A 57671-nucleotide genomic window follows, 5' to 3' on the forward strand; every position below is an offset into this window, starting at 1 on the left:
ACGCAGCGGTGTGAGACGGGCATTCTTGTGGATGTTCATTCGGACCCTCCGATGGATGCTGAAGCGTGGTAACTCCAGTCTCCTCGGTCCGGTCCGAATGGACAACCTCTCGAAAGCTCACACCTAGGATGGGTGCTGCCACGCGGCTCGGACTCAGCGTGCATTATCACGTAAATGTTGAGAGAATGAATGGCGCCGCGAAGGGCAATTCCAGCCGTCCAAAGCGACAGGCGTGTCGCGGCCTCGACATTGCAGTGGCGCTTACCTAACACGGCCTCACACTGCCCTCTAAACGGCCCCGAATTTGAACTGACGGCCCCTGGCCGGTTCATCGGGCAGGTCAAGGGCTAGGTGTAGTACACAGGGCTCATAACTTTCAGTTTCTAGTTGGTACGATGGGCCGTGGACGGTCGATGCAGACTTCAAGATGGCGAACGAAGCTCTCCATGCGTGCGTTGTCGAGGCAAGTGCCTTTGCCATGCTCGCGACTGGAGAGATTTCAAAATGAGCCTTGTAAGCGGAGAATGCCGCCGACGCTGTTCGGCTTGCTCGTGCCCTTGACGGCGGTAGGCTCGGCAGGGCCGAGGCCAGAGTTGCCGTAGTGGTCGTAATCGACCTCGGCTGTGACCGTGAAGCCGGGAACGACCATGTAGGCGACGTTTGCAGCCACACCAGCATCCTTGAGCTGATCACCCGAGACCTGAAGGTTGAACGAAGTTTTCTCGTCAAACTCGTAGGTGGCGCCCGCCCAGAAAGCCCACTGGCCGTTCCAGATTTTGTACGAGCCGCGCCCATGATTGGCAATTGCGCCGTTTGAGTCCTCGTTGAGACTGGCATTGGAACCGTAGCCGAAGAGTCCAAACAGCGACAGCTGGTTTGTGACAGCGACGTCGACGCGGATCTTGCCGGCAAAAGCTTCGTAATTGCTGTCATAAGCCGCGACGCCGATGATCGAGCCCCAGCCTTGCGTGTATTTCAAGCCGGCGACAACGTGCGGAATATAGCTGTCGATAGTACCGGCTGAGCCCGATCCTTGTTCGAGCGAAATCACAGTCGAAATGCCGTTGCCGGCGTCGAAGTGGTACTGAGCCACGTTGGTGTCGAAGCCGGCCGACGGAACGAGCATACTATCGAGAACGTTGCCAGCGTAGCTTGCAAACGTATCGAAGGCCGACCCCTCCTTGCCAACTCGCAGGCCTCCCAGCTCGACCCAGGCAGAAGCCAGTGCGAGGCCGCTGTTGAAATCATAGTTCTGAGGACTGTCATGCGAGTTAGCGCTGTTGCCAAAATTCACCTGGGTTTCGGTATAGGTCGTCAACGCGCCGAGCTCGGTCTGCTGGCCGGTCCAAGTTTTGAACGTGAAGCGTGTGCTGTTTCGCCAAGTGCCTTGGTCCTCGCCAGTTCTCACGTCCGAGGTTCTTGCGCTGTCATACGATCGGACGTCACCCAGGCCGATATCGTAACGGACATAGCCGCCGATGCGCAGGCAGGTCTCGGTGTTGGGAATATAGGAATATCCCGAGCCGAGGACGTCGCAGATCTTGATGTACTCGGCCGGTTCCCGCTCGGCGCCAGCTGCTCGACCGACGGAAATGGTCATCAGAGCAGTTAAGCCGAGAAGAGGACTCTTGATGTACATGTCTAGATCTCCATGAAGGAATAAAAAGGATAGAGGCGAAAGAGCAAGCTTTTCCTCTAAATTTTGTGCGTGTTGTCTCCAATATGTGGACGCCAAAGCGCTTGACACGAGAGGTGAGCCAGCGTAAAAGCCACATGTACTTATAATAGTGTTTTCTGCTAGGAGATTCATTATCGTTTACATGTGAAACACTCCGGTCGGACCGCTGCAGCTCTCCGAATAGAGCAGCAAGCGACATGCCAACCTGAAGCGTAGATGCGGCCGACACCAAAATCGGGCCGACGCGCCTTCGTCTCGCTGGAATCACTTTTTTTGAGGGTCACTGCGAAAAGAAATGTGCGACACGGTTCGCCATGTTCGATATGTGACAGTCTCGTTTAACAGCGACGGCTTCCCGTCTGACCGCAACGGAGGCCGCGCCATCCGCTACCGAGAAGGATCACTGCGCGTACGCTCCGCAAGGGCTGCGCCAGGAACAGAGGGCGTGCACGTCCGAGGCGTCGCATGGTGGCCGCAGCACCTTTTCGCCGCTGTAAGTTCGCCGTGCAGGTACATTGCGCGGCCGGAAGCGAGAGGGAGCGCACCCTGAAACGGCTGCCTACGGCTCGCCTCGAGTAATTGGCGATGAACAGTATTCTCGAGAACTTAGTCTCGACGGAAAGAGCAACGAAAGGAAGCCGCTTGGACGAGCACGATCCGAAGGAAGAACCGATCGAGACCATTTTCCGCAACGGCACAATCACTGCCGTGGGTATCCTGCTTGCCTTTTCCCTCGGCTTCCTCACTCATTGGGCCGCGAACCCCTTGCCATGGCAACTCTACGATCTGTTCGCCGTAGTGCCGATCCTGCTCGGCATCGCACTGCAGATGAGAGCGCTGTCCATGCTGCTCGACATGAGTTCCTTGCGGCGCCCCATCTACGAACGCGCCAATCGCATTTTCATGGTCGGCCTCATCCAGACCGCGTGTGGCGTCGGCATGGCCATCTTGGTCGATCTTTTCGGGATATCGGTAGGGGGCACGCTGCCCGGCGCTTGACGACAAGCCACACCGCTCTTCGCTCGAAGCGACGTCAAGCCGGGGAACCTTGTGCACCCCCTAGCGGCGTCCTCCTTTCATCAAATGAGCCGACGTCAGCTTTAGAGCGTCTCGGTGGCTAAAGCCGGTATGGTTTTTCGGCCGGCAGGGAAGGCCGCTGGCTGGACCTGGATGGCGTCTGAACGAGGCTTGACAGGTCCGTTGCGTCGGACATGAATTTCGCATTGCAAAGTTCTTCCGCAGACGCCTCAAGCACACTGCACTGGCGTCACGTACTCAGACGTTGAATGCGGCACCGCACCATCACCTCAGGCGCAACCATGGCACGCGCGCTCCCCGGCGTGGTTGACCCCATCCTGTCCAAACGAGACTGCGACATAAGCGGGACGCACTGACTTAGGTCAGAGACCAGGACGAGCGCGCAACGAAAGAATGATGGATGAGCGACGTGGGATGACAGCTCCTTGCACACCTCAATCCTGACAAAGTACCGGGACCCCCGGCCGCCTTGGTATACCATCTATCCGACTGTGCCAGACTTCTCTGCGGCAGTTGGTGCTGACGATTATGAGGAATGGCTGGGGGGCCTCCCGGCCGACGAATCGGTGTCGCTCTATTTCCACATTCCGTTTTGCCGATCCATGTGCTGGTATTGCGGCTTCCCTACCGCGGTCATCCGTCGCAACGGCCCGATCCTTAATTATTTAGCGGTGCTGCGTCAGGAGATCAGTTTGGTGTCGGAGCAAGTGCGGCAAGGGCTGCCGGTGAGCGATGTGCATTTCGGCGGCGGAACGCCTCACCTTATCGGGCCAGCCGAGCACTTGGCGCTGATGGAATTTCTACGCCGCCACTTCGCTTTCAGCAAAACTGCTGCGATCGCCGTGGAGATCGATCCCCGAACGTTCACACCGGAAATGGCCGAAGCCCTGGCAGCTAACGGTGTCAACCGCGCGAGCATCGGATGCAGAGCTTTGATCCCGATGTGCAAAGGCGATCAATCGGATCCAGAGTAAGGTGCAGACGGCCGCTGCAGTCCAAAATCTCCGCCGGCATGGCGTTGGCCATATCAACTTCGACCTCATCTTCGGTCTACCGAAACAGACTGTGCAGTCCTGCATCCAGACCGCGATGGCTGCGGTCGCCATGCGCCCCAACCGGCTTGCGGTGTTCGGATACGCGCATATTCCTTCCGTGATAAAGAATCAGCGCCTAATCGAGCAGGCAGGTCTACCGGACGGCGATCTTCGCGCCGAACAGGCTGCAACTGTCGCCGAGACACTGGTTGGCGCTGGCTACCGGGAGATCGGGCTCGATCATTTCGCTCCGCCGGACGACGAACTTGCGCTAGCGCCAGAAGACCGGGCGCCTACGGCGTAATTCGCTGGGATACTCGGCCGATACTTGCAAAACGTGATCGGCTTCGGCGCGTCGGCTATTGGCCGAGTCCGCGAGGGGTATGTTCAGAACGAAGTAACACGGGATTCTTACGCCCGGCACATCGCAAGTGGACGTCTGGCGACATCAAAGGGTCACCGTCTGACCGACGATGACCGGGTGCGCGCAGCGATCATCGAGCGACTGATGTGCGATTTGGAGGCCGACGTGCCGACCATCTGTGCCGCCCACGAAATCGAACCAGCTCGTTTTCTCGATTCAGTTGAGAGTTTGGTGACGCTGGCTGAGGAGGGGATCCTGGACGTCGAAAACGGCTTCATCCGCGTGCGGCCGGAGCACCGCTTTGTTGTTCGCGCCGTTGCTGCTGCATTCGATGCTTTTCTCGCGAATCGATGAGTTGAGGCCACGACGCCGAAAGGCATCAGACCTTGTTTGGCGCTCGTCGGCATGGGCTCTCGCAGAAGACTCCGCAAGCGTATGCAGGGGACTTCCACTTGACGCCGCGTTCACCATCATCTCGCCTGGGTGCGCGCGAAAGCGCACAACCCGGAGCACGCTGCTCTCGGTGTGAGGCTGTGCTCTGCAAAGCACCGGTGATCCACCCTGTCCCTGGACAGCAGCTTGATGGCGTCATCTTGGAGGACGAGAAAAGATTGTCGAGGTACGGGTACGAATTGCCTCGGTCGTCCGTTCAATCGAAAGCACTGTCTGCGGAGGCACCTCTCCTTCATGCAGTGACAGGAGATGCTGGGCGACTTCCTTATCTGCTGCGGTGAGTCGATGATTTAGGCGGAGAAAGTCCATCCAGGTGGGGGTGCGGAATGTCTCCGTCCAAAGTGACGGTGTTTGCAGATTTCGCTGGAGCGTCCAGTTTCGTGCACCGGCACGGCTCTGGACGTGTCGCCGCGTGCGCATGGAGCCCAGAAAGGCCTCGATATTTTCCTCCGATATCAAATACTCGACCTTGGCCACGATAGGGCCACTTCTGGGTTTCAGATCGAGAGCCACGTCCGGCGGATGAAAAACTGAACTTTCTTGATCGGTTTCTTCCCAGGGACGGACCGGCAACACGATCCCCGCTGCTGCAACCAGCAACAGAGCGCCTGCGGCGCCCTCCAATGCTGAGGTCAAGGAATAGTTTTGCGCGACAGAACCCCAGATCCAGCTGCCAGCAGCCATACCGCCTGCGCTCAAGGCGTAGTAAATGGAGAGCGTGCGGCCTACAACCCACCTTGGGCTTGCCAACTGCACCGACACGTCAATGCCCGTCCAGGTGATAAGCCAACCCGCTCCGCCGAGCGCCAGCGAAATGGCCGCCACAGGAAGCGACGATGTAAGGGCAAGGGAGAGGCAACAGACTGCACAAGCCACAGAGGCGAAGGCCACCAGCCTGTTTTGAGACGTGACCTTCCTCAAGAAGCCGTTGCCCATACCCGCGATGAAAGCACCCATGCCGAAGCCGGCCAATAAGATACCGTAGACAATTGGCCCACTCTTCAACTGATCCCGGACGACGAGGGGGAGCAACGCCAGAATGGAGATGCTTGCCAACCCGAAAAGAGCGGCTCGGGCGGTCGCTGCCCTGATCTCCAAAGACATCGCCGTAAAGCGCACTCCGTCATGAATTGCCGTCGTCATTCTCTCACGAGGGAGAGGCGAAGAGCGGACCTCCCATTTGGTGCGCCATATCGCGCTTATGGGCGCCAGATCACTCACCGCAGCCAAGGCGAAAGCGGCCAGCGGCCCAAAGACGGCCAGGATCACGCCCCCCAAGGCTGGACCAACGCTGCGCACAATGTTGTATCCGACGGACATAAGCGTCACTGCGGCCGGAATGTCGCGTTTGTGAAGGATATCGCCGACCGAAGCGTGCCAAGCCGGATCATTCAAGGCAAAGCCGCAGCCGGCCAGGAAACCTAACCCGAGAATCAGCCAAGGACTGACAAATCCCAGACCCACAGAAATCATCAGCGTCGTCGACGCCGATGCTATCAGGCAGTGTCCCGCAAACATCACCCACCGGCGGCTGAAGTTGTCGGCAATGGCTCCGGCGAAAACTGAGAGGAAGAACACCGGCAATGTGGATGCGGCCTGGACGAGTGCCACCATGAGGTCGGACGCTGAAATCGTTGCCATAAGCCAACTGATGGCGACCGTTTGCACTAGCCAACCGAGGCTGGAAATCTGGGTGGCCGCCCAAATTGAGCGAAACACCTTGTTTCGAAATGGGGCGAGCGTCTTTGAAACGGGCGGTTGGGGATTTTCGCTCTGCATGAGGTATTGCTGGCCTTCGATGAGCGCTGCGATTTGAGCAAGCGGGTCGATACTTAGACATCGCGGAGCACCGCACGGACCCCAGCTCTATGGAGCTTGCCGGCGACTATTTGCGTATTGAGCCATTCTCATAGTCTCATTCATGAGCAGTCCTGTGCGCAAGCATTGCTTTGCTAAATTCCCACCACAAGCGCGCCGCCGCTGAGACCCGCACCCGCTGCCGCCAAGAGGACTTTCTCGCCAGGCCGAAACGGCTGCGCCCGATGGGCCAGCGACAATGAGAGCGGGATCGTCGCGGCGGAAGAGTTGCCATATTCGGCGATCGTCTTGACGATCGAGTGATCAGCGATGCCGAGGTTCCTGCCGACCGCGTCGAAAATGCGCGCATTGGCCTGATGCGGCACGAAACGATCGAGGTCTTGCGGCCTCAGTCGGGCAGCAGTGAGCGCATCTCTCGAGCAGGCGGTCATCATCTCCACGGCCTTGCTGAATACTTCACGGCCGTCAGTGATCGTCATCCGTGTCTGCGCGAGGTCGAGGTCGGCATGGAACGGAGTGTTGCTTCCCCCGGCGGGAATCTGGATTAGCCCGTAGCGCGAGCCGTCGGAATCCACCGAAGCGCCGAGAATGCCTCGATCCGGGTCATCGCAAGGACTGATCACCATGGCGCCGGCGGCATCGGCAAACAGCACGGCGCTGGCGCGCTCGGCCAAATTGATGCGGTGGCTGAGGATGTTGGCGGCGATGACAAGGCTCGCTTTGCCGTGCAGGCGGGTGAACCCGTCGGCGAACATCAGCGCATAGATGAAGCCGGCGCAGGCGCCGGTCAGGTCGATCGCTCCGGCGCGGCCTAGCCCCAGCCGATGTGCGACCAGCGGCGCGCTTGGCGGCAGAAGGTGATCGGGCGTCGACGTGGCGAGCAAGAGTAGACCGACGTCGCCGCGGTCGATACCGGCATTGGTCAGCGCCATGTCGCCGGCAGAGGCGGCAAGGCCCGACAGCGTGTCTTCGTCTGTTGCCCAGAAGCGCGAGCGAATTCCGGTGCGCCGCTCGATCCAGCCGGGCTCAAGCCCGAGCCGGTCTTCGATTTCCGGGTTCTCGACCTTGCGCGTCGGCGCATGATGGCCGAAGCCGAGAACGCGCGACGATAGGTTCATGGCCGCGAGCCGAAGCGTTCGCCGGCCTCCTCTATCGCGTCATAGAGCCCGTCCAATTCGTCGCTGGTGATGCAATAGGGCGGCAGAAGATAGAGGACATTGCCGAGCGGGCGCACCAACAGGCCGCGCTCAAGGAAAAAAGCGCGCAGTTTTGGCCCGATCTCGGCCAGATAACCGGCTGAGCCGGTGCGTAGGTCGAGTGCCGCGATGGTGCCGGTTGTCCGGCAGTCGGTGAAATATGGATTGTCCCGGAAGCGTTGCAGCCCCGCGGCCTGCCTCGCGCTCAAGACCGCGATCCGCTCGGCCACCGGCTCGTCACGCCAGATCTCGACATTGGCAAGTGCTGCCGCGCAGGCGATCGGATTGGCGGTGTAGGAGCTCGAATGGAAAAACGTCTTCTTGCGATCCTCCGAAAAGTGAGCGTGGAAGATGGCATCGGTGGCGATCGTGGCGGCCAGCGGGATGGTACCACCGGTCAGACCTTTCGAGGTGCACAAGATGTCGGGCGAGACGGACGCCTGTTCGCAGGCAAACATGGTTCCGGTGCGCCCCCAGCCGGTCATCACTTCATCGGCGATCACGAGCGTGCCGGAGGCTTCGGCGATCCTCTTCAATTCGGCAAGAACCCAGGCCGGATACATCAGCATGCCGCCGGCGCCAAGCACCAGCGGCTCGACGATCAGCGCGGCTGCGCGCCGGTCGCGGCTAACGGCCTCGAACCGATCCAGCGTTTCCTGCTCGCGCCCGGCGGCCGGGAAGGGGATGGTGTCGACCTCGAACAGCAAAGGCTCATAGGCGGCGTTGAAGACGCCACGGGCGCCGACGCTCATCGTGCCGATGGTGTCGCCATGATAGCTGTGCTCCATGACGGCGATGCGCGAACGCGACGCGCCGATGTTACGGAAATAGCCGAGCGCCATCTTCAGCGCGACTTCGACTGAGGTCGAGCCACTGTCGGAATAGAACACCCGGTGGAGGCCGGCGGGTGCGATGCCTACAAGCGCCTCGGCCAGCCGTTCGGCCGGCTCGTGGGTGAAGCCCGCGAAGATGATCTGGTCGAGGCTCGAGGCGGTCGTCTCGATGGCCTTCATGATGCGGGGGTGGCGATGGCCATGGGTGACGACCCACCAGGAAGAAATCGCATCGAGGATGCGGAAGCCGTCGGCCTTGTGGAGATAGGCGCCTTCAGTCAGCACGATTTCAGGGAGCGAGGGCTCTAGCGCGTGCTGCGTGAACGGATGCCAGACTCGAGACTCCGCCATCAGTCGCCTCCGGCAATCATGGCCAGGTCGAAGCCGGAAATCATTGCATCTCTCAACGTTTCACCCGTCAGCGGACCGAGGTGCGGCAGCCTGCCCAGCTGCGGCACGCCGCCGAATTCCACGATTGTCCTTTGTGTATCGGCCACCTCTTCGCCAATGAAGGCAATGCCGATGAGCGGGATGGAGCGGGCTCTCAGGGCCTCGATCGACAACAGCGTATGATTGATGGTGCCAAGCGCGGTGCGGGCGCACAGTATGACCGGCAGCCGCCATTGTTCGAATATGTCAATGAACCTTGTCTGTCGATTGAGCGGCACCATCAGCCCGCCGGCGCCTTCGATGACGAGCGGTGTCGGCAGGACCGGAAATGAAAGATCGTCGGCCTCGATCGCGACGCCGTCGATTTCGGCTGATCGATGCGGCGACAGCGGCATCGTCAGTCGATAGACTTCGGGCAGCACGCGTCCGTCGGGCAAGCCGGAAAGCCGGGCGACGACCTCGCTGTCGGTCTCCTCGTTGAGGCCCGATTGCACCGGCTTCCAGTAGAAGCCGTCGAGCAGCCCGGCAAGTCCGGCCGAAAACACTGTCTTGCCAATTCCAGTGTCTGTTCCGGTGACGACGATGCGTTTGGTCATGCTGTGGCCAACACTCCGACGAGAGCCTCGACCATGGCGGAAATGTCGGCTTCGTCGACGTTGAGAGTCAGCGAAATGCGCAGGCGCGACGTACCCTCAGGCACTGTCGGCGGGCGAATGCCGCGTATGTCGAAGCCGCGTGCCTGCAGTCCTGCCGCCACCGCCATGGTGCGGCTGTTATCGCCGATCACAAGCGGCTGGATCTGCGAGCCGCTGGGCATCACGCCGCAGCGTTCGGCCAATTGCCGGCTCGCGAAAGCGACACGCTCGTGCAACTGAGCACGACGCATAGGCTCGTCAGACAGAATAGTCAGCGCCTCACGTGCCGCGACTGCCATCAGCGGCGATGGTGCGGTCGCATAGATGAATGGCCGGCACCGGTTGATAAGATAGTCGCACAGTGTTCGCGGTCCGGTAACGAGCGCGCCGGATGCGCCAAGCGCCTTGCCGCATGTGTGGAGCGTGACGATGTTGTCGCGGCCTTCATACGCGGCGGCCAGTCCCCGGCCGTCCGGTCCCCAGACGCCGGTGGCATGCGCTTCATCGACGACGATGAATGCCTGGTACCGATCAGCCAGCGCGACCAGGCTCTCCATCGGCGCACGGTCGCCATCCATGCTGTAAAGGCTTTCGAAGGCGATCCACACCCGCCCCATGCCGCCTTCGGCGCGCCAGCGGGTGATTGCGTCCTCGACAGCGTCGACGTCGTTGTGCGCGGCCAGCTTGAACTCAGCGCGCCCGGCCTGGGCACCCTCATGCATGCTGGCATGAGCGAGCTCGTCGAGGACCAGCAGGTCGCCTTTCTGCGGCAGGGCCGTCAGCAGAGCGAAGTTGGCGATATAGCCGCTGCCGAAGAACAGTGCACGCTCGGCTCCGAAAAATGCCGCTGCGTCCGCCTCCAGTTGCTCATGTTCCGGTGCATTGCCGCGCAACAGCCGCGATCCGGTGGCGCCCACTGGCGTGCCCCGCGCAATCGCCGTCGAAACCGCATCGCCCAGTCTTTTGGAGGCGGCAAGTCCGATATAGTCGTTCGACGAGAAGTCGAGCCCGGCGCGCGGTGCGAGCGTCCGCAACCGGTCCTTGCGCCCCAGTCCCCGCAAGGTTGCGTCATAGCGGGCAAGAATTGCCTCCTTCATTGCGTGGCGAGTTCCATAGGCTCAATGCCGAGGCGCCGGAACAGAAGGGTATCCTTGTCCTCGCCGGGATTTCCCGCCGTCAGCAGCGTGTCGCCGACAAAGATCGAATTGGCGCCGGCAAAGAAGCACAGCGCCTGCGTTTCGTCGCTCATCGCCGTCCTGCCGGCGGACAGCCTTACATAGGATTTCGGCATCATCACCCGCGCGAGCGCAACGATGCGGACGAAATCGATCGGATCGATGGCGTCGGCCGCGGCAAGCGGCGTGCCTTCGATGGGAATAAGCATGTTGATCGGCACGCTTTCCGGCGGCTCGGGCAGGTTCGCGAGCGTGACCAGCATGTCGATGCGATCGGTCTTTTCTTCTCCCATCCCGACAATGCCGCCGCAGCAGACTTTCATCCCAACCGCGCGCACGTGCCCAAGCGTTTTCAGCCGGTCGGCAAAAGTCCTGGTTGAAATAACCTCGCCATAGTAGCGCTCAGAGGTATCGATGTTGTGGTTATAGTAGTCGAGACCGGCCTGCTTCAGGCGAGCAGCTTGCTCAAGATCGAGCATGCCGAGCGTCATGCAGGTCTCCATGCCGAGGGCCTTGACGCCCTCAATCATGGCGACCACAACGTCCATGTCGCGCTCCTTGGGACTTCGCCACGCCGCGCCCATGCAATAGCGCGTTGCGCCGCCATCACGCGCCTTGGCCGCTTCGTCGATGACATGCTTGACGTCCACCAGCTTCGACGCCTTCACACCGGTTTCGTAATGCGCAGACTGGCTGCAATAGCCGCAATCTTCGGGGCACCCGCCGGTCTTGATGCTAAGGAGCCGCGACAGCTGCACTCGGTTTCGATCGAAGTTCTGGCGGTGGATCGTCTGAGCCAGGAACAGCAGATCGTTGAATGGCATGCCGTAGATGGCCTCGGCCTCTTTGCGGTTCCATCGCGGAGGCGTTCCGTCGACCGATTGCATGGTCTGGTTCACGTCGAACTCCGAGTTCATTCCAATCGTCATCGTCAAACCTTTGTTTGCTAGTCCGGTACGCCTTCTTGGCTTTGGGGCGCACTCGCTAAAGGCGAGCTGCGGCACGTCTTTCCAGCACCTCCTACGCCTGCCGAGCTGATGTTGCTCCTCACGCCGTAATCCTCAGTTCAAGTGCTTGCAGATGTTCTGGTGGTCCGGCATGTCCAGGCCGATGTCGAGGATCGGGGCGCTGTGCGTCAGCCAACCCATGGAGATGAGATCGACACCGGTCGCCGCAATCGCCGCCGCCGTTTTCGGCATCACCCGACCGGACGCCTCGGTGATCGTACGGCCATCCACTATAGAAACCGCGCGGGCAAGATCCTCGACCGACATATTGTCGAGCAGCACCGCGTCAACACCAATCGCGAGCGCTGCATCGAGCTGCTTCAGCGTGTCGACCTCGACCTCGACCTTCACCATATGCCCTGCTGCGGCGCGCGCCCGCTCTATTGCTGTGCGCATATCGCCGGCGATCGCGATGTGGTTGTCCTTTATGAGCACGCCGTCATCGAGGCCGAACCGGTGATTGGCACCGCCGCCGACGCGCACGGCGTATTTCTCCAATGCCCGCAGCCCGGGCGTCGTCTTTCGCGTCGATACAATCCTCGCCTTGTGACCGCGCACGGCCTCAACCATGGCCGCTGTGGCAGTGGCAATGCCGCTCAGCCGGCATAAGAAATTGAGGGCCGTGCGTTCGGCCGTGAGCAGGCCTCGTGCGGGTCCGGACAATCTTGCAATGGTTTCCCCGGCCCCAACCTCGCTGCCATCAGGGCGCCAGATCTGGATGTTGATCGCCGGTTCCACGAGAAGGAAGGCATACGAGACCAGATCGAGCCCGGCAACGACGCCCGCCTGCCTCGCTTTGAGCACCAACGTGGCAGTGCAATCATACGGGATAACCGCATCGGTGGTCAGGTCGCCGGATCTGCCCAGGTCTTCGAGGAGCGCAACGCGCACAATCGGTTCGATCAGGGTCGCGGGGAGGGGGGAGAATGAAGTCATATCAAGTGCTCCGTATGGTAGCCCGGCAATCGAGTGCGGCCGCGGCCCGCATTGCGCTGTGCAGTGTCAGCCGTGATGGGCGCACGTTGGCATCGTGGAGCGGGAAATCGGACCGACAGTGCGCGCCTCGACTCTCTTCCCGCCTCAGGGCCGCCGCGGCGATCATCAGTGAGACCAAAGCCGGACCAGAGGCAGCGACACTATTGGCTGCGATCGGCAGCAGGGTCGCCACCGCTTCGCGCATTGCCTCGCCGTCGCGGATGATACCCAGGGCGGCGGAGACAATCGGGCGGACCACGGAAGCGTCTGGTCGTGGAGGGACGAATGTGGAGCATCTGCGCGGTCGCCGGGTATACGACGTGCCGGCAACGCTTTCGGCAACCCAGCTCGCGGTGACCGCCGCTTCGGTGAGCGAGTTGCTGGCCAGGCGGTTGGCGCCGTGCAGGCCGGTACAGGCCACCTCACCGCAGGCCCACAATCCCTCGATGGAGCTGCGGCCGGCGCTGTCTACGGCGACGCCGCCCATGTGATAATGTGCCGCCGGGCGCACCGGGATCAGGTCGGTCGCTGGGTCGATTCCTGCGCTCCGGCACAATTCGGCGATGCCTGGAAAACGCTTGCCAAATCTCGGGCCGAGACTTTGCCGTGCGTCCAGGAATACGCGGCGTCCAACGGCAAGCTGGTGCCAAATGGCGCGCGCTACGACGTCGCGAGGCGCAAGTTCACCGCCAGGTGTGTCGGCGAGGAAGCGCTCTCCTCGCTCATCGATGAGCACCGCGCCTTCGCCACGCACGGCTTCGCTCACCAGCGGCATCGGCCGGCGCGGACCGTCGAGCGCAGTTGGATGGAACTGTATGAATTCCAAGTCGGCGAGTTCCGCCCCCGCCCATGCGGCGAGCGCCAGCCCGTGACCCCATGAGCCAGCGGGGTTTGTCGTGTCGCAAAACAGCCCGCCGACGCCGCCGGTCGCCAGCACCGCGCGACGCGTGGGCAGAGCGAGCGCGCCGGCTCGTCCTGCTGCGACCACGGCGATGACCGACCCGTCCTGCACGACCAGCCGGCGGACCTCCACATTTTCGATAATGGTGATCGAGGCTGTACGCCGAACCGCGGCGACGAGCGCGCGCACCAACTCGCGACCGGTGGCGTCGCCGGCTGCATGCACAATCCGCCGTCGCGAGTGTGCCGCCTCGAGCCCAAGTCGCAACGCGCGGTCAGGGTGCTGGTCGAAGTCGACGCCGAACCTTTGGATCGTCCTAATCGCTTCGGGTGCAGCTCGTACCACTCGCCGCACCGTGGCCTCATCGCAGAGTCCGTCGCCGGCAGCTATCGTGTCGCAAAGGTGAAAATCTGGGCCGTCGTCGCCCCCGAGACTTGCCGCAAGACCGCCCTGGGCAAGTTCACTGCAGGCTCCGGTTCCAAGCGGCGCGTTGGTCAAAAGCACGACCGGTTCCGGCGCCAGATGAAGCGCCGTCATCAGGCCGGCAATGCCGCCGCCGATGACGACCGGCGCCCCCGCGATTTCGCGAACCTCCAGACTCATAGGGAAAGCATGCGCTCGACCGCGCGGCGGGCGGGGCCGGCAATTTCGGGATCAATCCGGACCTCATGCCGGTTCTGCTCGAGTGCGGCGCGAATGTTGGCCAGGTTGATGCGCTTCATGTGCGGGCACAGATTGCATGGGCGAACGAACTCGACGTCGGGATGCGCGACCGCGACGTTGTCGCTCATCGAACATTCGGTCAGAAGGACGACACGCTTCGGTTTCTCACGCTCGACATAATCCGACATCGCCGCGGTCGAGCCGGAGAACTCCGCCTCCGCGACAACGTCTGGTGGGCATTCTGGATGGGCCAGCACGATGACGCCTGGATGGGCATCGCGCAGTTCCCGGATGTCTGCTGCGGTGAAGCGCTCATGCACCTCGCAATGGCCTTTCCAGGCGATGATCTCGACGTCTGTATCGGCTGCCACGTTCCTCGCCAGATATTCGTCCGGGAGCATCAGCACACGCGCCACGCCAAGCGATTCCACCACCGCCTTGGCGTTGCCGGACGTGCAGCAGATGTCGGACTCCGCTTTTACGGCGGCGGAAGTGTTGACGTAAGTAACAACGGGGACCCCCGGATACCGCAGCCGCATTAGCCGCACGTCGTTTGCCGTGATCGATTCGGCCAGCGAGCAGCCGGCGCGGAGATCCGGGATGAGCACGGTCTTGTTCGGATTGAGCAGTTTTGCCGTCTCGGCCATGAAATGAACGCCGGCAACCACGATGATGTCGGCGTCGACCGTCACCGCCTTGTGGGCCAACGCCAGGCTGTCGCCGACGATGTCTGCCACGCAATGAAAAATTTCGGGCGTCTGGTAATTGTGCGCCAGCACCACCGCATTGCGCTCACGCTTCAGCGCTAAGATGGCTTCAATATCGCCGGCGAACGCGGGCCATTCAACGGGTGGGATCACCCGCCGGACACGCTCATACAAGGACGCAGCCATAGGTAACGCCCCAGTCATTGGCGCCTCGATTATATTCGGTTTGACAATAAGGGAATATATCTACCTTGACTATAAGTATGTCAAGCCCGCGCCAGCGGTAATTTTGTCCCGGCGATAGCCCTGTCGTCGAGGACGGCATGCCGGAAGCGATAAAGCTTCGCCGGTCGGCCGCCCGTGTCGAGGGAGGTCTCCCCGGTCTCCTCAACAAGTTCCTGCTGCTCGACCAATCTCCGGAAGTTCGGCTTGTTGATCAGCCTGCCAGCCAAAGCTTCCACGGTTCGCTGCAGTTGCAGCAGCGTGAAGGAAGGCCGCATAAGCTCGAACACGACCGGCCGGTATTTGATCTTCGAACGCAGCCGCGCGATCCCGGTTGCCAGAATACGACGGTGGTCAGCGACCATTGGTTTGCCAGCCGCGGCCGCAATCGCGTCCCTGCCGCCACCGGCCTCCTCAATCAGAGCAGCTTCATAGAGCAACTCGTAGCGTTGGAGCGTGAGTTCCTCGTTCCAATGGCGGTCGTCGAAGCCGAAGGCTATCGCAGCGCGCTGCCGGCGCTCGCGTTGAGTGGTCGGCTCGCTGGCGCCGCCGGCCCACTCAATCAGGCGGGGCCGCAATCTATCGAGCAGCACAGGCGGCGTGCCGAAGCGGTGGTCCTCCCAGGGAAAATATTCGTACCAACTTTGCCAGCCGCACGCGGCCGAGTTCGTTGCCTGTTCCTTCCTGGTCAATGCGAGATAGCTGATTGAGATGACGCGCTGGTGGCGCTCAGTGCCGATGCGATCGCGATCGGCGAAGGTGTAGAGTTGCTCGATGTATCCAAGTGCATGGCCGGTCTGCTGCTCCACCCACCCCCTCAAACCCGACTGCAGTGATCGATGCTCAAGGGCAAAAGGTCCAGAAGGGAGGGTGTCCGCATGACCGACTGTGAGGACACAGGGCTCACTGTCGTTTACGGCGACCACGACGGCAGTCAGGTCCACTTTGGCTTCGTCAGCTTTGACGGCGGCTTTGCCTTTCTTGGTTCTTCTTGTCTGAGGATCCATGTTTGCGAAAGCGGGTTGGCCCAACGGAGCGCCTTAATCGATTGAATGTAACCTTGGAAGCCAGCACGTCAACACCGGAGTACTCAAGCGCTGTTTTTAGCTCTTCGCAGTCGCACAAAAATATGCCAAACGCGACACCCGCTGTTGGTAACGTAAGGGAAGGGGCCTCGGTTGAGCGCGGCTGGTGAGATAAAAGGGATGACTCCTCCAGATATTCGATCGCGAAAAGGCCAGACGCCACTTGTATGCTTGACGGCCTACACCACGCCGGTCGCGAGGCTGCTCGATCGCCACTGCGACATCGTTCTTGTCGGCGACAGCGTCGGCATGGTGCTGCACGGCCTGTCGTCGACGCTGGGGGTCACGCTCGACATGATGATCATGCACGGACAGGCCGTTCGCCGCGGCCTTGAACACGCGCTGATGGTCGTCGACCTGCCCTTCGGTTCCTACGAGGAAAGCCCAGAGCACGCTTTCGGCAACGCTGCGCGCGTGATGGGTGAGACCGGTTGTTCAGCGGTAAAGATCGAGGGCGGCGAGACCATCGCGGAAACCATCCGCTTCCTTACCGCGCGCGGCGTACCTGTCATGGCCCATGTGGGCCTGACGCCGCAGGCGGTAAACACGTTTGGAGGCTATCGTGTGCAGGGCCGGGGAGCCGATGCAGAGCGGATCAGGCGCGACGCCAGGGCGGTAACTGAAGCTGGCGCCTTCTCCTTGGTGCTGGAAAAGATACCGGAGCAGCTTGCACGGCAGATAACCGCCGATATCGACATACCCACCATCGGCATCGGTGCCTCGCCAGCTTGCGACGGCCAGATTCTGGTGAGCCACGATATGCTCGGGCTCTTCACCTCATTTCGGCCGAAGTTCGTCAAACGCTATGCCGAGCTCGGTGAGCAGGCTGAGGCGGCAATCGCCGCTTACGCCACCGATATGCGGAACCGGCACTTTCCGGCGGTCGAACATCTCTATGTCAACGCCTTGAAGGCCGGTGACTTCACATGAGCGTGCCGATCGCTCGAACCGTGAGCGAGCTGCGCGGCGTCGTTGCGCAATGGCGTCGCTCGGGTGCCACGATCGGTATTGTGCCGACCATGGGAGCCTTGCACGACGGGCATCTGAGCCTCGTGCGGAAGGCGCTCGAAAGGGCCGAGCGGGTGATCGTGACGCTGTTCGTAAACCCCAAGCAGTTCAACAGCCCCGCCGACCTGATTGCCTACCCTCGGACGGAAAGCGACGATGCTGCCAAGCTCGCTCTGCTGGGCACGCATCTGCTCTATGTGCCGGACACAGAGGAAATGTACCAGGTGGGCTTCGCCACGGCCGTTTCAGTGTCCGGCATCAGCGAATGCCTTTGCGGCGCATTCCGGCTCGGCCATTTCAATGGCGTGGCGACGGTCGTGGCCAAGCTCTTCCTGCAGGCCGGCGCTGACTTCGCCTTTTTTGGCGAAAAGGATTTTCAGCAACTTCAGCTTGTCAGGCGCTTGGTCCGGGATCTCGACATTCCGATCACTATTGTGCCCTGTCCGACAGTCCGCGAAGCCGATGGTCTTGCGCTATCGTCGCGTAACGTGCGGCTCTCCCCAGCCCAACGCGCCATTGCCCCAAAACTAGCATCGGTCCTGCTCGATACGGCCGAGCGGCTTGCACGCGGCTCCCCCATCCTGCCTACGCTTGATGAAGCGCGTGCAGCAATTCTGGCTGCCGGCTATCGCGAGCTCGAATACCTGGAGCTTCGCGGAGAAACAGACCTGCAATCGTTAGCAAGCCTTGACCGACCGGCACGCTTGCTTGCTGCGGCTTGGCTTGGCGACACGCGGCTCATCGATAACGTCGCAATATCACCCATCGGTAGTTGGTCAGGTGGGCGGAGCTCTCTCCAATCGGAAGCAGCACAGCAATTGCGGTGATGACGGCGGCGCGTCGTATGCCCTGCAGGGACAGGCCATCATTTAGAACCACGTCTCCGTCGGCTTCCAGCAACCTCCGCGAGGTACGCTAAGCGCAGATGCATCGCGTATTTGAAACCTTGGTCGAGCAACTCTCTGCAAGCGTCGATGCCGTCGATCTCCATGAGGCAATGGCGTCCGCCGCAGCCGGGTTCGACTTTCCGCTCTTCGCTTATTTCACCTACCCATCCGCTTCCGGCGACAGGCCGCGATTGATCTCGAATTATCCATCATCATGGACATCACATTACCTGCAACAGCGCTACCACAGCGTGGATCCCGTGATCCTGCGGGGACTGCGGGGCTGGGATACCTTCGACTGGGGTGTGGACCGCGATCACCGTTATTTGCCGACCTCTCAGCAGGAAGTCCTGGAAAAAGCAGCTGAGTTCGGCATTCGCGGCGGACTGACCATGTCGATGCATGATCATCGCGGCCGGTTCGCCGCACTGACCTTCGCCTCCAACGAGGCGCATCCGCCATTTCTGAGGTCGCTGACGCGCTACGAAAAAGCAATGCAACTGGTTGCGATCAACGTTCATATCCATGCCCGGCGCAGGCTCGCCGAAGATTGCGTGGTAGATGGCATAATGCTCACCCGGCGGGAGTTCGAGTGCCTGAAATGGGCGGCGTGCGGCAAGTCGGCCTGGGATATCAGCCAGATTCTCGGTGTCTCGAAACGCACCGTGACCTTCCATCAGGAAAACGCCAAGGCGAAGCTTGGCGTGCGAACCATCAACCAGGCCGTAGTGCGGATGGCTGCTCGGGCGAGATCCTGATCCTCTCCAAGTCTAGCTGTAAAGGTCTACAGGCTGCATTCATGACGGCTTTGCCCTTCGATTGCGTGGACACATCCCGCACGGAGACGACAATGATGCAGCTGATAACACCCGACTGCTACGCCGAGTTTGCGAGCGAACTCAAGGAAATGCACGGACTTAGGTATCGGGTTTTCAAGAAGCGGCTCGATTGGGAAGTGCAGACCGAAGGCGAAATGGAAACGGACTCGTTTGACAGCCTGAACCCCGTCTACCTGCTTCTCAAGGGGTCCGATTGGCGAACTTGCGGCTGCGTCCGCCTTTTGCCGACCACCGGACCGACAATGTTGCGCGATACGTTTCCGACGCTGCTGGATGAGATGGTGGTCCCTGCGAGTGCCGATATCTGGGAGAGTAGTCGTTTCGCGCTCGATCTCCCTGCGACAGCGCCGAAGGCAGCTGGCGGCCTGGCCCAAGCAACCTACGAGCTCTTCGCGGGGATCATCGAATTCGGCTTGGCCAACAATCTCTCCGGGATCGTAACGGTGACAGATACGCGCATCGAAAGGATCCTTCGTCTCGCGACCTGGCCGTTGTCACGTATCGGACAGCCCAAGCAGGTCGGCAACACCGAGGCAGTCGCCGGCTTCCTCGATATTTCCTACGCCAGTCTCTTGCGCATCCGCTGGAGGGGACGCCTCAACGGGCCGGTGTTGTGGCAACCAGTTCTCATCCAATCGGCATAGCGCCTGCGGATGCTCAGCCGTGACTTGAGTTAAGTCTGCTCACGGCCGCCACCGCCGCCGTGAGGGTGAGCGGACCCGCCCCACGAGCTTTCGACTGTTCCGGTCGATTGGCTCGCGCGGCCGGACTTTGGATTTCCGTAGGCGCAACCCGCAGTCCAGCGTGAGCACGCCAAAATGGCGCCCCTCCGCTTCGTCCAAAGAAGCCAACGTGGCTTCTGAGGTCGTCTTAGAATATTGGACCGGCCGCCGTGAGCGATCGCAACCTCAAAGCTTTGCCGGTATGCCGGTTTGGCCGGACCGTCGGCCAGTCGGAGCAGTCCCCCGATAAGGACCCGAGCTGACGCGCGGTCCAACAGCGCCCGAGCCTATGCTTTGTGCATTACCGTTCGGTTGGCCATGTCGTCCAAGACCGCATGAAGAAGGCTTCCAACCTCCTGCGCAGCGAGCTCTGGCGCAATTCCTACATCGGACAATTGAATGAGCATTTTCTTGGCGGCACAGCGCCAGAACGCGCTCGCCGCCTCGCCGTTCTTGGTCTCGAGGGCCTGGGCGATACTTTCGACCAATATACGTCGCCGATGCAGCGGAAATACGCAAATGTTTGATTCATGCATCAATCACCTCACAGATTCAGTTCCACAAAGAAAAACACCGGCGTCTTCAAAAGAGCCCCGCTAGCGCGGTGACGGTTCGCGGCGACATGACGAGTTCCACTTCCCCATCGACAAGCCATTGGGAGATGAGCCGCCGGACCGCATATCCGGGACCGCACATAAGGTGAACCACCATTGCTCATCCGGCTGCATTTTCCTGGGCCGTTCGACGAGGCGTTCCAGCCGAATTGACGTCCAATGACTTGATCTCTGAAAGGGCAGGGCGGTACGAATCACCCGACTGTTCCGCTGCTTACATTCCTGCGAGCTTGTGTATGAACGATTAAAGCGTGCCCGAGCCGTTCTTGGTGGCCGCCGCAGAAGGGAATCATGTCATCCGCTGCCTATCGTAGGCGGCGCGACTTCTAGCATGACTGCACTGCCCCGACAGGGCTTTGCAATCGCGCGTTTCGAAGCCTATGCTTTGGCATCGGCCGGCATTTACTTCGGTGCAGCCGACAGTAAGACGTACGCGCTCTTGCCCCGTTGGAAGAGAGCCTTGCCCGATCCCTCTTTCGCGACCAGGTGCTGAAGCCCTCACCCCGCAGGACTTCGCGCTTTTGCGACCATCGCTGCATCACGTCGAACCGGGCATCAAGGACAAGTTGGAGGTCGCGCATCAGCCGATCAAGAACGTATATTTTCCCGAGAGGGGCATCGCGTCGGTGGTCGCCACCATGACCGGCGGGCGGCAAGGTGAAGTCGGCATTGTCGGCTATGACGGGATGAAAGGAATTGCCGTCATTCTCGGAAAGGAAAGCACTACCTGGCGCCTGCCGGTTGAAAACCTTCGCCCTGCGATTAGCCCGTCGCTTCGCACCTCAGTGCTGGACTATGCCCACGCGTTCCTCGTCCAATCATGCCGGACGGCACTGGTCAATGGCCACTCCAAGGTCGAAGAACGGCTGGCCCGCTGGCAGCTGATGGTCCACGACCGTGCGGAAGGAGATAAGATCCTCCCGACGCATGAATTTCTGGCGACCATGCTCGCGCCCACCGCCCGGGGTCACCACGGCCCTGCAAATGCTTGAGTATCGAGGACTGGTGCACGCCAAGCGCGGCGAGATCACGATCATCGACCGTGCCGGATTGATAAAGCTCACACATGGCGCTTATGACAAGGAGGAGCAGCGTTATTTCGGCCTGGCCGCTGCCTGAAGCATGTCGGTTGAAACGGGTTCAGCCGACGTCTCCTTGCCCCTCACCAGGTCGCCCAAAAGCATCAGCGGTTTTGAACGAATCGCAGCGATTGTCCGCAATCGGACATAGGCTTGAAGGCGGTCGAATTCGTGCCATAAGTCGGGTTGGTCAGGGTTCAGGGAGGAATTCGTCATGACCAATTCGTTTCACACCGTCACCGTCGAAAAAGCCGCAGAAGCCTATGTCCTTTCCAGGGGAAGGGTCCGCTTTCTCTCCATGGCGCAGGCGATCCGCGCCATCCGAACACTAATGCCGGCATGCAAGGCCACCGACCGCGAGTTGGAGGAACTGTTGGCGGCCGCTTCCTTCGTTCATGGCGTGCCCGTCGCCTTCGACACAAAAACAGCCGATGGTGTAGAACCACGGCTGCATTCCTAAGAGGGCATGCCGCGCCATGCAGACTGTCAGAGGGCATTCGTCAGATGGTAGTCCGCTAACTTAACTGCAGAGTCTAAAGGACGTGTTCCAGCATTGCGAACTCACCGATCGCTTTGTTGCCAAAGCTGCCAGCAAGCGATCGCCTCATCCAGCCGTTTGCACCATCTCATCACAGACATCATCGCGATGCTACCTGTCCAGCATATGTCCAGCATTTCGCAAGGCGGCCAGAAGGAGCCTCGCATAGCCTGTGACATCGATCTGGGCCTGCATCGAAAGGGGCATGCTGGTCCAGTTCTCCAACGGTGCAATGAAAGGTGAGAAGGTGCCATTGACAAGGCAACAACAGCTAACAAGGCCCTCTCGGTCCAATGCCACCACACCGATCTTGTCGCCTGGATATCCAATGGCTGCGACTCGCTGGACCTCCAGGTCACCGTCCACCCGCACGTCAAAAAGAAGGCTACCACGGCTCCTCGTGGCTATCTCAGCCGCCTTCTCATCAAAGCTTGAAGAGAGCAAGCGGACGCTTTCCACCGCCATCTGGAAAATCACCAAATCCAGTTCATTCACGGCCATATGGGCATTTCCGCGCAACGGGTGGTGATTGCAATGACACATACTGCTTGTTCACAGATGTCGGTCACGAACGATCATTCGTCGGGTTCCGGTTCCGACCAACGGTGTCGCCACCTGATCGTGCTGCGGTTCGAACCTTCCGAACGCGAGCCGAGCGCGCTATGAGGTTGGAGTCTAGGTCTCGGACCCTGCCTCGCGGCCTGCTCATCTTTGGCAGACCCGTTGCAACGCCGCCGCGATGGCGCAAACGCCAGATGACGCTGATCCATCGCTTGATCGTGAACTGAGCTTCTGAACACCATTGGGACAGCAGGGTGGAAGGGCTTGACCAACGCTGCCCCCGTTTTCCAAGAGGACCCGTCCTCGATTGAATCTTTCGAGCCCCGTGCAGCGCGCAGCCAAATGATGACCATCTGGACCCAGCTCGCAGACCGCAAGGCAAAGAGGGAACCTTCCAGGCAGCCAAGCTGCGTCGACGCAAAGAGCGGCCTTTGGAGTTCCCAGAATCGACCCTTCCATAGTTGCGACAGGCAACCACTGCACGAGTGTGGGAGAGCGAATCGCAAGCATTGCGTGAGGTCCTGCGCGTTTTCCCCTCTTGCTATTTGGCACATCGTTTGCGCCGAAGTGGGCGCAGCGTTCGACCGGAGCACTGCATGGGAGAGGGAGGAGCCCCACCCCGATCCGGTCAAGGAGAGAGACGGTGTTGGTTCCAAGAGTTCCCCGCGCGATCTTAGCGCCCCGCAAGCGCCATTTTGCCCGGACCTACGTGCAGGTACTTGCCGCCATAATCCTGGGTGCCGCAATCGGCTATTTCCATTTGGAGACCGGCCACAGCCTGAAGCCGCTCTGCGATGCCTTCGTCGATGTCGTCAAGATAATCACCGTACCTGTCATCTTCCTGACAATGGCGACCGGCATTGCCGGCATGAGCGATCTGCAGAAGGTCGGCCGAGTTGCCGCCAAGGCGATGGTTTATTTCCTTACCTTCTCGACGCTAGCACTCCTTGTCGGGCTGATTGTCGCGAATATCGTTCAGCCTGGCGCCGGCCTCAACATCGATCCGGCCTCGCTCGATGTCGAAGCCGTTAAGGGCTATGTGGCCACGGCTCACGAGCAGTCCGTGACCAGCTTCCTGATGAACATCATCCCGTCAACGATTGCCAGTGCCTTCGCGGAAGGCGACATCCTGCAAGTCTTGTTCCTCTCGGTCCTGTTCCTCTCGATCCTGTTCGGCGCGGTCTGCCGCTACAACGGCCGCTCGCTCTTCTCTCTCGTCCGATACATCAAGGACGAGCTGCTGCTCGCAATGTCCTCCTCAGAGGCCGCGCTGGCCTCGCTCATGGAGAAGATGGAAAAGGCCGGCGCCACGCATTCGGTCGTGGGTCTCATTCCATTCAATCTGGACGGCACGAATATGATGCTCGCCGCCCTTTTCATCGCCCAAGCGACGAAAACTGATCTCCCGATCGGCTGCCGGATCCTCATGCTGTTTGTCGCATTGTTCCCTTCGAACGGAACAACCCGCATTACCGGTGCAGGCCTCGTCACAATGGCTGCAACGCTCTTTCTTGTTCCGGCCGCACCGGTCACCTCCGTGGGGCTTATTCTTGGCGTCGATCAGCTTATGTCCGAATGCCACGCGCTGACGGTTTTTCTCCGCAGCGTAGCGGCAACGCTGGCTGTCACCCGGTCCGGGGCGAGCGGGATAAACGACGATTCGGGGAGCGCCTCACTAGCGGACCGTTCAGCGCTCTGGCGGTGGACGGTCAAGTCGCCCGGCGTGGTGAACACAATTCCCCGTGCGAACGACGCTCAGCTATTGGGGTGGACCCGATGGCGCAAAGCCGTATTTGAGAAACCGCCAGATCGCACCGGCACCTGTGCGCCTGTAGCAACTGCGGGGCACGATCAAAACTGACCCATTTTACACCAAAAAGGCGGCCGTTGCTGCCACGCCGTCCATGGATTGGAGACTCATGTCTAAGCCGACTGCCATCACTGTCGCAGCTCTTCTTTTACTCCTCGCCTTGCTGGCGAGCCAATATAGCGCGAACCTGCACCGGCAGGCGTGGTCGACCGACAGGCAAAAGTGGAGCGGCGCATTCGACAACGATCTCCTTCGCCAATCGCCGGCAACCCGCAAGGCGATGCCGTTCTGGTCATATTCAATGACTACCACAACTGTCCGCATTGCAGACTGGCTGATATCAACTACCAAAAAGCCTTCAAGCATGAGCCCAATCTGAAGCTTGTGATCAAACAGTTCCCGGTCCTGGGACCGGATTCCCAATTCCCAGCCTTCGCCGCACTCGCCTCGAGAAAACAGGGAAAGTTCGACGAATTCCACCGCGCCCTTATGATTTCCCCCAGTTGAAGGGTCACTCTCAAGATCGCAGCGCGTGTAGGCCTTGACGTTGAGCAGCTCAAGCGGGAATGCAAGATCCGGCCATCGCAGATGAAATGCGCGCGTCCGCGCACTCGCGAAAGGTCTGCACTTAGACGGTACGCCCGCGTTGGTGGTCGGCGATATAGTGGTCGCCGACCTTGTGGACATGGCCAGCTTGCAACGCTTGCATCGCCGATGCGCGCTCAAAGCGTGCTGGCTCTCGTGCGGGGCAGCATCTGTAGACCGGCCACGCTGTTGTTGCCGGAGCGTGCCGTTTGTGGCAGCTGGCTTTGCTGTCGCTCCTCGTAATCTTGTTGCGGTCATCCAGCTGCCGTGGGCGCCAACAACAATCCTGAGCGCCCGCGCCTGAAGTCGCTGGCCGGGTGCTCGTGAACCGAGCCCGCTTTTCTTCGGCAAGCTCAGGCGGTCTTGGCCCTGCGGCATCGCCCCCTGGCGCGGGGCAGCCTTCGGCTGCTGACGGTCGCCGGCCTGTCGGCCGGCGTCTTTCTATTGTGGCCTTCCCCCTGGCGCAGGGTGGGCAGCACTCCCTTCTAGGCCCGCCGCGGCGTCCCGCAACCCTTCGCTTGTCGCTTTCGGGTCCTCCACTCCGTTCCGGTCCTGCTGATGCAGTCCGCCTCCGACGGCGGGCCTTTCCGGTCGCTTTTGCCGCCCACCCCGCTTCCGGGGAGGGCGCGCGATTGTAGAGCGGAGGACATCACGATGCGTGCAAACAACAAACGTTGCGGCAGCCGACAGGCTGGCGCAGACAGCGGCGGGCGCACCGGCGCCAGCCTTTATCAGGAAATCACCGACCGCATCATTGCCGAACTGGAGCGCGGCACCGTGCCATGGGTCAAGCCGTGGGGCAGGGCAAGGACAGGCCTCGGCCTGCCGCGGAATGCGGCCACCCAGCGCCGATATTCCGGCATCAATATCCTGATCCTGTGGGGCGCGGTCATCGAGCGCGGTTTCCCCAGCCAGAACTGGCTCACCTTCCGGCAGGCGCTTTCGCTTGGCGGCAATGTCAGGAAGGGCGAGCACGGCACCACCATCGTTCACGCTGACCGCTTTGTTCCCAAGAACGAAAAGCAACGCGCCGACACCGATGGCGACGAACCGCAGGCGGTGCCCTTCCTGAAGCGCTTCACCGTCTTCAATGTCGCGCAGTGCGATAATCTGCCCGAACATCTTTACGCCGCCGGCGAGCCTCTGCCTGAGCGCGAGATGGTCCCGCAGGCCGAGGCGCTCATTCATGCAACCGGCGCTGATTTTCGCGTCGGCGGCGAGCGCGCCTTCTACATGCCCGGCAGCGACACCATACAGGTGCCGCCGCAGCCGGCTTTCTTCCACCAGATCGACTATTACCGGACCTGCTTTCACGAGCTTGGCCACTGGACCGGCCACCCGAGGCGACTCGCGCGCGACCTGTCCGGCTCCTTCGGGTCCAACACCTATGCGCGCGAGGAACTGGTCGCCGAAATCGCATCAGCCTTCATCTGCAGCAGTCTCGGCATCGAGCCGACCGTGCGCCATGCCGACTACATCGGCTCATGGCTGACGGTTTTGCGCGAGGACAACCGCGCCATCTTCCGCGCCGCAAGCCATGCCTCGAAAGCCGCCGATTTCCTGCTTGGCCGCAATGTCGATGTCGAAGGCGAGGCACATGCCGAAACCGCCTATGGGAGCGCGCAATCCTCACACGCGACCGCCTTGCGCCTCTGATGACGCAAAGCCGCGCGCAACCAACTCGACAGTTCTTTTGAGGTTGCCCTAACGCCGATGGCCGGCGTTGGCGTCGATCGTTCATCGGACCGAGGTTCGCAAAAAAAGAGGGCGGCATTGATGCCGCCCTCTCGTTGCGAAAGCTGCCAGAGCTGGATTAGAAATCCATGCCGCCCATGCCGCCCATGCCGCCGCCGCCCATGCCGCCAGGCATGCCGCCGCCAGCCGACTCCTTCTTCGGAGCCTCCGCGATCATGGCTTCGGTGGTGACCAGCAGGCCGGCGACCGAGGCCGCGTCCTGAAGAGCCGTACGGACAACCTTGACCGGATCGACGATACCCATGGCGATCATGTCGCCATACTCGCCGGTCTGGGCGTTGTAGCCGAAGGTCGCGCCCTTGTTCTCAAGGATCTTGCCGGCAACGATCGATGCTTCCGCACCGGCGTTGGCCGCGATCTGGCGGGCCGGAGCCTGCAGCGCACGACGCACGATGTTGATGCCGGCGGCCTGGTCGGCATTGACGCCGGTGGCCTTGATGTTGGCCGAAGCGCGCAGCAGCGCGACGCCACCACCAGCAACGATGCCTTCTTCGACGGCCGCGCGGGTCGCGTTGAGGGCGTCATCGACGCGGTCCTTCTTTTCCTTGACTTCGACTTCCGTCGCACCGCCGACGCGGATCACCGCAACGCCGCCGGCGAGCTTCGCCAGACGTTCCTGCAGCTTCTCCTTGTCGTAGTCCGAAGTGGTCTTTTCGATCTGCTGCTTGATCTGGGCAACGCGGCCCTGGATCTCGGCCTTCTTGCCGGCGCCGTCGACGATGGTGGTGTTCTCCTTGGAGATCGACACCTTCTTGGCGCGGCCGAGCATGTTGAGGCCGACGTTCTCGAGCTTGATGCCGAGGTCTTCCGAGATGACCTGGCCACCGGTGAGGATGGCGATGTCTTCCAGCATGGCCTTGCGGCGATCACCGAAGCCCGGCGCCTTGACGGCGGCGATCTTCAGGCCGCCACGCAGCTTGTTGACGACCAGCGTGGCCAGAGCCTCGCCTTCGACGTCTTCCGAGATGATGAGCAGCGGCTTCGAGGTCTGCACGACGGCTTCGAGAACCGGCAGCATGGCCTGGAGGTTGGACAGCTTCTTCTCGTGCAGGAGGATGTAGACGTCCTCGAGTTCGGCAACCATCTTGTCGGCGTTGGTGACGAAGTAGGGCGAGAGGTAGCCGCGGTCGAACTGCATGCCTTCGACGACTTCGAGTTCGGTCTCGGCGGTCTTGGCTTCCTCAACCGTGATGACGCCTTCGTTGCCGACCTTCTGCATCGCTTCGGCGATCATCTTGCCGACCGAAGCATCGCCGTTGCCGGCGATGGTGCCGACCTGGGCAACCTCTTCGGAGGTCTTGATCTTCTTGGCGTTCTTGATCAGGGTCGCAACGACGTCGGTTACCGCGAGGTCGATGCCGCGCTTCAGGTCCATCGGGTTCATGCCGGCGGCAACGGCCTTGTGGCCTTCCTGGACGATCGACTGCGCCAGAACGGTCGCGGTCGTGGTGCCGTCGCCAGCGATGTCGTTGGTCTTCGAAGCAACTTCGCGGACCATCTGCGCGCCCATGTTTTCGAACTTGTCCTCAAGCTCGATTTCCTTGGCGACGGTGACGCCGTCCTTGGTGATGCGCGGGGCGCCGAACGACTTGTCGATGACCACGTTGCGGCCCTTGGGGCCGAGCGTGACCTTCACCGCGTCAGCGAGGATGTTGACACCGCGCAGCATGCGCTCGCGGGCATCGCGGGAGAATTTTACGTCTTTGGCAGCCATTTTTAGCTCCTGGCAGGGGCTTCAATCGAGCCCGGGAATTCAGTTGACGAAAGGGCCTGATATGAGCCGATGATGCCCATGATGTCGGATTCCTTCATGATCAGAAGGTCTTCGCCATTGAGCTTGACTTCCGTGCCCGACCACTTGCTGAACAGGATGCGGTCGCCGGCCTTGACGTCCAGCGGGACCAGCTTGCCAGCTTCGTCACGAGCGCCGAAGCCGACAGCGATGATCTCGCCTTCCTGCGGCTTTTCCTTTGCCGTGTCGGGGATGATGATCCCGCCAGCGGTCTTGGATTCGGATTCGACCCGGCGAACGACCACGCGGTCATGCAGCGGGCGGAACTTCGACTTTGCCATTTTCGGATTTTTCCCTGGTGCGCTGTTGAGGGGTTTTTGTTAGCACTCGCGATGGACGAGTGCTAACGCGATAGTGAGGTAGGCTGTAAGCGGGCACTCGTCAAGACGGACGAGGGCAGGCGAGGAGCTCTGGCCCCCTCCCCGGTGGAACCCAACGCATACGCGGCATCCGCGTTGATGGCTGCGAGCCCCACATTTCCATTGAATTCGGCGTCATGACGCCAACTTGCTCGCGCCGCTTCCAAGTCGTCAGTCGTGCTGCCGTCAGCACGAACATAGGGCTGCGCTTCACTTCCCGTCGAAGCCGCGGCAAGCAGCGTCGCCGTCAGCACGCTCCTTTGCAGATGCTTGCCAAAGGTGGACAGTGAGCGCACCTGCGCCGGGCTGTTGGTGCGAACGTAAGACGTCATTGACAACTCCTTTTTGCAAGTCGAGCCCCTTCTCCACCTTCGGCCGCCGTCGACGCGAAGAAGTCCGCATCGCGTTGAAGACGAGCTGCGAAAAAGAGAAAGATGTGTTTGATGGCTGCGGCCCCAACGGTGCCTTCAGATTTGAGATCACTTCCGCCGCGAGCGGCTGAAGCTCCTCGCAACGTCAAATCGAATCTGCTGCCAAGCCTCCAGGAAAGGAGAGCATTGCTCATCTCGCGCTTGTGCATGCAGTCAACCTTCGATCCGTGTTGCCACATCAAGAGCAAATGCCGTGCCAAAGCTCACTGGGAAGTGAACGCATGGCTCTCCCTGAAAACCTCACAAATCCAGCATGGTCAATTGTGCGGAACCCGACATGCGTCTTCTGCCACTGTCAGCTTTCGGACAGGCATGACGCGTTTCGCGCCGACCACCGGTCGATCGGTTTTGGGGCCGGTCTGTTCGCCTCATAAGAGCGCGTTACATTGCGTAGCGGTTTCCCGAGCGCCGCCACATGACACTGGACCTGCAGGTAGCACCGGCTTCTCATCCAGCCTTACTTTGGCCCCCTCGCGTATCAAATTCCCGCTGGCGAGCCCTGCTTTCATAGATCGCACCATGCCGGATGTCTGCTCTGGCGCCCGACCCGCTGGCACGATCTCGATCCGGCATAAGGGCGCAGCATCTTTGCAGGCCGTTTCATCCCGGCGTCCTGCTTGGCTGACAGACCGCACTTGGCGAGCGGTCTCCATGCTCTCTCCAAGGACCATCCCTGCGGCTGGCTTGTCGACCTATGGGCGGGTCCGGCCGCCCGAAACCCTCGCGCCATCAGCTTTTTTCCCCGCCGCCTGCGGCGGCTTCCTCGCGCCGCTTCGCTCACAAAAAAGCTGCCCGCTCGGGTCCTTCACTGTCGCTGCGGCCCTGTCGGATTCAGGCGGTCCTGACGCGCCCATTACGGTGCGCCATCGCAGGGGATGGTCCCCGGCGAAACCACAAAAGGAGACTTCGAAATGACCGCGATCGGTTACGTCAACAAGCAGGAAAACGGCGCCTACAAGGGCCAGTTCAAGACGCTCAGCGTCCGCGCCGACATCGATATCGTCCCCAACCAGGCCAAGAGCGCCGATAACCATCCCGACTTCCGGGTGCTTACGCAAGGGGTCGAAGTCGGCGCTGGCTGGATCCGCACCGGCGAGACTTCCGGCAAGGATTATGTGAGCCTGTCGATTGCAGCGCCGGAGTTCGGACCGCGCAAGCTCTACGCCAATCTCGGCCGAGCCGCCGGCCAGGACGATCACGACACCTACGCCATCATCTGGAACCCGGCCGACTGACCGGCCGAGATAAGAGCCTCGCGCCGCAGCCCCGGCGCGGGGCTCATTCCCAGGAGTTCCACCCAAACCCCGTCCGCCCTAAAGGGCGGCGAAAACTCTCCCCCGACTCTTCGCCCGTCCCCGAGACGATCTCCCTCGCCCATCCTCGCCCTCGCTTGTCCGAAGCGAAACGAGGATCATCATGGACGACGAAAACGAACGCGCGGCCCGCGCGAAAAAGGGCAGCCCGTTTCTCAGCACAGCCCAAGCCGCCTTCTATATCGGGCTCTCCCAGCGCACGCTCGAAAAGATGCGGCTCAAGGGCGGCGGCCCGAAATTCCGCAAGCACGGCCGCTATGTCCGCTATCACATCGACGAACTCGACCATTGGTCGAAAGGACACCCGCAGCACTCCATCGCCGGCGATGGCAAGGCCGGTTCCGGCCAGGGCGGCACGGGAGGCCGTTCATGAGGCGGCGCCCTTCCATCCATCTGATCGGCAGCCGCCTGAGGCGTGTTCGAGCCCGTAAGACGGTCGCCTTGGCCGCGGCCGGTCTCGGTCTTTTGGGCTTCACGGCGCTGGGAAAGCCCGCCCCTTGGCTGGTCTGGAACGCCTCGGCCAGCGCGCCGATCGGCCTTTACCGCATCGCTGCGGGAGCGCTGGCGCGTGGCGATCTCGTGCTCGTGCGCCCGCCTGAATACGCGGCGTATCTCGCCGCCGAGCGCAGCTATCTGCCTCGCAATGTGCCGCTGGCAAAACGTCTTGCAGCGCTGCCGGACGATAATGTCTGCGCCTTCAATGACGCCATCATCATCGGCGGCGACATCGTCGCGCGCCGGCTCAAAATCGACGCCGAAGGCCGACCTTTGCCATGGTGGAACGGCTGCCGAGCGCTCGGGGATAACGAGGTTTTCCTGCTCGGCAGCGACAAAAACCGCTCCTTCGACAGCCGCTATTTCGGGCCTGTTCCCACTCAAAATGTCATCGGGAGGCTCGTACCACTATGGACCGAGTGACCCTCCTCTTGTTGGGCATGATCGCCATTGCGCCATGCGCCTGTTCCGCCTCGACCGGCGCTGAGCCGGTCGCCATCTCCCAAAGTCCGCAGCTGCGAAAGTGGCAGACGTTGGTATCGGAAGCAAGCCGGCGCTTCCATATTCCCCAAGCCTGGATCTATGCCGTCATGGCTGCCGAAAGCGGCGGCAAGACAATGCGCGGCGGCCGCCCCATCACCTCCCCCGCTGGCGCCATGGGCCTCATGCAGGTGATGCCCGGCACCTATGAAGAGATGCGGGTCGAACACGGCCTTGGGCCTAACCCCCACGATCCGCGCGACAATATCCTGGCCGGCACGGCCTATCTCAGTGCCATGTATGACCGCTTCGGATTTCCTGGCCTGTTTGGCGCCTACAATGCCGGTCCCGAGCGCTACGACGAGCATTTGAAGCGTGGCAAACCGCTGCCAGAAGAGACCGTCGAGTACCTCGACCAACTCAAGGCGGCCGGAGTTTCGGCGGCCGACATCGAGGCGTTCGAAAGCCAATCTGTCGCTCCAAAGGCGCAAATCGCTCCTCTCGGACGGTCGCTGTTCTTCATTCATGACGGTGTTCACTCAGGCGTGCGAAACGGCGATCTCTTCGTGCCGCTCGGCAAGGACGGCGCGCAGCCGAAGGAGCCGGTGCGTTAGCCATGGCGGACGGGGGCGCGTCTGGCGGGGCTGGGCGCGGAAGGCAAGATAAAGGTACCGCCTCCAGGAGGCGGTTAAATCTTTGTCTGCACATCGTTTTTCCGGGAGGCTGCCGCCGGTGCCAAGAGGGTTTGACGTGTAAGTGTCTGATTTTGCTTGATATGTCTGGGAGGCTCGCATTAAGGATGACGAGTTCAGGCCGAAGCTCGGCAAAATCGGGTCGCGCGGCTCGAAGGCCGGCAAACGCTATGCCGGCCAGGTTCGTGCGGCGATCAACCGGGCTGGCGGCCGGCCGCAACGCGGTGGTCGCTTCACAGGAAGCCGGACAGGGCGCGGCGGGGCGGCCGCCGCACTGCTGAAATCGCGCGACCGGTATGCCGCCTTCCGCCAGCGCCGGGTGATCGTCAAGGCGCGGGTCGTCAAGCTCGCCGGCAAGGGCGCGGACGGGGCGCGTGCCCATCTACGCTATCTTCAGCGCGACGGGGTCACCCGCGAAGGTGAACCTGGCGAGCTCTACGGCGCCGACAGCGGCCGCGTCGACGGCAAGGCGTTCATCGATCGCGCGGACGGCGACCGCCATCAGTTCCGCTTCATCGTCGCTGCCGAAGACGGCATCGAGTACGACGACCTCAAGGCGCTGACGCGGCGGCTCATGGCGCAGATGCAGGAAGACCTCGGCACGAAGCTCGACTGGGTCGCGGTCGATCATTTCAACACCGGCCACCCGCACAGCCACATCATCGTCCGTGGCAGGGACGACCGTGGCGAGAACCTGGTCATCGCGCGCGAATATATCTCATCTGGCATCCGCGAGCGGGCGGCCGAGCTGGTCAGCCTCGATCTCGGTCCGCGAACCGACCGCGAGATTGAGCTTCGCCTGCGCCGGGAAATGGAGCAGGAACGCTTCACCAGCATCGACCGTCGGCTGCTCAGCATGCGTGATGATGACGGCCTGGTCTCGCCGGGCGGTCCCGACGCCATTCGCCAGACGCTGCACCAGGGACGGCTGCGCAAGCTCGAGCGGATGGGTCTGGCCGCGGAGGTCGGCGCTGGCTCCTGGCGCCTCGACGATGAGCTCGAAGCCACGCTGCGCCGCACCGGCGAACGCGGCGACATCATCAAGACCATGCACCGCGAACTGACCGGCAAGGGGCTTGCCCGCAGGGCCGCCGACTGGGTGATCCACGATCGATCCGGCGAGCCCGTCCAGTCTCTCGTCGGTCGCGTTGTCGCGCGTGGACTGGCCGACGAGATCAATGACCGCCATTACATGATCGTCGACGCCGTCGACGGTAAGAGCCATTGGATCAACATCGGTAGAGGCGAGGCGATGGAAACGATGCCTAATGGCTGCATCGTGCGTGTCGCGCCAAGGAACACCGAGCCGAGGCAGGTCGATCGTACCATCGCCGAAATCGCCGCCGCGCATGGCGGCCGTTACGACGTCGATATGCACCTGAAGCATGACCCATCCGCCACCGAGAGCTTTGCGCGAACGCATGTGCGGCGGCTGGAGGCGATCCGCCGCGCGACCGGCGGCGTTGAGCGAGAGCCGAACGGCACCTGGCTCATCGCGCCGGACCATCTCGATCGCGTCGCGAATTATGAGGGCCAGCGGGCCAGGGCCGAGCCTGTCGTTGCCGACAAGCTCTCCTCAATGGCGCTGGAGCGACAGGTCAGCTTCAACGGCGCCACCTGGCTCGACCGGGAGCTGGTTGCCGATAGACCCGAGCCTTTGCACGGATCCGGCTTCGGCCGCGACGTGAGAGAGGCGCAAGCTCGCCGGCGGCAGTGGCTGATCGCGCAAGGCCTCGCGCATAAAGAACAGGATGGGATCGTCTATCGAGCCAACATGCTTTCGATCCTGCGCCAGCGAGAACTGAACCGTGTTGCTGGCCAACTGTCGGAGGAACTTGGCCTGCCCTATGCCGAAGCGCGATTCGGAGGACGAGTAGAGGGTACGCTCCGCCGCTCCGTCGAGCTTGCCAGCGGAAAATATGCCGTCGTTGAAAAGTCGCGCGAGTTCACGCTGGTGCCATGGCGGCCGGTGCTTGAGCGCCATGTGGGCAAGGAGGTCTCCGGTGTCGTGAGTGGGGAGGGGATTTCATGGACCGTCGGCCGGCAAAGGAGCGGACCTGGTGTTTCGTGAGATGGTGTACAGCTTTTTAGCCAGCGGCGCGGGCAGCCATGCGAGCCCGCGTAGACCTTATGGCCGCACGCCCGCAATCGGTCGCATGGACCTGCCAGGCGGGGCGGCTTTGGAGCGTTCGGACCCGACACGCTGCGTGAGTGGCCAGACTTCGAGCGCTCGAAGATGCGGACTGTTGTCTGCTGGCCGGCGTTATTCCGGCTGGCCTATGACCGCGGCGCAACAGTTCACCGCTGAAGTTGCCACGGGCGAACATCGACAAGAGAAAAAACACCATTGCGCGTTACAAATCGCCGTTGAAAGCGTTTAGGTTGCATGCGCTTCGCCAAGTAAACGGATACCCCAGAAGAGAGCCATGACCACGGCCCGCCATATCGTGACGCTGCTTAAAAGCCACATTGCCGGCGACGAGGATCGTTTCCTCTCTATCGCGATGCAGCTTGCTGCGCATGAGGCACGTCAAGGCCATGGCAAGCTTGCTCAGGAGCTCAAGGATCTGGTCGACGCAGCCAAGAGCAGGGACGCCCGGATTGCCAAGAGCAGTCGGCCGGTTCCCCTTTTTCAGCCAAAGGGCGAACTCGCAGGCCTCCTGCATGTGCGCTATCCGGACCTGCGACTGACGGACATGATTTTGCCGGACAGTCTGCGCTCGCGCCTGCACCGCGTGCTGGGAGAGCAGCGCCAACAAGCAAGCTTGCGCGAGCACGGGCTTGTTCCCCGTCGCAAACTGCTTCTGGTCGGCCCGCCAGGATCAGGCAAGACGATGACCGCATCGGCATTGGCCGGGGAGCTTCATCTGCCCCTTTTCATGATCGTCCTCGATGGTTTGATCACCAAGTTCATGGGAGAGACTGCCGGAAAGCTGCGGCTTGTTTTTGATGCAATGCAGGCGACGCGGGGCGTCTACTTCTTTGACGAATTCGATGCCATCGGCGCGCGTCGAGGCGAACGCCAGGATGTTGGCGAGATTCGGCGCGTGCTGAATTCGTTTCTGCAGTTTCTCGAGCAAGACGACAGCCACAGCCTGATTATTGCGGCAACAAATCATCCCGAGCTGCTCGACAGAGCTTTGTTCCGCCGTTTCGACGATGTCATCGAATACGCCGTGCCCGATCGGCCGATTATCGAGGCGCTGCTTCGGGCTCGACTCGACCGCTTCGACACCAGAGGGCTTGCCTGGAACGAGGCGATCTCTCAGGCAGAGAGACTGTCGCAGGCCGAGATCACCCGCGCGGCCGACGACGCTGCAAAAACCATCATATTGCGGGGGGGGAAGCGGATCACCTCGGAAGCGCTCATCGACGCTCTGAAGGAACGCCGGCAGGCTTCGCTGTCTGAGTAGCGACAGCACAGATCATAATGGCAGACGATTTTCCGCGCGACCGCGCCCATATCCACCTTCGCAACAACGGCATTCGGGAAGCCTATCGGCGGCCCAACCAACTTATACATGCACCGCCGCTGCCGGCGCGTGATCGGGCGTCGCATGCTGCGGCCTTGACGCAATCCATCGAACAAGCGGTCGAAAGTGCACGCCAGCAGATTGCGGCGCGTGACCCCCAGCTGTCGGTCGGCACGCCTGGCTTTTACCTCGAGATCGATCTGCCCATGTCCGGACGGGCGGCCCTCGACCAGTTGGCCGATCGTCGCCAGCACATGGAGCTGGTCGCCGTCCATGAGCCAACTCAACCCGGTGCTCCCATCACAGCGTCGGTGTTCCTGCCGCAAAGCGCGCAAGCCTATTATTTGCGGAAAGTCGAGGCGTATCGAGACGTTGACACTGACCGCGGCAGACCGCGCAACGAGCCGCTCGTCTCCCGCATGGAGACAGTCAGGCTGGCGACTGCACGATCGTTGTTTACCGACCACGACGACCTCTTCCCCCAGGCCGCTGACGAGCAGGTGTGGTGGGAAGTCTGGCTGCGCGACGGTCGCCGCGAGAACTTCGAGCACATTGCCGAAGCCCTGAACATCACTTTGCGCACGCATGCGGTCAGGTTTCCGGAGCGGGTGGTCATGCTGGCACTCGCCAGCACGGCAATGCTCGACCGCATGATTGCGCACAGCGATGTCGTCGCCGAGCTGCGGCGCGCGAAGGATACGCCGTCCTTCTTCATGGGCCTTGGCGGCGCGGAGCAAAGGGACTGGAGCGACGAGCTTCTCGGGCGCGTCAGACCGCCTCAATCCGATATTGCGGTCTGCATTCTCGACAGCGGCGTACGTCGCACCCACCCGTTGATCGAACCCGCACTTGCCGTTGAAGACTGGCACACCGTCAAACCGGCATGGGGCAGCGACGACACACCTGCGTGGAGCGGCCACGGGACGCGAATGGCAGGTGTCGGCCTGTACGGTGATCTGGTCCCGCTCCTGGTCGGAGGCGATCCAGTTCCATTGCCCTTTCGGCTGGAGAGTGTCCGTATCCTTCCGCCAGAAGACGAGGCAAACGATCCAGAACTCTATGGCTCGATCACCGCGGAAGCGATCGCCCGCGCCGAGGTGCAGGCGCCGGAGCGCCGCCGCGCGATCGCAATGGCTGTGACAAGCGCCAGTCCGGCGCGTGGAAGGCCCACATCGTGGTCTGCCGCTATCGACCAACTCTGTTTCGAAGAGGAGCAGCGACGCTTGATCGTTCTCTCTGCCGGCAACATCGGCGATGACCTCATGCCGGCCGAGCATTTGACGCGCAACGATCTGGAAGCAGTCGATGATCCTTCTCAGGCCTGGAATGCGCTGACGGTCGGCGCTTTCACAGAAAAGGTCGATATCATTGACACCGACTTTGCGGGCTACGCTCCGATCGCGCCGGTCGGCGAGCTCTCGCCGCGCAGTCGCACTTCGGTCGTTTGGGACAGGCAGTGGCCGGTGAAGCCCGAGGTCGTCTTCGAAGGCGGCAATCTCGCCCATGACGGTGTGTTGCCTGGCGAGCCGATCGACGATCTGCAGATATTGACCACTTTCTATCGACCCGAACTGCGCCACTTCACCACCCTCGGAGATACGAGCGCGGCAACGGCCCATGCCGCACGGATGGCGGGACTAATTCTATCAGCGCGCCCCGAGCTGTGGCCTGAAACGGTTCGCGCCCTGATCGTCCACTCGGCCGAATGGACTCCGGCGATGCGCGCACGCATCGATGCGTGCAACGGAGCGAAGGGCGAGATCCAGGCGCTCGTGCGGCGCTATGGTTACGGCGTGCCAGATCTTGGGCGCGCGCTTCTGTCAACGGTGAACGACCTCACGCTTATCGTTGAAGATGAGCTTCAGCCTTTCCAGCGCGAGGGCGGCGCGGCTGCCAAAACGCGTGACATGAAGCTGCATCGCCTGCCTTGGCCGAAGGAGCAGCTCGCGGCGCTCGGCGCTGCCCAGGTCGAGCTCCGCGTCACGCTGTCCTATTTCATCGAACCCAACCCCGGTGAACGCGGATGGACCCGCCGGCATCGTTACGCGTCCCATGGTCTTCGGTTCAGAGTAAAGTCAGCGACCGAGACAGTCGACGAATTCCGAGCCCGCATCAATCAGGCCGCTCGGGACGAGGAGGAAGGGGCGCCTGCTGGAGGCGGAGAAGAGTGGCTGCTCGGCACCTTCCGCGATCGCGGCTCGTTGCACGCCGATTTCTGGTCGGGCAGCGCCGCCGATCTCGCCGAGCGTGATGCGATCGGCGTGTTCCCGGTCGGGGGCTGGTGGAAGGAGAAGCCTTACCTGGAACGCGTCGACGCTCTGGCTCGGTACGCCCTGATTGTGACGATGCGGGCGCCTGGGGTCGATGTTGACATCTTCACACCCGTCGAAGCAGCCCTGACTGTCGAGACGTCGGTCGAGACCTGATGCAGCACTGTCCAAATCGGCCAACAACGGAGGTTTGACCAGCCTCTGGTGCCATGGCGGCTGGTGCTGGATCATCACGTCGGCAACAGGGATCATGCGCGGAGGACGATAGGCCGGCAAAGGAGCGGGCCAAGCGTGTGATAATGGCGCCCATGGTCACGCCCACAAGCCGCGCCCCCTGCGTCTACGGAGAGGTGCGCGTCTGTTTAGGCGGCCGAGACATCGCTTACCTGATCAACGCGCTCGCCGTATTTGCGCCTGTAAGCGGCAATGAAATCGTCGTCGCTACAGATGCAGCGGCCGCTGGAGTCCTTGGCCTTCGGATCGTGCAAGTGAGAGCCAAGGGGGCGCAGAAGATTCACCCGAGTGCTCGTCGTCGGGCTCATGGGAAACCCCGCACTATGTTTGACCAAATCCGCGGCAAGCATAATCCCGGCAAGCACCGACTGAAAGGCCATCGGAACCACAGTTCGAACGCGGCGACTTCCTTCGCTAAGCTGGAACACCAGACCGCCGCAGATAGCCTGCTGATAAAAGGAGCGCAGGGGCTGGCCGACAAACGGGGCTAGCGGTTCAAACGGCACAGCCATCGCTGTAGCCACGCGAACTACAAAGTCGTTGGGAACTCCGGCATTGGTCTGCAGGAGCGTTTTCACCTGCTCGTGTGCTTCCGGTATTCCGAGTTCCTCGGCAATCAGCTGGTGCTCGTCCTTGGATTTTCCGGATGGCAGGTACATGCAACAAAGGCAAGCCTGGCCGTCATCGAAACCATGCCGGGAGATACCGAGATCGTGCTCCTGCGTCCAAGCGTTTGCGATCCATCGCGGCAGTGCACCTTGGACAGCCAGACGGTCGGCGGCGGTGTCAAGCGCCACACCCACTTGGTCGAAGACCCAATTGCCCCGGCGCGCAACATATTCTGCCCACGTCAGAGGGTGCGCCTCGACCTCAAGGGCAGTCGATCTAAGGGCGGTGGCTGCAAGAACCGCTTTGGACATACCAATCTCCGCCTGGCCAGCCAATGCGTAGCGCTGCAGGTTTGAGAGTTCGATCGCTTCGTGATCGATTACATGCAGACGACCTTTGAGATCGGGTTGTCTCGCTAGCGCCCAAAGCGAGCCATGGCCTATCGCACCGAGCCCAACGAGGTGGGTTTCGCCAAGGTCGACTGGGAAGTCGATCGGGCCAGGCTCTCCGGCTTTGGTCTTGTCGTAGCTGCATAGCGAGAGGTCGATGGTTTCGTCCAACTCGGCGCCGGTCAACTGGGCAGCGAAGATAGTTCGAAAGACGTTGGCGGCGCCGAAGCAACTGGCGGCGCCAGCTCCATAAGGCAGCAGACTTGGGCCAGAGCCCACCGGGTCCGTACGCGACAGCTTTGCCGCCCAACCGTCCGATCCCACGAAAAAGATCGGGCACCGGAGTGATGGGCGCGTTACCCCTGCAACGACGCAGACGGTGGCAGACTTGCCGGAACGCCGGATGCCGACTTTTGGATTGATCGACTTTGCCAAGCGCTCCAGCGCTTGGGCTTGAGAGCTCGCCGCGCTGTCCAGCGGGAGTATCGCCAGAACCGGGTAGAGCCTAGCGAGCAATCTCACCGCAAGATCTAGTGTCGCCTGGCCTTCGGCGCAGGAAGCGGCCTGATGGTCGAAGGCGACTGCCACGACCTGCTTTTCAAGAGCTGCTTTGAAGTCTCCCAGATGAAAATCGGCCAGGACCTGAGATGCCGCCGTGGCGGCGCGATCGATGAAGTTAGCGAATGCCATTGTTCAACTCGATATCATGATCATTCGCGACAGTGCCGCGGGAGGGAGCGCATTCCATTTGGCCTTTTCGTCAAGCCGATAGGCGGCGACCCGAGCAAAATCGAAAGGCTCGCGGGCGAAATTCGGCACTACCAGCGACAGACACCCAACCGTGGTAGCAACCGCATAAGCGTCGTCCGTCGTCGAATGGTAGGCGCGGCCCGGATGGCTGTGAATCTGGGCCAAGAGTTTCAGGCCGCTTTTGTAGAGCCAGACATTGAGCCGGTGCAGTTCTTCGGCCGCAACGATCACGCAAACGCCATCGTTTGTCCGAATGTGACGCTGCGCCGGGATAACCGTCTCTGTTACGGCAAAGTGCCGCTCTTGCTGAACGCCGACCCAGAGCGCCATCCCCTCATTGCCCTCGCGACCAACTGAGCGCAGATGCCCATGCGTGGTCGAGATGCAGCCGCGCGGGAGAGTCACGATCGTTACATCTCTCAAACCAGTCATTCTTGTATCGCCTGAGGGGATACCACCATTCCTACGATTGTCGGTTGGAGTTGAATCTGCAACTGCTCTATAGGAACGATTCCGTACTTGATGATCTTGTCCAGGATGAAGGCCAAACAGCCTTCGCCAGAACCCCGATGAAGCAGCCATGGATCACCTGAATGGGCTGGATTGTCGTGGTATTCCCGGACGCCCGCCATGCACAGGAATGGTTCGTCCTCGGGACTGTTGGCCTGGATGAAGTCCGTCAGCGGCACGGCGTTCTGCTGGATGAGAGCTCCTATCATCTCCGGCGGCGTTCCGGGCAGCGGCGGACGTCTAAGCATTTTCAGGTATAGATCTTTCCGGGCAATCGGATGACGCGTAAACGGATCGACGAAGACCACGGACGGTGGTCTTAAGTCGTAGTCGGTGAAGTCGACCTCGCTCGCTGCGCTGACCACCCGTGGCTTTAACTTGGGGCTGGCGAAAATGAAGAAAGCGCGCGGAAAGGTCGCCTCGATCAAGAAGCAGCCCTGAGCCCGATAGACATCAGCATATGGCCGGAACCGGCCGATCTCCCGATCAAACTTCGCTCGGGAGACCTCCGGATCCACACTTTGGTGTTTAGGCACCTGCGACGCCCGCCTTCAGGCTGAGGAACAGGGTCACAGTATTCGGGAAACCGAAGTCGCCAAGCTTCTTGTCGACATCGAGCAAGTTGCCGGCCTCATCCTTGAATTCCCAATTCTCGGCTGGTTGGGCGACATTCTGCGTGTTCTCAAGGGCTTTGGTACGAATGACGTGAAGCGGCTGGTTGGGATTGGCTTCGACCTGCGTGGGCTGGCCGTTCACCACCACCGTGATCTCGATCTTGCCCGGTCCGCCGCCGTGATTATCGCCCTTACCCGAATCCTTCGACATTGTCCTACTCCTGTGGCTTGCCAACCGCCCCACGCCCTGGCGCCCACCTGCGAGTGAGACCGGCGGTCTTCAATCGTTCACCCGGCGCCACGGCCGCGAGTACGCGAAAGACAGGGGATAAGCTACCGAATCGGTGCTTGCCTTCTTTTATGGGTGACTTGAGCCGCAAGTAAATGGTCTCAAATTGCTCCTCACAACTATAATCGATTAGAGCAATGCAAAAATATTGGCGACACGCCTATTCATCTGCTCTCTCACTCGCCTGCTCCGTGCTTGGCAAGGGGAGCTTTGACTGCGTCACGCGTCCCCCAAGCAGCCGATTGCGCCGGCAGCGCCGTAGGAACCGTCGTTCAGAGTCTTCACCACTCAAGCAGCCGCATGGATGCAGCCGACGCTCGTCTCCACAAACAGCGCAAGTGGTGCCTTGTTGGATAAGGTCGCCTCGTCCCTGGTGCAGCATCTGTCGGAACGGGTCCGCTGCGAGACCATGCCTCATCATCGCGCATGCGCAGCAGCCGGCGGTCGATGCTCGTAAGGCGTTCTGCTCATTTCGTGGCGAAGGCGCTGCTCGACTCGCGGACATATGCGGGCACCGAGGCGGAGGCTGACCAGTCGGCGCCGCGTTCGCGGATGTCGCTTGCAATGTGCTCGCGTGCGTTTGCCGCCGGCGACCTTGCCGTCCTCGCCTGCTATGGCGAGCCGGCGCAAGCGGATTGCTCGATACTGCCGGCGAGGCTGCGGGCCGGTCCTAACGGCCGTTCACAAGAGCTTGCATCAGCAACTGGCAATCGGATCGATAACTTCGCGATCGCCGTTATGGCGCGGAGATGCGGTCTCGCCGGGTTGTGGCTGGCGCTTCGTTGTGGGCGGCGCGTCGTAGCCGAGGGAGCAGGGGCGGCGCCATGATCCAGACCGAACGCGCGCTGCAGCAGGTGCTTGAGTGGGGGCGTGCCCTGACCGGTTTCGCGGATGAGCATGCTGAGGAAGCGGTAAGGGGCGGCCAGTATATCCTGCAACGCATTCACCCGAGCCTGCGCGACACCAGCGCCCGCACCGGCCGCGATCCGCAGGACGAAACGCTGATCGTGGCGTTCTATCGCGAACTGGCGCTGCTGTTCTGGCTAGACGATTGCAACGACGTTGGCCTGATCGCGCCGGAGCAGCTCGCCGCCCTGGAGCAGGCGCTGGGGCACGGCGTACCGTGCGTGCTCTCCGGATTCGAGGGCTGCGCTCAGCTGCGCGCTTCGCTGGCTGCGCTCGCTTACGATCGTCACGACTATGCTCGGCTTCTCGACTATACCCGGTGCTACTGCGCGGCGCTGCGCGCCGGACACGCGCAGGCGGCAGGGGCGCGACGCTGGTCTTACGCCGAGTACCTGCACAACGGCATCGATTCGATCGCTTACGGGACCGTGTTCTGTTGCCTGTCGCTGCTGTGGGGGCTGGACATGGCGACCTTGCGCGCGCGTCCAGCGTTTCGCCAGGTCCTGCGGCTCATCTCAGTGATAGGGCGCCTGCAGAACGATCTGCATGGACGCGACAAGGACAGGTCGGCCGGCGATAACGCGGCGATCCTGCTTCTGCAGCGCTATCCGGCTATGCCTGTGGTTGAGTTCCTCAACGACGAGTTGGCCGGCCATACGCGCATGCTGCACCGGGTGATGGCGGAAGAATGCTTTCCCGCGCCGTGGGGACCGTTGATCGAGGCGATGGCGGCGATCCGCGCGCAGTACTACCAGACTTCGACCAGCCGCTATCGCAGCGACGCTGCAGGGGGAGGCCAGCGTGCGTCGGCCTGGACGCGCCGGAGGCGGCGGCTTGGGCGCGCTGCCGTCGGTTCGATCCGACGCAACGCCGTCGCCCGCTGCTACGGATGGAGCGAGCATGAGCGACACCGCCCTGAGCCGGGGAAGGACGAACATCTGGACATCGTGCTGGATCGGCGAACGGCGCCGGCCACGGTGGCCGCTGGCTGGGAGTACATCCATCTCGAACACTGCGCACTGCCCGAGTTGGACCTGACGCAGATCGACCTGCGCGCCTCGCTGCTGGGCAAGGCTATGCGCGCGCCGCTGCTGATCAGCTCTATGGCCGGCGGCATGCCACGGGCCGAGGCCATCAACCGGCATTTGAGCGAGGCAGCGCAAGCCTTGGGGATCGCCATGTGCGGTTCGCAGCGTGTGAGCCTGCAATCCCGCAACTCCCAGGGGCTAACGCGCGCGCTGCGCCGCCTGGCGCCAGACATTCCCTTGCTGGCCAATATCGGCGCCGCGCAACTGCGGGAGGCCGACGGCCTGGACCTGGCGCGTCGCGCGGTGGACGCGCTGGAGGCCGATGGGCTCATCGTCCATCTCAATCCGCTGCAGGAAGCGGTACAGCCGGAGGGCGACCGCGAACTGGCGCGGCGTCCTGGCGCTGATCGCTGGCGCCGCGCGCATCGTGGGCGTGCCGATGGTGGCCAAGGAAGTGGGGGCGGGCCTGTCCGCCTCGGTGCCTGTGCGCTCGTCGAGGCGGGCGTGGCGGTAATCGATGTCGCCGGCGCCGGCGGCACCAGTTGGGCCGCAGTGGAGGGCGAGCGCGCCCGCAATGCCGCCGACCGTGCAGTGGCGATGTCATTCGCCGATTGGGGGATTCCACCCTGACCAGCGTGCAGGCGGTGCGTCGGGCGCTGCCAACGGTGAAGCTGATCGCGTCGGGCGGGATCCGCGATGGCGTCGACGTGGCCAAGGCCATCCGCCTGGGCGCGGACATCGCCGGGCAGGCGGCCAGCGTGCTGGGCGCGGCGACAGTGTCCACCGGGGCCGTTGTCGCGCATTTCGAGATCGTCATCCGCCAGTTGGCCGTCGCCTGCTTCTGCACGGGCTCGGCTGATCTGGCGGCGTTGCGTCAGGCGCGCTTGTTGCCCTCGTCGCATTTGTCCGCCGGTTGATGTCGGCGTCGTCCGCACGCTAACAGCAGGCTGCTGAAATACCTACGCCAAAGACAGACTATTGATCCCCCTGGCGAGACGGCTCGATTGACGGGAGCGATGTGTTCATGGAGCAGCTGTTCACGATGAAGCGGTTGGAAGATTTCGTTCCAGCCGGTCATCCTGGTGCCCGCACCGGCTGATGATCAATGGAGCGCTGGTGCGGCTAGACGGCATCCTTTCCGGCATGTACGCCTGCAGTGCCAAAGGCGGTCGCCCCAGCGTTGCGCCGGAGAAATTGCTGCGGGCCGTGTGTTGCAGGTGTTCTACAGCGTCCGTCGGAATTGATGCAGCAGGTGCTGCTGTGGCAAGGCCAAGACCCGGGAATGCCGTCAGCTTTGATCAGGCGCTTCGGGCCGTCGGAAACGCGCGAAGAGTCCGGCTTTCGAAAAAGGCCGAACGCCTCAGATAAAGCCAGAACTCCTTGGGTCACCATCAAACCAATTTGACGCCCCGGGACAATTTCGTCCGGCATTGTCCGGTGTGCGACGATGTTGGGGATGCGACATAGGCGGATTGCCGTGTATTTAAACCGCTTTTCCTTTGGCACGCATATTGCGCCCTATCGGTAAACCTCGTCATGGGCCGGCGGCAATCGCTCGGAGATTGTCGAAATAGCACAATGATTTCTGCCGGGGTGACATCCGGCCCGACTAGAGCAGGACCTTTCAGATGATGCAGAAAAGCAAGCGGCCATACTCGCGGGGAAATAGTCGCGTCAGGGCTGCATGGACGCTCTTTCCTGGTTGTTTCGGCGGCGGACGCCAACTCTTCAATCGGCACCCGAACCAGTGCCTGGATGTCCAAGGAGCGCCCCTGTTGCGCGTGCCTGGCTGCACCCGCGTGCTGGCTCTCCTCCAAGGCGACGCTTCGGCGCTGCTGCAGACCGGCGACGAGAACCCAACTTCAAAATTAGCATTCCGAAAACCGAAAGAAGTGAACAGGTATGTCCAGGATCGGCGCTTTGACGCGCGCCGCATGGCGATCGGCAACTCAGACGCTGGCCAAGGGTTCGAAAAGTTTACACCCGACGCTAGCGCCGGCCGATTTCAAGCGCGCACTTACGATCAACGATCGATATGGCGGGCTCACTGTCAATGTCCCCAAAATGCCTTTCTGGCTGACCGGGGGTGAAGCCTTCGTCTACCGCCGGACTAGCCACGGCGAGCAGCAGTTCATGCAGGTCGATGCTGCCACGGGTTTCAAGCGGCCCGCTTTCGATCAGGCGCGTCTGGCGGCAGCGCTAAACAAGGTGAGCCATGAGAGCTATCAAGCCGGCAATCTTCCGTTCGACCGTTTCGAACTGAGTGAGGATGGTCGCAGGCTCGACTTCCAGATTGAAGACACCCGGTGGAGCTGCGACCTTGCAAGCTATGACTGTACCAGCACCACATTCGATGCAAGGAAAGGGGACCGTAGGGAGCTCAGCCACCGCTACACGCCGCCAGCGGAGAACAACCCCGACAAGAGCAACGCGTCGCCCGACGGCAAATGGATCGCCTATATCAAGAACTGCAACGTTTTCCTGCGCAGCGAGGACGGATTGCAGGATGTTCCTCTGAGCCGGGACGGAGCCGAAGGCAATTGCTACGTCTTTTCGACGCTGAGCTGGTCGCCGGACTCGCGCCACCTCGCCGCTTACCTTGTTCGCCCCGGCTATAGGCGAGAGGTCCGCTACCTCAATTCTTCGACGGACCAGTTGGAGCGGGAATATTCAACAAAATTCTATCCCAGGCCGGGCGATGTCCTTCCGCTGCCCCAGCCAGTCCTGTTCGACATTGCCGGCCGGCGCCAGATCGTGATTGACGGTGCCCTCTTCTCGAACGTCTTCGAACTTTCCCCTCTCCGGTGGTGGGCGGACAGCCGCGGCTTCACTTTCGAATATAACCAGCGCGGGCATCAGCTTTATCGCCTGGTCGAGGTAGACGCCGCCTCGGGCCGCGGGCGCTCCCTGATCGATGAGACCAGCGAGACATTCGTTGATTATTTGCCGCTGGGGCATGGCCAGGAGGATGCCGGAAAAATCTTCCGTTACGATGTCGATGACGGGAAGGAGATCATCTGGGCATCAGAGCGCGACGGGTATGAGCATTTGTATCTTTTCAACGGCCGGACAGGCGCGCTCGAAAACCAGATCACGCGAGGTGAGTGGGTCGTCCGGAGGGTCAACCATGTCGATCCGGTCAAGCGTCAGATCTGGTTCGAGGCGAGCGGGATGAACTCGCAGGAGGACCCCTATTGGGTCCATGCTTACCGCATCGGCTTTGACGGCAAGGGACTGACTGCACTGACGCCCGAACCGGCCAACCACCATATCGAGTTCTCGCCTGACAGGCGCTATTATGTCGATCTCTGGTCACGCATCGATCTGCCCCCGCGCATGGCACTCTACCGCGCCAGCGACAATGCCAAGCTCCAGCAGATCGAGACGGCCGACATTTCTGAGCTCGTCGCCGCAGGCTGGCAGCCGCCGCTCAGTTTCCATTCCAAGGGGCGCGACGGCAAAACTGACATCTGGGGCGTGCTCCACCTGCCAGCCAACTTCGACCCGACGAAGAAATACCCGGTTGTGGAGAATATCTATGCTGGACCCCACGGCTCCTTCGTCCCAAAATCCTTCTCGCGGTGGACAGAGCCGCTCACGCAGCTGGGCTTCGTCGTTGCTCAGATCGACGGCATGGGCACCAACAACCGCTCCCGCGCCTTCCATGATGTTGCTTGGAAGAATCTGAAGGACGCAGGATTTCCCGATCGCATTCTGTGGCACAAGGCGGCGGCCGCGCAATATCCATGGTACGACATATCCAACGTCGGCATTTTTGGCGCATCCGCCGGCGGCCAGAGTGCAGTCAGCGCGCTGCTCTTTCACCCCGATTTCTACAAGGTCGCCGTCGCCAAAAACGGCTGCTTCGACAACAGGATAGACAAGACCTGGTGGAACGAACTTTGGATGGGGTGGCCGGTCGGCATTGAATATTCGCAATCCTCCGCCGTTGACAATGCTCACAGGCTGCAGGGCAAGCTGATGATCGCGGTCGGCGAAATGGATGATAATGTCGATCCGTTTTGCTCGTTCCAGCTTGCCGATCGACTCATCAAGGCAGGAAAAGATTTTGACATGGTCTACGTTCCTGGTGCCAATCACCATACTCTAGGCACCTACACCGAGCGCAAACTCCTAGACTTCTTCGTTCGCAACATTCTCGGTCAGACCCCGCCCGACTGGAACACCAAACCGATCGAGCTGGAATAGCTTGTGGCTCTTGCAATTGTTAGCTCGCCTTATCAGCTGTAATCAGGGCGAGGCGCGAGCAAATCTGCACCGAAGGACGATCGTGGAGTCTAGGACTTGCGCTGCGTATTGAGGATCGGCTCGCCGCGACGTTGGTCTGAGCAAACTGCTTGATAGGCACGCCTGCAGACCGCGTGTGTGCGATTGCAAGATCCCCTATCAGCCTGGTGTGAAGCGTTCAGGGGAAAAGCCGCACCCAACGCCGCTTCCGCTCGCCGTAACGCTACGGCGGTGCGGCCCACCGATCCGCTCGACGAGCATTGGAACACATAGGTCCCCGAACGGACGATTGCCTTGGCAATAGAAGACCCTCGTCGGTCATCGCCGCTGTGGGTGGCAGCCCGTCGGTCTGGAGCTGCCACGATTCTCATCCTCGCGTCACATATGAGCTGAAGCTTTCCGGATCGGGTATCCAATCGGCATCCAGTTGCTCGGCGATATGGTTGAATTCTGCCCTCAGGACAAGAGTGAGTAGAGCAGCCCCGCTACGAAAATCCCATCCTGGTTCGTTTGACGCATCGACTATTCAGATTGATTGGCGTGATACCCGGCGCGGCCGCAACACGCGAGGCCGTCAACCGCTGAGCAGAAAACCAGCCTTCGCCTTCCGCGGCGGCGGACCTCGTCAGCCTCTCGAAAGCTTGCCTGAGTAGGTTGCTCATGTGATCTGTGGAAGTGAGGATAGCGTGCACCCGTACAAACTAGACATTCATCGTGGCAGCTTGGCTGCAGGTGCAGCACGCCGTACCGCACGAGCAAGCGGACAGGCCGGCCAAGCCGGTTTTGAGCAGCACTTGGGCGAACTGCAGGCGGCGGACGAGTTGATGGGTGCGCTAGGCGAGGAGGTCCTCGTCAATGGCTCGCATGGTAAAGGTGAGTTGAGACCAACGAAGAGGCAGAGGATCCAAAGCAATCTGCAGCATGCTGTCACTGAGCGGCAACCAGGTGAGGTTGGCAACTCAGGCGCTCGCGTGATGATGCAACTCCCCACCGATCAGGTGGGTACATCGGAACGGGAGGCGCAACTTGTGATGCAGGGGGACGAGCACGAATACACCCCAGCACCGCATCTCGACGGGTCGATGCCCTCGACAGTGCAGCCGGATCGTCCAATTGTGGTCCCCGACGGTGCCGACAAGCGTCCTGTTTATTCCAACGATGCCACCGCCATCGAAGGGCTGAAGTCAGCACTCCTTGCGGGTAAAGCCAGGCCGGACACGGTCACTCGCAGCACAAATTCTCTTTTCGGCTTTAGTCGTTGGCTCTTTCAAAACAACAAGCCAGGGCTTGCTGCTCGGCTTTACCATCCGTCGCTGAGCCAGGATCTCGAGGAGTACGAGAGTAGGGGTGGTTCCTCCACCGTGGCTGGCGCACTGCGTCAATTGATGAAGTCGATGGGCGGAGCCGGCCCGATTGTGGGTCGCGCTGTCCTGAACCCCCATCCTGACGACGCCGCGCTCACCAGACATTTCAGATCCGCGAGCGGCTACGCAACTGCTCTTAACCATTTCAGTCATTACCTACGTCAAAATGACAAGCTCGGAATTGCGGGTCGCATTTACGATAAATCGCTGGATAAAGATGTTGAGAGCTACAAGGCCGCCTCCTCTAATGGTGGAGCTCCGATCGAATCTGCGCTGGTTTATCTCCGCAAGAACCCGCCGCGCGTTATACTCGGGAATCATCTGGAAAACGCGGTCAGCATGGAGGCTCGTCCCCGTGGCGACGCTGCTCAGCATACCGCACCACAGCAGGGATTCGATTGGCCAGAGGAGCTCCTGCCGGTAGGTTATAAGGAGGGCACCGATCTACCATTGTCTCTCGCCCCAACCGCGCACCAACACCAAGCGCCCGACTTTGGAGAGGCCGTCCCTCACTTGAACTGGCGCCACGGCGACCAGGGCGCCCCGGAGGAGCTGGTAGCTGCACGGGACAGGAGCAGCCCGCTGCCAAGCGAGGCGGTGCCACATAAATCTGGACGGGGACTCGCTACGCAGCCCAGATTGTGGGCGGAGAAATCCGCCTCGCCAGAGCTCTTTCGACGGCGGGCGGAGCAGGCTCTGCCGGCGTCCGCCAGAGGTGTGGAGACATCCTCCGCGGTTGATGAAGCCGCGCAGGCCGCTCGCCAAGCTTTGGCTTGGTTGCAGCAGGAGATGGAGGGGATCGAACCGATGCAGGATCCTCATGAGGTGGCTACACCGGAATGTGAGGCGCAGCTCGTCAGGCAGAGGGATGAGCACGAATCCACCCCAGCACCGCATCCCGGAGGTGGTGGGTCGATGCCCTCGACAGTGCAGCCGGATCGTCCAATTGTAGTCCCCGACGGTGCCGACAAGCGTCCTGTCTATTCCAACGATGCGACCGCTATCGAAGGGCTGAGGGCAGCATTCCACGCGGGTAAGGCCAAAGCGAACACGGTCACTTACAATGTAAATTCTCTTTTCGGCTTTAGTCGGTGGCTCCTTCAAAACAACAAGCCAGGGTTTGCTGCTCGGCTTTACCATTCGTCGCTGGATCAGGATCTCAAGGAGTACGAGAGTACGGGTGGTTCCTCCACCGTGGCTGGCGCACTGCGTTACCTCAAGAAGTCGACAGGCGGAGCCCCGATTATGGCTCGCCCTGTCGTGATCCCCTATCCTGACGATGCCGAGCTCATTAGAAATTACAGAGCCGCTTCGACCAAGGAGTACCTGGCAGCGCCTGCGACCGGACGGAATCCAGATACCGTGGGCGGCTATACAAATTTTCTTAGACATTTTAGTCAGTACCTGCGTCAAAATAACAAGCTTGGGATTGCGGCTCGGATTCACGACAAATCGCTGGATAAAGATGTTGAGAGCTTCAAGGCTGTCTCCTATGGTAATAGGCTAAGTATCAGTTCTGCATTGGCTCACCTCCGGGATATCCTGCCGCGCATTGTGCTCGGGCGCGAAACTGTCCTTTCTGCTCATCCGGCAGACGCAGTCACCAGGCGCGTTGGGGCCGCTGCTGAAGCTGGGCCAGCGGCACCGGCAAGAGCTCCCCAACCCGCCTCGCCAGCAACCGCTAGGCTGCCAGGCACCTACCGCGGCCTTCCACTGGTTGATGTGACCACACTGACTACCAGTTCCTCTGGGGCTCAGATCGGGGCGCTCGATCCGACAGCCCCGTCCAACGTTGCAACGGGGCGGGTGCTCGGCGCCGCCGAATGGCTGAGCGACGCCCATATCCAGAGAGATTACAATTTGCTGGAGGGGCAACTGCAGGGGATCAATCCGGCGCTCGCTGCCCGGACTCGGCTGGTGGATCCTTCCGTATCCCATCTACTGCGACACACGTCGCCGCAAGACGCTCGAGGCATATTGCAGTCCATCTATAATCAAAACAACGCCACAGCCGACTTCCTGTTCTTGCCAGTGAATAATGGCACGGCTACTAGCCCCGGCACCCATTGGTCGCTGCTGCTCGTTGATCGCCGCGACCCGGAAAGGCGGTTCGCCTATCACTACGACTCCCTCCAGCGAGAGGGATATAACGACGTGCCTGCAAAACAGCTCGCAGGACTGCTGAATGCCACCTTGGCGCCAGCCCCCATGGCCAGACAGACGAACCATTATGATTGCGGCGTATTTGTCCTGGAGGGCACGTGGGCGCTGGTTGAACGATTGGTGAAAGGGCAGCGGCCAGACCACGAGCCGCTGCCCCTCGACAACCTCGTTGCCGATCGGCAGGCGCTGCAAGACCGGCTAAGGAGGCGCTTGCCGCACGAGGAAGAGCCGCGGCAGCTGCTGGAGGATGAACCCGCCTCCCCACCGATGATGGCATTCGAGCCAGGGGAACTGCGGCAACTGTTGGAAGACGAGCCTGCCTCCCCACCAATGATGGCGTTCGAGCCAGGGGAACTGCGGCAACTGTTGGAGGACGAACCTGCCTCCCCACCAATGATGGCGTTCGAGCCAGGGGAACTGCGGCAACTGTTGGAGGACGAGCCTGCCTCCCCACCAATGATGGCGTTCGAGCCAGGGGAACTGCGGCAGCTGTTGGAGGATGAACCCGCTTCCCCACCGATGATGGCGTTCGAGCCAGGGGAACTGCGGCAACTGTTGGAGGATGAACCCGCTTCCCCACCGATGATGGCGTTCGAGCCAGGGGAACTGCGGCAACTGTTGGAAGACGAGCCTGCCTCCACTTGGGCACAAATCAATTCGACCCCACATGCGCGAGCGGACGGTGTTCATCAGCCAGCCCAGGCGCCGTGGCTCCCTGAACGCAGAAGATAACTTTGCGGAGGAGCGGTCACGCAACTGTCGGCGGCGCCGGGCCTCAGGGTGAATGGAAAGGATGGAGTGGCGGATGGTGTCGCGTGAAGGCGCAACACGCGTGCTGACCGACCTGCATACGTAGGAAGTCGTTCATTGCTCCCAAATCGTATGTGAGGAACATTCCTGTCCCGGCTGCGCCGCGCGATGCTAGGTCGCGTTGTTCAGCGGGCCAAGCCGATGACACCTACGAAGCTACTGATCGGGCAGATCGCCGTTGTGTGCGCAATTGTCATTATCGGCGTATGGACGGCAACCCAATGGTGCGCTCAAATGCTGACCTACCAGACGCCTCTCGGCGCACCATGGTTTCTCTTCGCCGGCTGGCCAATCTACAAGCCGTGGAAGCTGTTTGAATGGTGGTTCCACTTCGATGCTTATGCGCCGGAGGTCTTCGACAAAGCCGGTACGCTTGCAGGCGCCAGCGGATTCCTGGGTTGTGCCGCCGCAATCGCTGGCTCGCTTTTGCGCGCGCGACAGCGCGGGTCGGTTACGACCTATGGGTCTTCACGGTGGGCCACGACTCATGAGGTCGAGACGGCAGGGTTGTTACGGCCGGCGGGCGTTTTCCTCGGTAGGCTGAACGATCGCTATCTGCGCCATGACGGCCCGGAGCACGTCATGGCATTTGCGCCGACGCGTTCGGGCAAGGGCGTGGGGCTGGTTGTTCCAACGCTACTTTCCTGGACCGGGTCTGCCATCATTCATGATATAAAAGGCGAAAATTGGCAGTTGACCTCCGGCTGGCGGTCGAAATTCTCGTACTGCCTTCTGTTCAATCCGACCGACCCGAGATCGGCACGCTACAACCCGCTGCTGGAGGTGCGCAAAGGCCCAGATGAGATCCGGGACGTTCAAAACATCGCCGACATCCTCGTCGATCCCGAGGGCGCGCTGGAGCGACGGAACCACTGGGAGAAGACCAGCCATTCACTCCTAGTTGGCGCCATTTTGCACGTGCTCTACGCTGAAGAGGACAAGACGCTGGCCCGCGTCGCCACCTTCCTGTCGGACCCGCAACGCTCGTTTGCCGCAACGCTACGGCGGATGATGACGACAAACCATCTCGGGACGGGGCATAACCCTCAGGTCCATCCCGTAGTGGCCTCGGCGGCTCGCGAACTCCTGAACAAGTCGGAAAACGAGCGCTCAGGCGTCCTCTCGACCGCCATGTCCTTTCTCGGGCTTTATCGTGATCCAACGGTCGCGGCGGCCACTTCGTCCTGCGACTGGCGCATCGCTGACCTAGTGGATGGAGAGCGACCGCTGTCGCTCTATCTGGTCGTGCCGCCTTCGGATATCTCGCGCACCAAGCCTTTTGTGCGACTGATCTTGAACCAGATCGGCAGGCGGTTGACGGAGCGTCTGGAGGGGGACCCGAAGAAGAGCCGTAAGCATCAGCTGCTCATGATGCTGGACGAGTTTCCGGCGCTCGGTCGCCTCGACTTCTTCGAAACGGCGCTCGCCTTCATGGCAGGTTATGGCATTCGCTCCTATCTGATCGCACAATCTTTGAACCAGGTTTCAAAGGCCTATGGCGAGAACAATGCTATTCTCGACAATTGCCACGTGCGAATTGCCTTTTCCTCCAATGACGAACGCACGGCCAAGCGCATCTCGGATGCCCTCGGCACCGCAACCGAACTTAGGTCGATGCGCAACTATGCGGGCCATCGGCTTGCGCCCTGGCTTTCACATGTCATGGTGAGCCGCCAGGAAACCGCGCGCCCGCTCCTGACGCCAGGCGAGGTGATGCAATTGCCGCCGTCAGACGAATTGGTCCTGGTTTCTGGGTTGCCGCCGATCCGCGCCAAGAAGCTGCGCTATTATCAGGATCAGAATTTCACAGATCGGGTGCTGCCTGCGCCGGTGCTGCACGACGGACCCTATGCGGACTGCCCTGCATCACGCCCGGACGGCTGGACTGGACAAGTGTGCAGCGTCGATAGCCGACTTGCTGCGGACGAGGAAAGCGCCGACGCGCCAGTTGAAGACGAGGGAGGCGTTCAGCAGCAACGCCATCCAAGCCTGCCCGAAGAAGACGTTGTTGTCTCTCAAGAGCCCGATCAGGCCGATCTGTACAAGCCCGCAGACGATGACAGCGAAGCGCTCGCGGACAAGCGTGTCATGGATCGGATTTCCACTGCGGCCCGCGTCTACGGTATCAACGAGGGCAGGGGCGACGATGTCATTCCCGGCTTCTGAAGTCCGCTGAGTTGCAGAGCGCACCTCAGCGTAGATAACGGCCATAAGCAATTTTGAGCGTCTGGCCGATGCTTCTCCCGTCGCCGGCGCAACGCCGGGCCGTCGGAACGATCCGCATGAAGCCGCACCGCATTCGCCATCAGTTTCTGCTTGAGCCGGAGCTCAGCGAGAAACTGGACAACCTCAGTCGCGATCCGTCAACGACCAAATCAGCGATCGTGGGGAAGGCGATCGAGGCGTTCATCGAGCGGCGTGGCGAGAGCGAGTTCGATCGGCGCTACGGCGTAAGGCTTGACCGGCTCTCCCGCGATCTTGCCCACGTCAGGCGCGATTCCGAGGTGATCCTGGAGAGCCTGGCGCTCTTCATCCGCTTTTCGATCACCCTTCACGCCCACACGCCGGTCCCGGATCGGGCAACGCAGGCTATTGCCCAAGAGCGTTTCGAGAAATTCGTTGAGAAGGTCGGCCGCCAGATCGCTTCCGGCAAAAAGTCGCTTAGCAAAGACAATGGTGGGGGAGGGGAAGGATGAGCTCTCATCCCGAGGCCGACCACCGGCGGCGTGTCATGCTGCGCACCGCCATGGGTCCGGCAATCACCGAAGCCCTGGCCGATCCGTCCGTCATCGAGGTGATGGTCAATCCCGACGGCGCGCTGCGACTCGACCGGTTAGGCGAAGGTCGGGTCGATACCGACGTTCACATGCACCCGTCCGAGGCAGAACGTATCATCCGCCTGGTTGCTTCGCACGTGCGCGCCGAGGCGCACGCCGACAACCCGATCGTCAGTGCCGAATTGCCGTCTGGCGAACGCTTCGAAGGCCTGCTGCCACCTGTGGTGTTGGCGCCATGTTTTGCCATCCGCAAGCCCGCCGCGAAAGTCTACACCCTGGCCGACTATGTTGCCGAACGCATCATGCTGCCGCTGCAGGCCGATGCGCTGAAAAAGGCCGTCCGCGAGCGGCGCAACATGCTGATCGCCGGCGGCACTTCCTCGGGGAAGACAACACTCGCCAACGCTCTGCTGGCTGAAGTCGCCGAATGCGACGATCGGGTGATCCTGATCGAGGACACACGCGAACTGCAGTGCGCGGCCAGGGACTGCGTTGCCCTGAGAACAAGGCGGGGCTCGGTCACCCTTGCCGATCTCGTGCGCTCGACGCTGAGGCTCAGGCCGGACCGCATCATCGTGGGCGAGGTGAGGGGCGCGGAAGCGCTCGACATGCTGAAGGCATGGAACACCGGGCACCCAGGCGGCATCGCTACCGTACACGCCAATTCCGCGCGCTCGGCTCTCTATCGCATTGAGCAACTCGCCCAGGAAGCGGTGGTCACCGTTCCCCGCCGGCTCATCGCTGAGGCGATAGATCTGATCGTCTTCATAGCGGGACGCGGCTCGTCGCGCCACATCGACGCAATCGCCGAGGTCACCGGTCTCGACGGCAGCGGCGATTACGCCGTTGCCCCGCTCACGCTTTCGCAACTCCAGCAGCTTTGAAAGGCCTTCCTCATGCGCAAGAAGCTTCGCTTTCTTTCGTCCACAGCGCTCGCGTTTCTTATCACGGCCCCGGTTTATGCCGCCGGCTCCGGCATGCCGTGGGAGCAGCCGCTGCAGCAGATCCTGGAGTCCGTGCAGGGACCGGTCGCCAAGATCGTTGCGGTGATCATCATTATCACCACCGGCCTGACGCTTGCCTTCGGCGACACCGCCGGTGGTTTTCGGCGCCTGATTCAGATCGTCTTCGGTCTGTCGATCGCCTTCGCGGCATCGAGCTTCTTCCTCTCCTTCTTCTCCTTCGGTGGTGGGGCGCTCGTCTGATGGCCGCCGGGGAGCAGCATATCGAGGGCTTCGCAGTACCGGTCCACCGGGCGCTGACCGAGCCGATCCTGCTCGGCGGGGCTCCGCGCGCGGTGGCGATCCTCAACGGTACAGTGGCCGCGGCCATTGGCTTCGGCTTGCAGCAATGGATTGCTGGTCTGGTGCTTTGGATCGCAGGCCACTCGTTAGCGGTGTTTGCCGCAAGACGCGATCCGGACTTCGCCAGCGTGCTTGTGCGCCACCTACGTCTGAAGGGGTGGCTTGCATGCTGAACCTTTCGGAATATCGAAGCAAAGCCGACCGGCTTGCCGACCATCTACCCTGGGCTGCCTTGGTGGCGCCCGGCATCGTGCTCAACAAGGACGGCAGCTTTCAGCGGACGTTGCGGTTCCGCGGCCCGGATCTCGAAAGTGCGACGGAGGCTGAACTCGTCGGCATTTGCGCCCGGGCGAACAATGCTCTCAGACGCCTTGGCTCTGGCTGGGCATTGTTCTTTGAGGCCGAGCGCACAGAAGCGCTGGGCTATCCGAACTCGCATTTTCCTGACGCCGCGTCGTGGCTGGTCGACGAAGAACGCCGCGCTGCTTTCGAGGGGAAGGTAGCGCACTACGAGAGCCGCTATCATCTGACCTTGGTGTTTATGCCACCGCCGGACGCCCAGGCGCGCGCAGAAAGCACGCTCGTCGACTCTCATTATTCCCGAGGAGAAAGAGACTGGCGCCAGGATCTGGCGAGGTTCCGTGACGAGACCAACCGCGTGCTCGATCTCTTCTCGGGTTTCATGTCCGAAGTACGCGTCCTCGATGATGCTCAGACGTTGACCTACCTCCACGGCACGATTTCGCCTCGTCGCCATCCTATCATGGCCCCGGAAACGCCGATATATCTGGATGCAATCCTGGTCGATGCGCCGCTTACCGGTGGCCTGGAGCCGATGCTGGGTGAGCAGCATCTTCGCACACTGACCATCCTCGGCTTTCCGAACCTCACCCGGCCCGGAATCCTCGATACCCTCAATCATCAGGATTTCGCCTATCGCTGGATGACGCGCTTCATTCCGCTCGAGAAAACGGAAGCCACGAAGACGCTGACGCGATTGCGCCGGCAGTGGTTTGCCAAGCGCAAATCGATCGTGGCAATCCTACGCGAGGTCATTACCAACGAGCCGGTCCCGCTTGTCGATAGCGATGCCGACAACAAGGCGCTCGATGCCGACGAAGCCCTTCAGGCATTGGGCGGTGATCATGTGAGTTTCGGCTATCTCACCACCACCGTGACGGTGTGGGGCGAGGATCGCCAAGCCGCTGCAGAGAAGCTTCGCGCGGTCGAGCGCATCATCAATGGGCTCGGCTTCACCACGATCCGAGAAGGCGTCAATGCGGTCGAGGCTTGGCTCGGCTCATTGCCTGGCCATGTCTACGCTAACGTTCGCCAACCGCTCGTTCATACATTGAACCTTGCCCATCTCATGCCGCTGTCGTCGGTTTGGGCCGGTCCTGCGACAAACGAGCATCTCGCGAAAGTCACCCAAACCGAAGCGCCACCGCTTTTCGTTGCCGAGACCAGTGGGTCGACACCGTTTCGGCTTTCCACCCACGTCGAAGATGTCGGCCACATGCTGGTTGTTGGTCCGACCGGCGCCGGCAAGTCGGTTCTGCTTGCTCTGATTGCTCTGCAGTTCAGGCGCTACGCCGGCGCCCAGGTTTATGTCTTCGACAAAGGCAATTCGGCCCGTGCTGCAACACTTGCCATGGGTGGAGAACACCACGCGCTAGGAGCGGACGGTTCCCTTGCCTTTCAGCCACTGCGCAGCATCAACGACCAGGCTAGCCGAAGCTGGGCGGCCGAATGGATCGCCAGCCTTGTTGCCCACGAGAACGTCACCGTCACGCCGGAGG

The 57671-nt window shown here is 61.4% G+C and carries 45 protein-coding genes and 5 pseudogenes (1 of these 50 running past the window's edge); 30 read left to right on the forward strand and 20 right to left on the reverse strand.

Features of this window, described 5'->3' with window-relative positions; translation table 11 throughout:
• Window positions 1-499 precede the first annotated feature (499 nt).
• Window positions 500-1639, reverse strand: a complete 1140-nt coding sequence (locus tag CK219_RS27865) for a porin (RefSeq protein WP_063169258.1) — start codon at window positions 1637-1639, stop codon at window positions 500-502.
• 681 nt (window positions 1640-2320) lie between these two features.
• Between CK219_RS27865 and CK219_RS27870 the strand changes: the two genes are divergently transcribed.
• Window positions 2321-2677 carry a hypothetical protein gene (locus tag CK219_RS27870; protein ID WP_024505577.1) on the forward strand — a complete coding sequence of 119 codons (357 nt, stop codon included), beginning with the start codon at window positions 2321-2323 and terminating at the stop codon, window positions 2675-2677.
• Window positions 2678-3141: 464 nt separating this feature from the next.
• Window positions 3142-4468 (forward strand): annotated as a pseudogene (gene hemN, locus CK219_RS27875) (oxygen-independent coproporphyrinogen III oxidase).
• 234 nt (window positions 4469-4702) lie between these two features.
• On the opposite strand, the gene CK219_RS27880 reads toward hemN, so the two are convergent.
• The 10 genes from CK219_RS27880 to CK219_RS27925 form a co-directional block, all read right to left on the reverse strand.
• Entirely contained in the window at window positions 4703-6346 is a 1644-nt protein-coding gene (locus CK219_RS27880; RefSeq protein ID WP_063169257.1) for an MFS transporter, read from the reverse strand.
• Window positions 6347-6519: 173 nt separating this feature from the next.
• A complete protein-coding gene (locus CK219_RS27885) occupies window positions 6520-7503 on the reverse strand; it encodes a beta-ketoacyl-ACP synthase III (RefSeq protein WP_063169256.1) in 984 nt (327 codons plus the stop codon).
• Window positions 7500-8765, reverse strand: a complete 1266-nt coding sequence (locus CK219_RS27890) for an adenosylmethionine--8-amino-7-oxononanoate transaminase (RefSeq protein ID WP_063169255.1) — start codon at window positions 8763-8765, stop codon at window positions 7500-7502. The genes CK219_RS27885 and CK219_RS27890 overlap by 4 nt, the downstream gene beginning before the upstream one ends.
• Entirely contained in the window at window positions 8765-9400 is a 636-nt protein-coding gene (bioD, locus tag CK219_RS27895) for a dethiobiotin synthase (protein WP_063169254.1), read from the reverse strand. The genes CK219_RS27890 and bioD overlap by 1 nt, the downstream gene beginning before the upstream one ends.
• Window positions 9397-10536, reverse strand: a complete 1140-nt coding sequence (locus CK219_RS27900) for an 8-amino-7-oxononanoate synthase (RefSeq protein WP_024505572.1) — start codon at window positions 10534-10536, stop codon at window positions 9397-9399. Before CK219_RS27900 ends, bioD begins: the two co-directional genes overlap by 4 nt.
• On the reverse strand, window positions 10533-11501 hold the full coding sequence (gene bioB, locus CK219_RS27905) for a biotin synthase BioB (protein WP_224570943.1): 969 nt from the start codon (window positions 11499-11501) through the stop codon (window positions 10533-10535). Before bioB ends, CK219_RS27900 begins: the two co-directional genes overlap by 4 nt.
• Before the next feature lie 174 nt (window positions 11502-11675).
• The gene (gene nadC, locus CK219_RS27910; protein WP_063169252.1) at window positions 11676-12557 is read right to left on the reverse strand and encodes a carboxylating nicotinate-nucleotide diphosphorylase; all 882 of its coding nucleotides are present in this window, start codon (window positions 12555-12557) and stop codon (window positions 11676-11678) included.
• Window position 12558: 1 nt separating this feature from the next.
• Window positions 12559-14100, reverse strand: a complete 1542-nt coding sequence (locus CK219_RS27915; RefSeq protein WP_063169251.1) for an L-aspartate oxidase — start codon at window positions 14098-14100, stop codon at window positions 12559-12561.
• A complete protein-coding gene (nadA, locus tag CK219_RS27920; RefSeq protein WP_063169250.1) occupies window positions 14097-15071 on the reverse strand; it encodes a quinolinate synthase NadA in 975 nt (324 codons plus the stop codon). Before nadA ends, CK219_RS27915 begins: the two co-directional genes overlap by 4 nt.
• Before the next feature lie 62 nt (window positions 15072-15133).
• Window positions 15134-16096, reverse strand: coding sequence for a membrane protein (locus CK219_RS27925; RefSeq protein WP_024505567.1), 963 nt, complete (start codon window positions 16094-16096; stop codon window positions 15134-15136).
• A gap of 171 nt (window positions 16097-16267) precedes the next feature.
• Here CK219_RS27925 and panB point away from each other — a divergent pair, with 171 nt between their 5' ends.
• The 4 genes from panB (at window position 16268) to CK219_RS27945 (ending at window position 19552) form a co-directional block, all read left to right on the forward strand.
• On the forward strand, window positions 16268-17104 hold the full coding sequence (gene panB, locus CK219_RS27930) for a 3-methyl-2-oxobutanoate hydroxymethyltransferase (protein WP_063169249.1): 837 nt from the start codon (window positions 16268-16270) through the stop codon (window positions 17102-17104).
• Window positions 17101-18009 carry a pantoate--beta-alanine ligase gene (panC, locus tag CK219_RS27935; RefSeq protein ID WP_063169248.1) on the forward strand — a complete coding sequence of 303 codons (909 nt, stop codon included), beginning with the start codon at window positions 17101-17103 and terminating at the stop codon, window positions 18007-18009. Before panB ends, panC begins: the two co-directional genes overlap by 4 nt.
• Before the next feature lie 98 nt (window positions 18010-18107).
• Window positions 18108-18827, forward strand: coding sequence for a LuxR family transcriptional regulator (locus CK219_RS27940; protein ID WP_063169247.1), 720 nt, complete (start codon window positions 18108-18110; stop codon window positions 18825-18827).
• Window positions 18828-18919: 92 nt separating this feature from the next.
• Entirely contained in the window at window positions 18920-19552 is a 633-nt protein-coding gene (locus tag CK219_RS27945) for an acyl-homoserine-lactone synthase (RefSeq protein WP_063169246.1), read from the forward strand.
• A gap of 365 nt (window positions 19553-19917) precedes the next feature.
• Here the strand turns inward: CK219_RS27945 and CK219_RS32410 are convergent, their stop codons facing one another.
• Complete coding sequence (locus CK219_RS32410) at window positions 19918-20166, reverse strand: DUF6074 family protein (protein ID WP_063169245.1); 249 nt, start codon at window positions 20164-20166, stop codon at window positions 19918-19920.
• A gap of 599 nt (window positions 20167-20765) precedes the next feature.
• On the opposite strand from CK219_RS32410, the gene CK219_RS27955 reads away from it, so the two are divergent.
• From CK219_RS27955 to CK219_RS27960, 3 genes are all read left to right on the forward strand, one after another.
• On the forward strand, window positions 20766-21236 hold the full coding sequence (locus tag CK219_RS27955) for a hypothetical protein (RefSeq protein ID WP_224570941.1): 471 nt from the start codon (window positions 20766-20768) through the stop codon (window positions 21234-21236).
• Entirely contained in the window at window positions 21229-21363 is a 135-nt protein-coding gene (locus CK219_RS32665) for a hypothetical protein (RefSeq protein WP_256754986.1), read from the forward strand. Before CK219_RS27955 ends, CK219_RS32665 begins: the two co-directional genes overlap by 8 nt.
• Before the next feature lie 174 nt (window positions 21364-21537).
• Window positions 21538-21783, forward strand: coding sequence for a hypothetical protein (locus tag CK219_RS27960; RefSeq protein ID WP_063169243.1), 246 nt, complete (start codon window positions 21538-21540; stop codon window positions 21781-21783).
• A 189-nt stretch (window positions 21784-21972) separates the two neighbouring features.
• Here the strand turns inward: CK219_RS27960 and CK219_RS27965 are convergent, their stop codons facing one another.
• Complete coding sequence (locus CK219_RS27965) at window positions 21973-22362, reverse strand: hypothetical protein (RefSeq protein ID WP_024505560.1); 390 nt, start codon at window positions 22360-22362, stop codon at window positions 21973-21975.
• 706 nt (window positions 22363-23068) lie between these two features.
• Here CK219_RS27965 and CK219_RS27970 point away from each other — a divergent pair.
• The 3 genes from CK219_RS27970 to CK219_RS27980 all read left to right on the forward strand — a co-directional run bounded on the left by CK219_RS27970 (window position 23069) and on the right by CK219_RS27980 (window position 26473).
• Complete coding sequence (locus CK219_RS27970; RefSeq protein ID WP_210326676.1) at window positions 23069-24283, forward strand: cation:dicarboxylase symporter family transporter; 1215 nt, start codon at window positions 23069-23071, stop codon at window positions 24281-24283.
• Window positions 24284-24454: 171 nt separating this feature from the next.
• Window positions 24455-24739, forward strand: coding sequence for a thioredoxin domain-containing protein (locus CK219_RS32415; RefSeq protein WP_224570942.1), 285 nt, complete (start codon window positions 24455-24457; stop codon window positions 24737-24739).
• A 732-nt stretch (window positions 24740-25471) separates the two neighbouring features.
• Window positions 25472-26473 carry a zincin-like metallopeptidase domain-containing protein gene (locus CK219_RS27980; protein ID WP_063169241.1) on the forward strand — a complete coding sequence of 334 codons (1002 nt, stop codon included), beginning with the start codon at window positions 25472-25474 and terminating at the stop codon, window positions 26471-26473.
• A 157-nt stretch (window positions 26474-26630) separates the two neighbouring features.
• On the opposite strand, the gene groL is transcribed toward CK219_RS27980, so the two are convergent.
• The 3 genes and pseudogenes from groL to CK219_RS31500 all read right to left on the reverse strand — a co-directional run bounded on the left by groL (window position 26631) and on the right by CK219_RS31500 (window position 29055).
• Entirely contained in the window at window positions 26631-28286 is a 1656-nt protein-coding gene (groL, locus tag CK219_RS27985; protein WP_063169240.1) for a chaperonin GroEL, read from the reverse strand.
• A gap of 65 nt (window positions 28287-28351) precedes the next feature.
• Window positions 28352-28645 (reverse strand): annotated as a pseudogene (groES, locus tag CK219_RS27990) (co-chaperone GroES); the annotation flags it as partial.
• A 62-nt stretch (window positions 28646-28707) separates the two neighbouring features.
• The gene (locus tag CK219_RS31500; protein ID WP_063169239.1) at window positions 28708-29055 is read right to left on the reverse strand and encodes a hypothetical protein; all 348 of its coding nucleotides are present in this window, start codon (window positions 29053-29055) and stop codon (window positions 28708-28710) included.
• Between the two features lie 1010 nt (window positions 29056-30065).
• Here CK219_RS31500 and CK219_RS27995 point away from each other — a divergent pair.
• The 7 genes from CK219_RS27995 (at window position 30066) to CK219_RS28025 (ending at window position 38033) form a co-directional block, all read left to right on the forward strand.
• On the forward strand, window positions 30066-30389 hold the full coding sequence (locus CK219_RS27995) for a DUF736 domain-containing protein (protein WP_024505644.1): 324 nt from the start codon (window positions 30066-30068) through the stop codon (window positions 30387-30389).
• A 181-nt stretch (window positions 30390-30570) separates the two neighbouring features.
• Window positions 30571-30840, forward strand: coding sequence for a helix-turn-helix domain-containing protein (locus CK219_RS28000; protein WP_024505645.1), 270 nt, complete (start codon window positions 30571-30573; stop codon window positions 30838-30840).
• Window positions 30837-31385 carry a S26 family signal peptidase gene (locus CK219_RS28005; RefSeq protein WP_024505646.1) on the forward strand — a complete coding sequence of 183 codons (549 nt, stop codon included), beginning with the start codon at window positions 30837-30839 and terminating at the stop codon, window positions 31383-31385. The genes CK219_RS28000 and CK219_RS28005 overlap by 4 nt, the downstream gene beginning before the upstream one ends.
• The gene (locus CK219_RS28010) at window positions 31373-32056 is read left to right on the forward strand and encodes a lytic transglycosylase domain-containing protein (RefSeq protein ID WP_024505647.1); all 684 of its coding nucleotides are present in this window, start codon (window positions 31373-31375) and stop codon (window positions 32054-32056) included. Before CK219_RS28005 ends, CK219_RS28010 begins: the two co-directional genes overlap by 13 nt.
• A gap of 178 nt (window positions 32057-32234) precedes the next feature.
• Complete coding sequence (gene rlxS / locus CK219_RS28015) at window positions 32235-34205, forward strand: relaxase/mobilization nuclease RlxS (protein WP_063169238.1); 1971 nt, start codon at window positions 32235-32237, stop codon at window positions 34203-34205.
• 355 nt (window positions 34206-34560) lie between these two features.
• Window positions 34561-35547, forward strand: a complete 987-nt coding sequence (locus tag CK219_RS28020) for an ATP-binding protein (protein WP_024505649.1) — start codon at window positions 34561-34563, stop codon at window positions 35545-35547.
• A gap of 17 nt (window positions 35548-35564) precedes the next feature.
• Window positions 35565-38033 (forward strand): S8 family peptidase, encoded by a 2469-nt coding sequence (locus tag CK219_RS28025; protein WP_063169237.1) that lies wholly within the window; start codon window positions 35565-35567, stop codon window positions 38031-38033.
• 206 nt (window positions 38034-38239) lie between these two features.
• On the opposite strand, the gene CK219_RS28030 is transcribed toward CK219_RS28025, so the two are convergent.
• Genes CK219_RS28030 through CK219_RS28045 form a run of 4 tightly spaced genes read right to left on the reverse strand, consistent with a single transcriptional unit; the run spans window position 38240 to window position 41194 of the window.
• Window positions 38240-39799 (reverse strand): E2 ligase fold family C protein, encoded by a 1560-nt coding sequence (locus tag CK219_RS28030; protein WP_024505651.1) that lies wholly within the window; start codon window positions 39797-39799, stop codon window positions 38240-38242.
• A gap of 3 nt (window positions 39800-39802) precedes the next feature.
• A complete protein-coding gene (locus tag CK219_RS28035) occupies window positions 39803-40291 on the reverse strand; it encodes a Mov34/MPN/PAD-1 family protein (protein ID WP_024505652.1) in 489 nt (162 codons plus the stop codon).
• On the reverse strand, window positions 40288-40905 hold the full coding sequence (locus CK219_RS28040) for a putative metal-binding protein (protein WP_024505653.1): 618 nt from the start codon (window positions 40903-40905) through the stop codon (window positions 40288-40290). The genes CK219_RS28035 and CK219_RS28040 overlap by 4 nt, the downstream gene beginning before the upstream one ends.
• Window positions 40898-41194, reverse strand: a complete 297-nt coding sequence (locus tag CK219_RS28045; RefSeq protein WP_024505654.1) for a DUF2604 domain-containing protein — start codon at window positions 41192-41194, stop codon at window positions 40898-40900. The genes CK219_RS28040 and CK219_RS28045 overlap by 8 nt, the downstream gene beginning before the upstream one ends.
• Before the next feature lie 902 nt (window positions 41195-42096).
• On the opposite strand from CK219_RS28045, the pseudogene CK219_RS28055 reads away from it, so the two are divergent.
• The 11 genes and pseudogenes from CK219_RS28055 to trbE form a co-directional block, all read left to right on the forward strand.
• A pseudogene (locus tag CK219_RS28055) lies at window positions 42097-42990 on the forward strand (hypothetical protein); the annotation flags it as partial.
• A gap of 88 nt (window positions 42991-43078) precedes the next feature.
• Window positions 43079-44123: pseudogene (fni, locus tag CK219_RS28060) on the forward strand (type 2 isopentenyl-diphosphate Delta-isomerase).
• Window positions 44124-44209: 86 nt separating this feature from the next.
• Window positions 44210-44441, forward strand: a pseudogene (locus tag CK219_RS32420) (IS5/IS1182 family transposase); the annotation flags it as partial.
• A gap of 667 nt (window positions 44442-45108) precedes the next feature.
• A complete protein-coding gene (locus CK219_RS28065; RefSeq protein WP_063169235.1) occupies window positions 45109-47415 on the forward strand; it encodes a S9 family peptidase in 2307 nt (768 codons plus the stop codon).
• A gap of 833 nt (window positions 47416-48248) precedes the next feature.
• The gene (locus CK219_RS28070; protein ID WP_063169234.1) at window positions 48249-51713 is read left to right on the forward strand and encodes a Ulp1 family isopeptidase; all 3465 of its coding nucleotides are present in this window, start codon (window positions 48249-48251) and stop codon (window positions 51711-51713) included.
• A gap of 219 nt (window positions 51714-51932) precedes the next feature.
• Window positions 51933-53957: a conjugal transfer protein TraG gene (locus CK219_RS28075; protein ID WP_063169233.1), complete on the forward strand. Its 2025-nt coding sequence runs from the start codon at window positions 51933-51935 to the stop codon at window positions 53955-53957.
• Between the two features lie 116 nt (window positions 53958-54073).
• Complete coding sequence (locus CK219_RS28080; RefSeq protein ID WP_063170364.1) at window positions 54074-54487, forward strand: CopG family transcriptional regulator; 414 nt, start codon at window positions 54074-54076, stop codon at window positions 54485-54487.
• Window positions 54484-55452 carry a P-type conjugative transfer ATPase TrbB gene (gene trbB, locus CK219_RS28085; RefSeq protein WP_024502850.1) on the forward strand — a complete coding sequence of 323 codons (969 nt, stop codon included), beginning with the start codon at window positions 54484-54486 and terminating at the stop codon, window positions 55450-55452. Before CK219_RS28080 ends, trbB begins: the two co-directional genes overlap by 4 nt.
• A 12-nt stretch (window positions 55453-55464) precedes the next feature.
• Window positions 55465-55773 carry a TrbC/VirB2 family protein gene (locus CK219_RS28090; RefSeq protein ID WP_024502851.1) on the forward strand — a complete coding sequence of 103 codons (309 nt, stop codon included), beginning with the start codon at window positions 55465-55467 and terminating at the stop codon, window positions 55771-55773.
• Window positions 55773-56045, forward strand: coding sequence for a VirB3 family type IV secretion system protein (locus CK219_RS28095; RefSeq protein ID WP_024502852.1), 273 nt, complete (start codon window positions 55773-55775; stop codon window positions 56043-56045). Before CK219_RS28090 ends, CK219_RS28095 begins: the two co-directional genes overlap by 1 nt.
• A protein-coding gene (trbE, locus tag CK219_RS28100) for a conjugal transfer protein TrbE (RefSeq protein ID WP_063169232.1) crosses the window boundary here: on the forward strand, window positions 56039-57671 show its 5' portion. The gene runs 818 nt beyond the window's last position; 1633 of the gene's 2451 nt are visible here — the first part of the coding sequence; it begins with the start codon at window positions 56039-56041; the stop codon falls past the right edge of the window. The genes CK219_RS28095 and trbE overlap by 7 nt, the downstream gene beginning before the upstream one ends.

The organism is Mesorhizobium sp. WSM4313 (genome assembly GCF_002294725.1).
Classification (GTDB): Bacteria; Pseudomonadota; Alphaproteobacteria; order Rhizobiales; family Rhizobiaceae; genus Mesorhizobium.

Bases quoted from the DNA above. Each gene is read 5' to 3' on its own strand.
- CK219_RS28020 (WP_024505649.1), top strand. From the start codon at position 34,561: ATGACCACGGCCCGCCATATCGTGACGCTGCTTAAAAGCCACATTGCC.
- CK219_RS27965 (WP_024505560.1), bottom strand. From the start codon at position 22,362: ATGGCCGTGAATGAACTGGATTTGGTGATTTTCCAGATGGCGGTGGAA.
- CK219_RS28005 (WP_024505646.1), top strand. From the start codon at position 30,837: ATGAGGCGGCGCCCTTCCATCCATCTGATCGGCAGCCGCCTGAGGCGT.
- CK219_RS27995 (WP_024505644.1), top strand. From the start codon at position 30,066: ATGACCGCGATCGGTTACGTCAACAAGCAGGAAAACGGCGCCTACAAG.
- CK219_RS28075 (WP_063169233.1), top strand. From the start codon at position 51,933: ATGACACCTACGAAGCTACTGATCGGGCAGATCGCCGTTGTGTGCGCA.
- CK219_RS27960 (WP_063169243.1), top strand. From the start codon at position 21,538: ATGACCAATTCGTTTCACACCGTCACCGTCGAAAAAGCCGCAGAAGCC.
- CK219_RS27945 (WP_063169246.1), top strand. From the start codon at position 18,920: ATGATGCAGCTGATAACACCCGACTGCTACGCCGAGTTTGCGAGCGAA.
- bioB (WP_224570943.1), bottom strand. From the start codon at position 11,501: ATGCAATCGGTCGACGGAACGCCTCCGCGATGGAACCGCAAAGAGGCC.
- CK219_RS32665 (WP_256754986.1), top strand. From the start codon at position 21,229: ATGCTTGAGTATCGAGGACTGGTGCACGCCAAGCGCGGCGAGATCACG.
- CK219_RS28010 (WP_024505647.1), top strand. From the start codon at position 31,373: ATGGACCGAGTGACCCTCCTCTTGTTGGGCATGATCGCCATTGCGCCA.
- CK219_RS31500 (WP_063169239.1), bottom strand. From the start codon at position 29,055: ATGACGTCTTACGTTCGCACCAACAGCCCGGCGCAGGTGCGCTCACTG.
- CK219_RS28090 (WP_024502851.1), top strand. From the start codon at position 55,465: ATGCGCAAGAAGCTTCGCTTTCTTTCGTCCACAGCGCTCGCGTTTCTT.
- bioD (WP_063169254.1), bottom strand. From the start codon at position 9,400: ATGACCAAACGCATCGTCGTCACCGGAACAGACACTGGAATTGGCAAG.
- trbB (WP_024502850.1), top strand. From the start codon at position 54,484: ATGAGCTCTCATCCCGAGGCCGACCACCGGCGGCGTGTCATGCTGCGC.
- panC (WP_063169248.1), top strand. From the start codon at position 17,101: ATGAGCGTGCCGATCGCTCGAACCGTGAGCGAGCTGCGCGGCGTCGTT.
- CK219_RS27980 (WP_063169241.1), top strand. From the start codon at position 25,472: ATGCGTGCAAACAACAAACGTTGCGGCAGCCGACAGGCTGGCGCAGAC.
- groL (WP_063169240.1), bottom strand. From the start codon at position 28,286: ATGGCTGCCAAAGACGTAAAATTCTCCCGCGATGCCCGCGAGCGCATG.
- CK219_RS28000 (WP_024505645.1), top strand. From the start codon at position 30,571: ATGGACGACGAAAACGAACGCGCGGCCCGCGCGAAAAAGGGCAGCCCG.
- nadA (WP_063169250.1), bottom strand. From the start codon at position 15,071: ATGACTGGGGCGTTACCTATGGCTGCGTCCTTGTATGAGCGTGTCCGG.
- CK219_RS28025 (WP_063169237.1), top strand. From the start codon at position 35,565: ATGGCAGACGATTTTCCGCGCGACCGCGCCCATATCCACCTTCGCAAC.
- CK219_RS27890 (WP_063169255.1), bottom strand. From the start codon at position 8,765: ATGGCGGAGTCTCGAGTCTGGCATCCGTTCACGCAGCACGCGCTAGAG.
- CK219_RS28080 (WP_063170364.1), top strand. From the start codon at position 54,074: ATGAAGCCGCACCGCATTCGCCATCAGTTTCTGCTTGAGCCGGAGCTC.
- CK219_RS27915 (WP_063169251.1), bottom strand. From the start codon at position 14,100: ATGAGTCTGGAGGTTCGCGAAATCGCGGGGGCGCCGGTCGTCATCGGC.
- CK219_RS27925 (WP_024505567.1), bottom strand. From the start codon at position 16,096: ATGGATCCTCAGACAAGAAGAACCAAGAAAGGCAAAGCCGCCGTCAAA.
- nadC (WP_063169252.1), bottom strand. From the start codon at position 12,557: ATGACTTCATTCTCCCCCCTCCCCGCGACCCTGATCGAACCGATTGTG.
- CK219_RS27880 (WP_063169257.1), bottom strand. From the start codon at position 6,346: ATGCAGAGCGAAAATCCCCAACCGCCCGTTTCAAAGACGCTCGCCCCA.
- CK219_RS28095 (WP_024502852.1), top strand. From the start codon at position 55,773: ATGGCCGCCGGGGAGCAGCATATCGAGGGCTTCGCAGTACCGGTCCAC.
- CK219_RS28065 (WP_063169235.1), top strand. From the start codon at position 45,109: ATGTCCAGGATCGGCGCTTTGACGCGCGCCGCATGGCGATCGGCAACT.
- CK219_RS27900 (WP_024505572.1), bottom strand. From the start codon at position 10,536: ATGAAGGAGGCAATTCTTGCCCGCTATGACGCAACCTTGCGGGGACTG.
- CK219_RS28035 (WP_024505652.1), bottom strand. From the start codon at position 40,291: ATGACTGGTTTGAGAGATGTAACGATCGTGACTCTCCCGCGCGGCTGC.
- CK219_RS27865 (WP_063169258.1), bottom strand. From the start codon at position 1,639: ATGTACATCAAGAGTCCTCTTCTCGGCTTAACTGCTCTGATGACCATT.
- CK219_RS32410 (WP_063169245.1), bottom strand. From the start codon at position 20,166: ATGCATGAATCAAACATTTGCGTATTTCCGCTGCATCGGCGACGTATA.
- CK219_RS28030 (WP_024505651.1), bottom strand. From the start codon at position 39,799: ATGGCATTCGCTAACTTCATCGATCGCGCCGCCACGGCGGCATCTCAG.
- CK219_RS27885 (WP_063169256.1), bottom strand. From the start codon at position 7,503: ATGAACCTATCGTCGCGCGTTCTCGGCTTCGGCCATCATGCGCCGACG.
- CK219_RS28045 (WP_024505654.1), bottom strand. From the start codon at position 41,194: ATGTCGAAGGATTCGGGTAAGGGCGATAATCACGGCGGCGGACCGGGC.
- CK219_RS27940 (WP_063169247.1), top strand. From the start codon at position 18,108: ATGCATCGCGTATTTGAAACCTTGGTCGAGCAACTCTCTGCAAGCGTC.